This window comes from uncultured Psychroserpens sp. (assembly GCF_947492715.1).
In the GTDB taxonomy this organism is placed as follows: Bacteria; Bacteroidota; Bacteroidia; order Flavobacteriales; family Flavobacteriaceae; genus Psychroserpens.
The window spans coordinates 346,028-397,362 of sequence record NZ_CANLNS010000003.1 but is presented as its reverse complement, the minus strand read 5'-3'; the positions used below and the strand labels follow the sequence as shown (position 1 = coordinate 397,362).

Here is a 51,335-nt window from a genome sequence, read left to right as displayed (position 1 = left end):
TTTCAAGCTTTTTTTAAACTATTTTTTTTCAAACCCCACAACCCCTTATAATGAACGCTTTACAAACCTCTTTTTTTTATAAAAAGAAATCCCAAACTAGTCCAAATCGAACATTAAAATCACGATAAGGATTGTTTGGTGCAGAAAAATAGTCGTAACCTGTAAAGGAAGCATTGAAATGTTCTAACTTAAAAAAGAACCTAGTTTGCCTTATTTTAGCATTAAGAAAGAAATCTAGTCTTGGAAATCCACCGATCTTACTTTGGGTTTGAGTATAAAATTCTGCCAATAGAGGGTCATAACCATCCATGTAGTAATCCGTAAAATAATTAAAGGTTATTCCTGTCTGAAGAAATAATGCATTTTTCTTAAAAAAGTGATTTGAATAATATAAACTATTTCTAACAACAAGTTCTGGCAAGTTAAGCGACTTACTGTCATCTTTCACATTTTGATATAATATAGAGTTGTCTAATGCAAATTTGCCATATCTAAATTCTTTATCAAGTCTAATTTTATATAAATTAATGGATTGGTCTAATTGTTTAGGTTTAATTACATTAGATTCTCCTTCTGTCGAAAAGAAAGATAAATTATCAATTGTCGTAAACTGTGCAGAAACATTGAAAAACTTATCAGAAACAACTTTAACTGAAATATTGTTATTTATTTGATTACTAAAGGTGTTAATATTATTCCAATTATAATTGATATAATCGCTTTGATTAAGTAAAAGATTATAATTTGGAGCATTAGAATTTCTTCCAACCGCTCCTTCAATCTTTATGTCTTTATTCAAATTATATTGTAATTGACCTAAAAAATAACTGCCCTCAAAGTCGCCAATCACATTAAAACCAAAGTCAAAGTTCAATAGGACATTACCGAACTGATTAGAATAGCTTCCGTTTAGATTAACAATTTGATCCTTTATTCTATTGGGAATTTGTTCATTATTCAGAATAGTCACCTTATCGTAGCCATAATTAATATCGTTATAGCCAATACCAAAATCAATATTACCAAGAACAGGTTGAATATAATTTACTGCCAACTCAGTGTGAAAGTTCTCTAATGTTGCTCTATCTTTGATATTACTCTGATTAAAGGAGTCGCCAAAAAAGTTGACACTACTAGTTGTTTGGTCATATTGAAAATATTTATCTTCAAAATTTATTATATTCTTTATCGCTAATGTGCTACCTAAAGAATCTTTAGCTCTTATCAGATTATACTGATGATTCAAATAGAATCTCTTTCCAACTAAAATATTTTCGGCATTTTCAAAATTAGGGTCGAAAACTGCCCTATCGATGAAATCTGGATTACCAGATTCGAAATTAGGTAAATCCTCAGTTCTTAATCCTCCGTTTTCTTCATTCATCAAATCTTGAGTCGTGATGTGAGCCTTTGCAGCATATTTACCATTTTTAGTTTTAAAATTCGTGGTAAATCTTAAATTACCAGTGCTAGTAAGGGTGTGTTGGTAGTTTCCAAGAGATCTAAGACCTTTATATGCAACTGAAAAGTTAAACTCTCTTGATGTATTCACCGTAAAAAAAGCATCAAGGAGTTGCCCCTGTTTAAACGCAGTTTTAAAAAATAATTCGGTTAGAGGTGTCGGTACTTCATAATATCTAATGTCTTCAACTTCCATATAATTAAAGTGCCTTGCCCGAGCCCCAAACTCTGGAAGTAATCTATGCCCTTTAAAATCCCTTGAAAGCTGATTATACGTTTGTCCTAGATTAGCAAATGCTATCAATCCAAAATTGTCTTTTCGTAAGTAATTAAATTTATATTCCTTTTGTATGGTTAATGATGTATCAACTAATTCAATATTACCATCAAGGTCATACATTTTATACTGCTCAATTTTAGCAACACTACTATTTACCTTATTGGTTTTACCTCTGGTTCTTACACTATCATTTAAAGTATTTGGTTGCAAGATTTTTTTGTTAGCTTTTACATTCTTATTAGGCTCCAAAGTTTGGGCATAAAATGTGCTTATAGAAAAGAAGATAAAGACATAAACAATATATGATCTAAGCATATTATTAAAATTCAATTAAGGCGCAAATTAATAATTCTAGAATAAGGAAATCATAAAAAAAATAAAAAAGCGACCAATTTGGTCGCTTTTTATATCTATATGTAATATATGATTAGTTTCCTACTGAGAAAGATCTAACAATATTAGCTCCGAAAGCATCAATTTGATCAAATAGCGCAGTGTTTCCATCACAAGCTATAAGGTTACCATTGATAGACCCGTTACCATATGCACAGCAGATACCATCTTGGAACTGATCGAAAACTACGAAATCATAGTTTCCATCAGGAATACATAATGTTACAGAGAATGTCTCTAAATCATCATAGTTTCCAAATCCAGTATCTCCATCGATAAAGTCACCAGAATCAGCATCAAATAATTGCCAAGCAGTTTCTTCAGGATAGTTATCGAAGATAAAGTCAAATTTAACCTCGTTTAATGTACATGCACTCGAGAATGACAATTGAGTTGTTCCTCTAGTATTAATAACACTTCCATCTGCAGCAACTACATCTAAGGCTAACACTCTAGACGATCCCTCTGGGATAGCCGCAAAGTTAACATCTACAACAGTCGTTCCAACAAACTCACCTGCAGGAATTGTTACAGAGTTTGCAACAGTATATTCTGCCGCCATAGCTGTTGTTAACTCAGAATTTACATTGATAGAAATCGTTCTATCTGAGCTAGACCTAGTCGTAGACTCAACAGTTACAGTACCACTTCCAGCACAGAACTCAACAGTTTGAGAAGCTCTTGCAAAAGACAGTCCTGTTTGACCTCCATCTGCATCATAGATTATAAGGTCTTCCTCACAACTAGTGTACGAAAACGCAACTAATAAAGCAAGGGTTAATTTTAATATATTATTTTTCATAATTATAAGAATTTTTGATTAGTAACCAGGATTTTGTTGCGATCCAATTCCAGCATTAGCGTTAATCTCGATAATTGGAATAGGTAAAGTAAATCTAAAATCAGAAGCAGCTAATGTACAAGCACCACTTTGTGTCGTACAATCAGTCTGATCTCTATCAATTCCTCTGTTAGCAGCAACTCCAATACGCTTTAAATCTTTGTAACGGAATCCTTCAAAACAAAGCTCTACTCTTCTTTCATCTAAGATAGCCGCGTAAGCTTCTTGAGCAGAAGCATAAGATGGTAATGGTTGAGCAGAACCTAATCTTGCATCTCTAATTTGCTTAATCAATGTAGCCGCACCAGTTAAATCGTTACTAATTGCAACTCTAGATTCAGCAAGGATTAATAACATTTCAGAAGATCTAAATACTTTTAAATCATTCATTAATGGTCTACCTTCAGAACCTGGGTACTTTTGAATCACTAAGATATCAGTATTTACTGGATCTGGATCTGTAGCATAATCTGGATTGATTACAGATGTAGGAGCGATATTCACATCAAATCTCACATCGTCAGTATCAATTAAATTAAATAAACCTCTGTCCATTTCAAAATAAGGAGAACCTGCTAAAGTTGCATCAACGAATGCAAAACGAGCACCAGCCCATCCTCCAGCTGTAACAGAACCAGTAGTTCCTTGTCCATCATAAGGACCGTTTACAACTCTTTCTAATTTGAAAATAATCTCAGTATTATCATTATCTAAGAACATTGCTTGGTATTGCGCTTGATTAGCCAATGGGTAAGCAGATAATAATTGACTAGATAATGTTTGAGCAGTACCATAATCTTTTCTAGTTAATGCTGCTCTCGCTCTCATTGCGTTAATAGCATCAGTAGAAATAAATGTTGCATTAGACTGTACATTACTTAAACTTAATGCCGTATTTAAATCAGCATTAACATAATCCCACATCTCACCAGTTGTATTTCTTAATGGCTGGTAATCTAAAGGTGCTACAAAATCAACCACAGGAGCAGCTAAAGTTGTGTCATCTGTAGGGTCTGGACTAAAGTAAGTTAATAACTCTAAGTTAGCATATGCTCTAATTGCATATACTTGAGCTAAAATGTTATTGTACTGATCTTGTTCATCAGCTTCAGGAGTAATATTAGCAGCAGCTTCAATAAGAAGCGTTGCTCTGTTATTTACTCTATAGTTACGTACCCAAAAATTTGAAGCCGCAACACTTCCTGCGTTTAATACAAAGTCATATAATGCAAAACCTTGTCCACCACTATCAAATCCGACAGATAACTCATCAGTAAAGTTAGAAGCGAAAGCGATCTCAGGAGTTAAATCCCACTGGTTATATACAGAAAGTAAACCTTGCTGTAAATCATCAACCGAACGGAATGCATTTTGTGCATCAAGTCTACCTGGTTGTCTGATATCAATTGCGTCGTTACAACCCATAACTATAGTTAAGAGTCCGACAAATAATATTTTACTAAATTTTTTCATGTGTGTTTTTTTTTAAAATCCTAATTCAAATCCTACAGAGATTGTTCTTGGAGTTGGATATGATCTTTGTCCACCGTTAGATTCAGCATCAAAACCTCTCCATTCAGACCATGTGATTAAGTTTTCTCCGTTTACATATACTCTTGCATTAGAGATACCTGTGTTCTCTAAAAATTTAGCAGGAACATTGTATCCAAAACTTGCAAAACGTAATCTTAAGTAGTCAGCGCTTCTTAAGAAACGGTCAGATCCAAAAGAGTTTCTGTTTGTTGCAGTTGGAGAAGGAATATCAGTGATATCACCTGGCTGAGTCCACTCTCTTAAGATATCTCTAGAGAAGTTAAACTGTCCAACGTTATCTGCGTTAATAAATCCAGCGTAATCATTGTCAAAACGATCTACACCAAGAACATAGTTAAACTGAGTTTGTAAGAAGAAGTTTTTGTAATCAAAATTAACTTTGAAACTACCATTCCACTCAGGAGTTAAGTTTTTATCTAACCATACACGGTCAGTATCAGCATCAGGACTTTCAGTAACATCACCATTAGCAGTTAAGTAAAGTAAGTTACCATTTGCTGGGTTAACACCTGCATATCGTAAAGAAAAGATTTCAAATAAGATACCTCCATTACGACCTAAACCGATTATTTCACCTTCAGTATTTGGAATATCTTGTAATTCTGTTTGATTGTAGTTACCTACGATTCCAACAGACATTCCGAAACCACCTTCAGTTTTTGGTTTAAATACATCATAGTCAACAGTAAAGTCAATACCTCTGTTATATAATAAACCTGTATTTGCATTTTGTTGAGTTACACCAGTTGTAGCTGATAAAGGTGTACTTTGGAAAAGATCCGAAGTTTCTTTTTCATATACATCTACAGCACCACGTAATCTACTGTTCCATACACCGAAATCAATACCGATGTTTGTTTGTGTAACAGTTTCCCATTCTAATGAACGGTTACCTAACTGAGCTAAACCAATTGAGTTAGCATTTCCGTATCCAGGACCTGTTCCGAAGAAATCTTCAGTTAAATCTGGACCTCCAAAGTATCCTAATCCAACGATATCTTGGTTACCCGCTGTACCGTAAGATGCTCTTAACTTTAAGTTGTCAATTGCTGAATCATCCATAAATGATTCGTTAGAAATATTCCAACGACCAGAAACAGAATAGAAAGTTGCCCATCTATTAGAACCAGCAAAACGGTAAGATGCATCACGACGAACAGTCGCAGAGAAACCATACTTTGTATCGTAATCATAATCTAAAGAAGCGAAGTAAGAGAATAAACCTGCGTTTAAGATGTTTGCATTAGCAAAATCTCCGAATAAACCATTTGCAGGAGTAATAAATCCACTACCATCTCCAGGGAAGAACGTTTTAGGATCTAAACCATTTTGTCTATATCCGAAAGTTCTGAAGTGAGCCTTAAAGTACTCAGTATATAATCCAACGTCAACCGTATGCTTATCAGCAAAGGTTTTGTTAAAGTTTAAAGATGTTACTTGGTTGTAAGCAAACTGTCTTGTTGATTGTTGATCTTGGAAACCAGAAGTTGGGTTTTCAGCTCCACCGAATAAAATCGCGTTAAACGATTCTGGTCCTTCAGCACGAGTTAAGAACTCACTTTGATAATCACCAGATAATACAACCCCAGCAGTTAACCAGTCTGTAATATCATAACTAAAATTAACACTACCAATAGCCTTAACCTCTTCCTCGAAACGAGTATAAGTTAATAATCTATCATATAAGAATAAAGGTGTGTTTGTAAATGATAATGGTGATAATAAATCTGCACCATTAGAGTAATCTGCAGTAGAGATGTAAGGAACAGATTGGTATGCACCTAGTACATAGTTTCTGTTAATCGCTCCACTACCAATACTATTTGGCTCATTTGACTTAGAGTAGTTAATACTCAAGTTAGCGCCATATCTAAATTTGTCATTACTAGATTTTCCAGTAACGTTTGTTCTTAAGTTGAAACGTTTTAAATCTGAATCCTGTAATACCCCTTCAGTATCTTGAAAACCAAAAGAAGTAAATTGAGATGCATTATCACTACCACTTGTTAATGATAAAGTATGACTCTGTGTTACACCTGTACGGAAAAAGAAATCTGTCCAGTCGAAATTAGGAGCCGCTTCAATTTGAGCATCTGTTAAAGGTGAACCAGCACCAGGGTTAAATACACCTGTACTGTTACCAGCACCAGCACCATTTCCTCTCAATCTTTCATAACGAAGTAAATCTTGAGCATCCATGATATTGTAATCATTATCCTGAAGTGTACTGTAAGCTACATATCCATTGTAGTTTACTTTAAGTCCTTCTCCAAAATTACCTTGACGTGTTTTAATGATGATAACACCATTTGCACCTCTGTTACCATAAATTGCAGTTGCACCAGCATCCTTTAAGATGTCGATAGACGCAATATCCTGTGGGTTAAGAGATCTAAAGTTGTCTTCATCAACAGGAGCACCATCTATAATAAATAATGGTTCAGTGTTACCATTAATAGATGCAACACCACGAAGTTGAACTAATGAATTACCACCTGGCTGACCAGAACTAGTTGTAATATTCAAACCTGGAGCTTGACCAGATAATGTTTGAACAAAACTCGCATTCGGTCTGTTTTCAATAGTTTCAGCTGTTACTCTTACTTGAGAAACACTTGACGTCGCTTTACTTTGGGTTCTATACCCTGTAACTACTACTTCGTCCAAAACAGCTGCATCTTCCTGCATTGAAACATTGATAGAAGATCTACTTCCAACAACTTCTTCAACAGTTTTAGTTCCTACATACGTAAAAACTAAAGTTTCATTTGCACTCGCTTTGATAGAATAATTACCATCAAAATCTGTTTGAACTCCACGTGCAGTTCCTTTTACTATTACACTTACACCAGGCAACGGAAATCCGTCTACAGCCGATGTAACTGTTCCTGTGACCGTTTTCTCTTGCGCGAAAGAGAGTTGCATCACAAACGCCATAAATAGCGTCATTAACCATGTTAACTTTAATTTCATAAAACAATTATTTGAGTTAGTCTAGCGCAAACATCTTAATAATATATTAAATAAACAAGTATTTATACTAAAAAAATGTTAACAAGTAATTAAATAGCTTTAATCCATTTTTAGCTTCTAAAACCTTGTTATTACTAGTAATTAGATACATAAACATGAATTAGGTTGCGTTAAAATTTTAACTTTGTCCAAACTTTAACATTTTGAGACTTAAATCATCTTTTTCCAATTTGAATTTAGAATGTGGCACCGACGAAGCTGGAAGGGGTTGTTTGGCTGGGCCAGTCACTGCTGCTGCAGTAATCTTGCCACCAACCTACAACAACGATATATTGAATGACTCCAAACAACTTTCAGAAAAGAATAGAAATATTCTCAAACCAATTATTGAAAGTGACGCCGTTACACATGCCTATGCTCATATTTTCCCAAATACTATTGACGACATCAATATATTGAATGCCTCCATACTTGCCATGCATAAATCTATTGAGCAACTAAACACAACTCCTGAGTTTATTATTGTAGATGGTAATAGATTTAAACCATATGGCTCTATTAAACATGAGACCATCGTTAAAGGCGATAGTAAGTTCTTATCAATTGCAGCCGCTTCGGTATTAGCTAAAACATATAGAGATGAATATATGGAATGCATACATAAAGAATTCCCAATGTATAATTGGAAACAAAACAAAGGCTATCCAACAAAAGAACATCGCGCTGCAATAAAAAAATATGGTATAACGAAGTACCATAGAAAATCTTTTAGATTATTACCAGAACAACTTAAATTAGACCTGTAACTTTTTATATTTGTAAAAATCTATTACATGAAAAAAGTCTGGTTCATCTTTTTTTGCTGTACCATATTATATAACTGCAAAAATTCTAAGTCAAAATCTACAAGTTTATTATCCCTTGTTCCCGAAAATTCGCAAATCATTATAAAGATTAATTCTTCGGAAGGTTTAGAAAATGGATTAAAAAACAACACCTTAATACAAGCAGTGAAGAGCTATACCAGCATCAAAAATTTTGACGCTCAACTTATACCTATATATAATGTAGATAACACCAATAGCTTAATTGCCTTATCCAAGGACAAAAATGACAGTTTGGAAATTAGCTTTATAGCGCCTTTATCAAAAAACGGCATTACTCTCGATTCTATCCCAAATCTCCAAATCGACTCAACATTTTATGACACAAGCTCAAAGGTTAGACAATTAAATTTTAATGGCAAACGTTTTTATAGCACCATTATAGATAGTGTGCTTTTTGTTTCAAATGTTCTGGAAACAACTAAAAATGCTAAACCTAAGAAGCAGGTCAATGCCGAATTAGAAACAATTTTTAAAACCTCCGATTCCAAAAAAATGGTTTCCATTTTTTTTAATCACCAGACAGACCAGTTGCAACCTACCATATTTAATAACGCTGTAACAAACGATTTACAGTTTTCGAATTATACACTTATAGATAGTGACATTTCTCAAAATGAAATTCTATTGAACGGCATTACAAAAGCGTCAGATTCTACTGAGAGCCTAATAAACATTTTCAGGAATACGATTCCTCAAGAAAATCAAATCGCACGTATTTTACCAGTAAACATTTCTGGATTCTCAAGTATCACTTTTGATAACTATGATGTTTTCAAAGAAAATTTAATAGCACACAAATTTCAAGATTCTATACAAGACTATGCAGACGTATATCAGAACATTGTTGAAATTGGATCTGTACATCATGATAATGAGACCAGTACCATCATTTTAAGATCGATTGATGCAATCTCTACTCTAGACAATTTGAATTCTACAGTCACGACTGAAACCTATAGAGGAATCAATTTATTTCAACTGAACAGTTCTGACATGTTCTTAAATTATGTTTCTCCACTAATAAAAACACCTCAATCAATCACGCACTATATCAATATTGACGACTTCTTTATTTTTTCGGATCAAGTTGATGTTCTAAAATCAATTATCTCGGCCTATCAAAATAATTTAGTTTTATCTGAAAGTTCGTCTTACAAAAACCTAAAACTAAACCTTAGTGACGAAGCATCTTTATTAATTTTTGGAGACTCTTCAGAGCTAAACAACATTTTAAACGCAAATTTTACTGACGATAAAAACTTAGACATATCTCGTTTTAAAACGTCTGCAATACAATATGTTTACGACATAAATTTCGCGCATGTTAATGCCGTTTTTAAAACTCAAAAAAGAAAAGCTAGTTATAACAGCGTAAGTGAAGAATTTAATATTTCCATTGATTCGGACTTAATATCAAAACCGCAGTTATTAAAAAACCACACCAATAATCAAATGGACATTGTGGTTCAAGATGTACAAAACAACCTCTATCTAATTTCTAATACAGGAAAAGTGTTCTGGAAAAAACAACTTGAAGGCCCAATTCTTGGAGACGTTAATCAAATAGACACTTATAAAAATGGGCGATTACAACTGGTATTCAATACTACAAAACGACTCTATGTTTTAGATAGAAACGGCAAAGATGTAGGCGCTTTTCCTTTAAAATTTAACGACAACATAACGGAACCTGTATCTGTATTTGATTACGATAAAAGAAAAAATTACAGACTAATGATTACTCAAGGTAAGTCTGTTTTGATGTATGACAAAAAAGGAAAAATTGTTGAAGGGTTTAAGTATAAGTCTTCAGAAAACACAATCACCTCTCAACCTAAACATTTCAGAATTGGAAGTAAAGACTATATCGTTTTTGCTCACGGCAACAAAATTGAGATCCTTGATCGTGTTGGCAAAAAGAGAATTACAGCCAAAGAAAACATCAGTTTTTCAGATAATGAAATCTACCTTTACAATAATAAATTTACCACTTCAAACACTAATGGAGAACTTATAGAGATCAATCAATCTGGACATGTAAGCCACAAAAATCTCAATGCTAATACAGACCACAAAATCTCGACAACGAGCAAAACCCTTGTTGTTCTTAACGATAATAAACTGACGATAAAATCCAAAACCATTGAATTAGATTTTGGAGATTATACAGCTCCAAAAATTTTCTATATCAACAATAAAATATATGTTACGGTTACAGATCTTCAATCAAAGAGAGGTTACCTTTTCGATAGTCAAGCCAAACCAATTGGAAATTTCCCTGTGTATGCGAACTCTCAATTAGAATTAAATAACATAGATAGAGATAATGCTTTAGAAGTTATTACAAAGGGTGATAATGATGCTATAATTGTTTACGAATTTTAATAAAAAGCCTAAAACATTCCTTAACCAACTATACACAAAAAGTAACTATTTATACATCGTTCTTTGCTAATTGAATATGATTAATTACCTTTAAACTCGCTATTAATCAATTCGTTATAAACCTCATGGAATATAAATCAATATATTCAAAACCCCTTCTTACCTGTTTCTTATTTCTATTTATTCTTCCCCTATCGCATGCGCAAACCAAAAAAATTAAAAGACCAAAAAGTAGTGTTGGAATCTCTAGCGTTGATAATTTTGTTAGGGAGTCTTTCGATATTTATGATAAAGTATACAAATATGATGGTTATGCAGCCGCAGGTACACCATTAGATGATGAAGATATTGATGTTTTAGAGGAGGCATTGGAAGATCTTTCTATTTTAAGTGACAGTGCCCCAGATATTCTATCAGATTTAGATGGTCAAAATGTGCTTAAACAAGGGAAAGCTACATTACAAATTAACAGAGCTAAAAAAGCCTTGAAATATAGCATAAAAACAGCTAAAGAACTCCTGTTAGGAGAGCGAAAACGGAAAGAAGAGAAAGACAACAAAACCGACACTTCTGAAGATTCAGATAACAACTCATCGTCAACTGAAGATTCGGGCAACACCAAAGACACGAACAATAGTGAAGAAGAGGCTAACAGCAATATTTCAGACAATCTAGAAATATTAAGTAAATACGATTTCGTTCCAGGCGACAAACTCTTGTTTTTTGACGACTTTTCTCAAGATTTCATAGGTGATTTCCCATCTAAATGGAATACAAATGGTTCTGGTGAAGTGGTTAAAACGAATAAGGCTGAAGGAAATTGGTTTCAGCTAAAATCTGGTTACGGCATTAAATATCTTCCATTAATTGATGATAAACTACCAGAAGAATATACTATTGAGTTTGATATACTAACTAAAGGCGTTGGCAGCCCAACATCTTCAACCGCACGACTATATATAGTTTTAGACGACAACAATGGGTTTTCCGATGGTCGTACAAACGCTCTTGTAACTATCCCTTTTGGACAATATGGAGCTTTCGGAATTCAAGTGCGAAACACCGATCCCTCAGACAAAAAAATTAATGCAACATTAACGGCAGATATAAGAAAAGCGGTAATCAATAAGCCCCATATTTCTATTGCTGTCAACAAAAAACGATTTAGACTTTGGGTAAACGAGAAAAAGTATGTTGATATTCCCCAATTAATTTATGATCCCGCATCTATTGGTTATCTCAAATTTAATCTTTACGGTTTTAAAGATGGCGAAGAATTTATATTTATTCAAAATTTAAAAATTGCGGAAGGTGGTGTCGACTTAAGGCGCAAATTACTTTCTGAAGGCAAAATCTCTACAAATGGTATATTGTTCGATTCAGGATCATCAAATATTCAAACCCAATCATACGGCATTATTCGTCAAATATCTCAAGTATTAATGCAAGACGAAAGCATAAAATTAAAAATAGTAGGACATACAGATTCTGACGGTGGTGACAACACCAATATGGCGCTTTCAAAAGCGCGTGCAGAGGCTGTTAAACAGGCCCTTGTTAAAGTTTATAAAATTGACAAAAGCAGACTCATATCGGATGGAAAAGGAGAAAGCGAACCTGTAGGAGATAATAGTACAACCGAAGGAAAAGCCCAAAACCGTCGTGTAGAATTTATTAAGCAATAACCGCATTTAAAGCAACCAAATCGATGCCTCAGTCTTTATGAAGGCGCCAAAGAGTTTTCTTTGGCGTTTTTGTATTTATTAACCACAAAATTTAGTAGTATTGTGGCTCAAAATTTTTGTCATGATCAAACGTAATAAAGCATCAATTTCTAAGTGTATTTTACACAAAGTTGGGAATAAATTTAATAGCACCAAAAACGCATTTTCAGAGCAACCTATAGACTTTGAAGAAATAAGTTATGATTTAATATTACCTTATTTATTGCGTCCTTTCACAAGCCTTGCTGAGTCGTATAGATTTAATCATCATGCTAATATAGATCTCAATGAAATTAACAGCTATGCCTCTCAAATTTTGCAAGACGACACCGACTTTGTAGACATTTCAAAGCATATTGTAATGCATTTGTTTGAGCAATCAAATTCTGCTCAAATAAAGACTGGAGACGTTATAGTTTGTCTTTTTCATGATATCCAATACGAAGATTATCAAACAGATGCTGTTGGTATTTTTAAAATTGAAAACAAATCCCATTTCTTTCAAACCTATTTAGAACAGGGGAGTTATGACATTATTACCCAAAAAGGAATCGCCACTAAAAAAGTAGATAAAGGGGTTTTAATTTTAAATGCAGCAGACACCGAAGGCAAAATAGTTTTAAGTGTAGATAATAATAACTACGATGCGCAGTATTGGATTAAGAGCTTTTTAAACATTAAATATCCCGATGATTCAAACCAACATACAAAGAACTATATCGAAATGTGTCGGGAATTCTCAAAAGATGTGATGCAGCCACAGTTTGGCGGTCAAGAACAAAGTAATTTCTTGGCTAAAACAGTCGATTTCTTTAAGGAACATGAAGTTGTGAATATCGAATCTTTTAAGGAAGACGTTTTTGAAAAAGAAGACGCTATTCAGCTTTTCGAAGATTATAAAAAAACATACGAAAGCGACCATAATGTGCTGATTAGAAATCAATTTGACGTTTCTGAAAAAGTTCTAAAAAAACAAAAGCAGAAGATTAAAACGGAAATCAAGCTCGACACCAATATTCAAATAAAACTGGATGTTGATGCTCCAGATGCCTCAGCAGAGTATTTAGAACGGGGTTACGATGAAGACAAAAAAATGCACTATTACAAGGTCTTTTTCAATGAAGAAGGTTAAGTAACTTTTACTACCTTTAAGCTAAAAATGAACTTAAGTACAGTACTAGCCAAACATTTTAGAGCCATTCATTTTGGTGGAAATTGGACGACATCTAACCTTAGAGATCAGTTAGCCAATGTTAGCTATAAAGATGCTACAACTGAAATATCTGACTGCAATACTATACTAGCTCTTACCTTCCATGTAAGTTATTATGTTACAGGTGTATTAGACGTTTTTAATAATAAACCTCTCGAAATTAGAGACAAGTTTAGTTACGACCATCCAAAAATTACATCGGAAAGCGAATGGCAAAACATGCTAGAACGTGTTTGGACAAACGCTGAAGCCTTAGCAAAACACATCGAAATTTTAACCGAAGATCAATTATGGCAAAATTTCACAGATCCTAAATACGGAAGTTACTATAGTAATATTACAGGTATCATAGAACATACCCATTACCATTTAGGACAAATAGCCATACTTAAAAAATTGATTAAAAAAGACATTTAGATAGGGACTAATCTATATATCCCATCTCACGCATCCACTCGTTGTTAAACATTTTACCTACATAACGACTGCCATGATCATGAAATAATACCACAACAACATCGTCTTTAGTAAACTCGTCTTTTAACTGCAATAAACCTTTAATCGCTGCTCCTGCGCTATTTCCCAAGAACATACCTTCTTCTTTAGCTAATAGCTGAGTGTATACAGCGGCATCTTTATCGGTTACTTTTGTAAACCCGTTGATAATCGAAAAATCTACATTTTCGGGTAAAATATCTTCACCGATACCTTCGGTCACATAAGGATAGATTTCTTTCTCATCAAAGACACCTGTCTCATGGTATTTTTTAAACACGCTTCCATAGGTATCAACACCCCAAACTTTCACATCTGGATTTTGTTCTTTTAGATATTTTCCTACGCCAGAAATAGTTCCTCCTGTTCCAACACCTACAACAAAATGTGTCACTTTTCCATCGGTTTGCTTCCAAATCTCTGGACCAGTACTTTCGTAATGTGCTTTGGCGTTGCTTGGATTATCATATTGGTTCACATACCAAGAGTTAGGTGTTTCTTCCCCTAAGCGTTTTGATACCGAATAATAACTTCTTGGATCATCTGGCTCTACATCTGTTGGACATACAACAACCTCTGCTCCTACAGCTCTAAGAATATCCATCTTCTCTTTAGATTGCTTATCGCTAATAACGAAAATACATTTATAACCTTTTACTATGGCTGCCAAGGCTAAACCCATTCCTGTGTTTCCTGAAGTCCCTTCAATAATTGTTCCTCCTGGTTTTAAACGACCATCGGCTTCGGCATCCTCAATCATTTTTAATGCCATACGATCTTTAACCGAGTTCCCTGGGTTAAATGTTTCATATTTTGACAATACCAAACAAGGCAAGTCTGATGTTAATTTATTTAATTTTACTAATGGCGTATTACCAATTGTACCTAATATATTTTCTGCGTAGTCCATTGTCTTTATTTTGCGATGCAAAAATAGACAAAACTCAAGATTTAAATAGGTTTTCTTCGGAAATCTTAGTTCTCATAACATGAGATTAAAAATGAAACGAAAGCCCATATGGTTTTAAGCTAGTCGCGTTAAGGATGGCAGTGGCATCCTTTTTATAGGAATTGAGCGCAGTGAAAATTCAAACAATAAAAAGATATAACGAACAGCCTGACACTTTAGCTCTAAAAAGTGATAAAGTGGAACGCCCAAATAAAAAGAAATAGTTAGCTAGCTATTCAAATCGAATCGCTTTGACAGGCGAAATCTTTGTGATAATTATTGACGGTATCAATAGCATTAAGAAACAGGCAATAAAGGTGCCTATATTTAATAAAATAATATAATCTAATCCTATATGCACTGGGATAATAGATACATAATATTGTTCTGGATCTGGAAATTTAAGCACGCCAAATTTCTGTTGAGCAAAGAGGAGACCAAGACCTATAAGGTTGCCCCAAAACAATCCTAAACATACGAGATAAGTAGCATTGTATAAAAACATCTTCCTTATGCTCCAGTTACTACTACCTAAAGCCTTTAAAATCCCAATCATTTGCGTACGTTCCAAAATAAGCACAAGCAAAGCCGTAATCATATTAATTCCTGCCACTATAATCATAATAGCTATAATGCCGTAGGTATTATTGTCAAAGATTTTAATCCATTCAAAAGTGGTGTCAAACTTTTCTTCTATGGTCTGTGTATCTAAAAATGAAGGCGTTTGGTTTCTAATTTGTTGTTCAATCTCGGAAAGCTCAGTAAAATCGTTAAGGTAGACTTCAAAATTTCCAATCTCATTAGATTCCCACTTATTCATACGTTGAATATGACTTATGTCTCCAATCATAAAATTTTTATCGATGTCTTGAAATCCTGAGTTAAAAATTCCAACTATCTTAAAACGTCGTTGAAAAGGAATGTCTTCGATACTCTCCTTTTTAAAAACAACCTGGAAAGTATCATTTAATTTAAATCCTAAACGGTTTGCCAAATAGCTCGAAATGACTACATCATTACTGAGTTTACCTTCATAAACTGGCAACTCACCCTCTACAAGAAAATCTTGGATATAAGTCCAGTCATAATCTGCACCAACACCCTTTAATACTATGCCTTCAAAATCGGTTTCAGTTCTAACAATACCAAATTTTGTTGCCACAGCCTGTATATGTTTGACACCATCTACGTTATTAAATTTAGGATAAAAATTCTGCGTAACAGAAATAGGAACGATAGACTCATTAGACTCATTACTATTAAACTCATTTATAGTGATATGTCCATTAAAGGCTACAACTTTTTCTCTCACCTTTTTCTGCAGCCCCAAACCAGTTGCAATCGCAATAAGCATTACAACAATGCCAATAGTAATAGCAGCAATACCAATTTTTATTATTGGCGCCGAAACACTACTTTTATACGATTTACTACCAATAATTCGTTTAGCTATAAAAAACTCGTAATTCAAAATTAAAAAATGCGTTTATCGATGTTCAAAAATAGGGTTTTCCCAATAATTACAATGCTAGTTTTAGTCTTGATTTCCTGTGGGAATAAAACTAATACTGATTCTGCTATAAATAATGAGATGAATCACCAAAGTGAAACCTTCACTAAATTGAGCGATAGTATTATTGTTGGGGCAAATCGAATAGGTGTATATGTACCGTTACTTAAAGGAAAACGCGTTGGAATTGTTGCCAATCAAACGTCTATAATGAGCGTTTTAGAACGCCGAGCTATTGATGCCTCAACGATGGGAAGCGCTACTAAAACTTACCATTTGGTTGATTATTTACACAATTACGATGGGATTACCGTCTCTAAAGTTTTTGCTCCCGAACATGGGTTTAGAGGCAAAGCAGATGCGGGAGAACTATTAAAAGATGGTGTTGACACAAAAACGGGAATTCCAATTGTATCGATTTACGCTAAAAACAAAAAACCTTCTCCAGAGCAATTGGCAAATTTAGATATTGTAATCTTCGATATTCAGGATGTAGGCGCACGCTTTTACACCTATATTTCTAGTTTACATTATGTAATGGAGGCTTGTGCAGAAGCAAATATTCCAATGCTCATTTTTGATAGGCCCAACCCTAATGGACGTTATATAGATGGTCCTATTTTAGAGCGAGAGCATGAAAGTTTTGTTGGTATGCATCCTATACCTGTTGTTCATGGTATGACCATAGGTGAATATGCAAAGATGATTAATGGCGAAGGTTGGTTAAAAGATAAGATAACATGCGATATTACAGTGATAGATATGCAAAATTACACGCATGATAAAAATTACAATTTACCTGTTAAACCATCTCCAAACTTACCAAACGACCAAAGTATTAACCTCTACCCTAGCCTTTGTTTCTTTGAAGGCACAAATGTTAATGCTGGCCGAGGAACTTCTAAGCAATTTCAAATTTATGGAAGCCCATATTTAGATAAAACCATTTATACTTTTAAATATATTCCTTCACCAAATGAAGGTTCTAAATACCCAAAAAATGATGGTGTATTGTGTTATGGTGAGGATTTAAGTAAACATCAAAAAATGAACAAATTAGACTTAGGATACCTCATTAGAGCCTATCAAAATTCGATTGACAAAAAGGTCTTTTTTAATGATTACTTTACAACACTTGCTGGAACAAAATCTTTACAATCACAAATAGAAGCTGGTATTTCTGAAAAAGACATACGTGAAACTTGGATTAAAGGTCTTGAAGCATTTAAAAAGACCAGATCAAAGTATTTGATATACGATTGATGCGTAAGGTCTTTACTTATCATTCTTAGAAGCTAAGCGCTCCTCTTCCATTGCTAACAACCACTCGTTATCTCTAAAAACTTTAACGACAAATACAATACGAATAGGTGATTGTACGGCAACAAACACATGCTTCCCTTTACTTAGTCTATTAAGTGGAATCTTGACATCCTTAGCGTTAACAGCCATGTCAATTTCTCGTTTATAATCTGTACTAACAGAATACACTTTACGAATAAGTGAATCACTTTTAAGAATTAAAGTGTCTTTGGTATGATTTAACTTTTGAATTAAACCTTTGGCCCTTATATTGACATTCTTTTCAAGTTTTGCGAAGTCATTTTGAGCTTGAATTGTATAGCTCGTTAAGGTCATTATACTAAAAAAGATTATAACAAATACTGTTCTCATTTATAAACGTTGGTTAACGTCAACAACATCTAAACTAATAGCATTTTTTATAATCCCGAACCTTAAAACTAATTTCTTTTTTGAATAGAGAACAAAAAACTCCATGAACGGTAAATAAAACCGAAGTAAGGTGTTTTATATGATTTAATATTTATAGCAAGTGCTTTAATCGAAATACTCACTCTAAAGTTTCTGTAATAGTTGGTTTTCGATATTTATGAAACGGCTGTTTTAAAAGTTCTCCTATTTTACCGTTAGCTTCTTCATCTGGAAATGTATCTACGCCATAGACAATAGCATCTCTATCAAGGCTCATAAAAGTTCCAAAAATTCGGTCCCAAATAGAAAAGATATTTCCATAGTTTGAATCTGTATAAGGCAACATATAATGATGATGAACTTTATGCATATCTGGTGACACCAAAACGTAACTAAGGATTTTATCTACTTTTTTAGGAAGTTTAATATTGGCATGACTAAACTGTGTTGCAACCAACGACATTGACTGATATAGCATAACAATAGCTATTGGAGCGCCAATAATAAACACACCAAATAAGGTAAACACAAAACGTATAATGCTCTCTAAGGGATGATGTCTATTTGCCGTAGTCGTATCTACTTTATGATCTGTATGATGCACCAGATGCACCATCCAAAGTGGCTTTACCTTGTGCTCTACATAATGCGCCAAATAAGCTCCAATAAAATCTAATAACAAAACACCTAAAAGTATATAGGCCCAAAGCGGTAAGTTAGGCATCCAGTTTATAATACCAAAATCATGTTTTCCAACCCAGTTTGCCGTACCTACTAATAAAAAAGCCAAACCAAAATTAATGATGATTGTTGTTAACGTAAAAAACAAGTTAGGAATAGCGTGTTTCCATTTTTTGTACTTAAAATTATATAAAGGTAATGTTCCTTCTAATAACCAGAATACTGTTAATCCACCAACGAGAATTAAACTTCTATGATGCGAAGGTATGGTTTCAAAATAATTAAAGAGCGCTTCCAATGGTTCTAAAAATTCTTATTGATGATTTGATTTGCTTTTTTCAAATTTACTAAAGAAAGTTTACTTTTTAAGATACTCGCATTTTTTTCATCCTTAAGTAACTTATAAGACGTATAGTATAGAAAATCTATTAATGAGGTATTGGTTTCTATAATTTCAGATGGGTCTATTCGTTTAAGCTGTCTTAGTACGCGTCTCGGTTTATTTAAAATTAGACTTTGCTTTATCTTAAGTAATTCTATATGCTGCAAAAGACCTTCTTTATTATCTATTGCGTCGGTAACAAGTGCTGAAACCTCATTTAAATATATAGAAGACACTTTTATGATTTCTTCCCGTACATCTTTATTGACGTAAATTCCAAAATCTATATATTTTGATGCCAGACGTAAGGTTGTATAAAAATCCTTTTGCCTCGAATAATTAGTCAACTCTCCTTTTAAGATTGATGTATTCAAGGCATATTTCTTGACGAAATTCGTCATGTTCAAATAGAATCCGTCGTAAATAACAATCTTATTTATTATAGTTCCATTTACATCTAATATCTTAATAGAATCATCGTTGAACTTATCAATATATTTCTGAGTACGCTTTCCTTTAATTTCATTATATAGATCGGCATGTTCAGATTCGTTCACAACCACTGGAATAAAATTATCCCAAATTAAATTGCTTATAAATTCGTTTTCAAACATATTTTCAATCACTACACTTTGACCATTATCGTTACTAATTATAACAGGTTCTGGATATACAGTTGTTTCTGCCCATACCATCAAAATGAGTTTGTTTTGAATGAGTGCTAATCGCTTTGCGGCGTCAAGAGACGTATACCATTCTTTTTGCTGAGACATCGCAAACAAGGGACAAATAAGTAATAACATTAGGGCAATTTTTTTCATATCATATCACATTTTAATTCGACGCTTCATGTCTTCTACAATATTGAATGCAGCAGGGCAAATTGCTACATTTTTTAAGGTAAGATTAGATATTTGCTGGAACTTCTTTCGATCTGTATGCGGAAATTCACGGCAAGCCTTTGGTCTTACATCATAAATAGAACAATAGTTATCTGCACCCAAAAATGTACATGGTACAGATTGCAAAACATAATCGTTCTCTTCATCCAATCGTAAGTAAACATCTATAAACTGTTGTTGTTTCATTTTAAAGTGTTTTGCAATGCGATCAATATCCTTTGGCGTAAATAACGGCCCAGTTGTTTTACAACAATTCGCGCATTCTAGACAATCTGTACGCTCAAACTCAGTATCGTGCAATTCTTGCATTAAATAGTCGAGCCATTTTGGAGGGCGTTTTTTTAGCTTCGTAAAGAAGGTTTTATTTTCCTTATGCTTATCTTTGGCGAGCTTTGGAAGATGATTAATAAAGTCTTGCATAATACAAAAATACTACTTTTATGAAAGACCTTTTTGGGAAAGCCTTACAAGATTATTACACCAATAATTATACCGAAGACCTCATCACATCAACTAATATTTCTGGTGAAGATGAACTTCCTCTTCCTTATTTGTTTAGACGTTTTTCTGAAATGCCAAAGCTAGAACAAAAGGCTTTACAATTAGCTAAAGGATCGGTTCTAGATGTTGGATGCGGAGCAGGAAGCCATAGTTTATATATTCAAAATAAAGGCCTTAAAGTAAAAGCCATTGACATTTCAAAAGGTGCTGTTAAGGTCTGTAAGGAACGAGGTGTTGTTCATGTAGAATTAAAAGATGTGCTCTCTGAAACTGAAACGTTTGATACCATTTTACTATTAATGAATGGTACTGGTATTTTTCAGGAACTATCTCAGGTTCCAAAATACCTTAAACACTTAAAATCACTTTTAAATCCGAAAGGTCAAATTTTAATCGATTCCTCCGACATTAAATACATGTATGAGGATGACGATGGCGGGCTCTGGATAGACACTAATGCTAACTACTACGGCGAGTTAGACTATTTTTTAAGCTATAAAGGCGAAAATGAAACTCCTATGAAATGGCTATATTTAGATTTCGAACGTTTGCAATTAGCTTGCAAAACTGTAGGTTTACAATGTGAAAAAATCATGAATGGAGATCATCATGATTTTTTAGTAAAACTATTTTAACCTATAGGTATACTAATAGATTCTCCAGTTCTTACGACCTCACTAAAATGACTTCCAGGCTTCCACTTAGGCATTTCCTGTAATTTTTTAAGAATGGATTCTGCATCATCGCCCTTGTATGGTTTACTTTGCCAAAAACTGGTTAACTTAATATTACTTATCGACCCATCTTTTTCTACAACAAACGATGCTCGAATATATGTATCGTAGTTTGTTGGGTCTCCCTTACCAAAGTTTTTTAAAATAAAGTCGTCAAGACCTTCCTTTCCCTTCTCAAACTTCGGTGGTTGGTGTACAATAAAAAACACCTTGTTTGCATCCATTCTCTCCTTTATTTTTTCATACTTTAGTGTTTGTTTAAAGGCCAAACCTGCTTCCTTTCTAGCAATTTCAAACATATTCTTACCATACTTTTGGTATAACAATTCTTCCATTTTGATAGTGTAACACTCTTCGTCTTTCACTATAACACATCCTTGATGAATAAATAGAACACCATATTTTTTAAATACATAGTCTTTATAATATTCGCCAAAACCGTAATCTTCAATTTTACCTAGAAGTCCAAATGAGTATACTTTATATATACCTTTATCGAAATCCTTAGTGGCCATATCTTCACCACTTTCACACGTAATTTCGCTTTCAATAATTCTCACCTGCTGAGCGTTCACAACTAGCGATAAAAAAATAAATGATAATGCTAATAATTGTTTCATATCTATAATGTTATATATCTAAACGTTTACAAGAAGCGTTCCAAAGCACTTACATTGATTACTGCTTCTCTCCATTAACAAATGTTTGCTCTACTCTAATATTAGGAATTTCATTTTGATTTACAGTCATAATATCCTTATCCAATATAATAAAATCGGCAAGTTTGCCTGCCTCTATACTTCCTTTTTCATGCTCTTCAAAATTAGAATAAGCTGCCCAAATGGTCATTCCTTTTAACGTTTCCTCTCTAGTTAAACCATTTTCTTTTTGAAATCCTCCATCAGGAAATTGCTCCAAATCTTGTCGCGCAACAGCCGCATAAAAGGTTAAAAACGGACTTACCTGCTCTACAGGGAAATCGGTCCCTAATGCTACTTTTCCGTAGGCGTTTAACAGTTGCTTATAAGCATAAGCTCCTTTTACACGCTCACTACCTAAACGGTCCTCTGCCCAATACATATCGCTAGTGGCGTGTGTTGGTTGAATTGAAGGCAATACATTTTTATAGAGATCAAAATCTTCTTGAGATACAACCTGAGCATGTTCTACACGCCAACGTCTATTTGGCTTACCTTGTAATACCTTATTGTACGTTTCTAAAACGGCATGATTTGCTGAATCTCCAATGGCATGTGTATTCATTTGATACTCTGAATTGGCAATTTTTTGAGCCGAAGCATTAAATGTTTCCAAGTCGGTTACCAATAATCCAAAATGATTAGGTTTATCGCTATAAGGAGCCCTTAACATCGCACCACGCGACCCTAAAGCACCATCGGCATAAAACTTAAACGAACGTACATTTAACCTATCGGTTTTAATGATTCCTTTTTTAGTATAGTAATCGACATTATCTTTTGAAAATGACACCATTGCATACACACGCATTTTTAAGTCACCTGTTTGTTGTAAGCTATCTATGATTTCAATTGAAGACTGACTTAATCCAGCATCATCAACCGTCGTTAAACCCAAATCAAAGCAAATATCCTGTGCTGTCATTAAGGCCTTTACAATATCATCTCTCGTTGGTTTAGGCCAGTAATTCATAACTAAGTTTTCGGCATTATCAACCAAAACACCTGTGAGTTCTCCATTTTCTATTACAACTTCTCCTCCATCAACCCTACTCTCTTTTGTAACGTTCCCTAAATTTAAAGCCGCTTGATTACACAGTATCGCGTGGCCATCTACACGGGTTAAAGCAACAGGTGTCTCTGGAAACAACTTATTTAAAAGTGTATTATTAGGAAACGTCTTGTCTTCCCAATCATTTTGGTCCCATCCTCTTCCTGTTATAAACGACACATTATTTTTATTCTGAAAATCCAATACGCGTTTTACAACATCTTCAAAACTTTTAGTTCCAACTAAATTAACCGCTTGCTGATTAAATCCTAAACCTAAAAAGTGACAGTGAGCATCAATCAATCCTGGCACAATTGTTTTTCCTTGAGCATCAATAAGTCGTTCTGAAATGTACTTTTCCTGAATATCTTTGGAGCTGCCTATTTCAAGAAATTTTCCGTCCTTAACAGCAAAGGCTTCGGCTCTAGAAAAATCGTCGTTAACTGTATAAACATTAGCATTAATAACAATTGTATCTACATTTTGAGGTTCATTTGAACAAGAATAAGCCCCTATTAAAAGTATAAGAATGATTAGTTTTTTCATTGTTGGTTTTTTTAGACGTATAAAAATACAAAAAGCATTCAATCTCTAGGTTTAGGTATTGAATGCTTTTTAATATGTTTTATCTTATAAGGTTGCTAAGCAACCCTTAAAAACCCGTCAATGTTTTAAAAATCAAATTGATACGTTGCTCCTGCCAAAAACTGGATGCCTTGCACTGGATAATTAAGCCAACGGTTATAATCTTGATTGGCAATATTATTAGCCTTAGCAAATGCAGACAACTGATCGTTAATTCTATAACCTAAGTGGGCATTAACATCAAAATAGCTATCCAATGTGATCGTTTCTGCTATTGGCAATGTTAATGTGCCAACACCTGTAATAAATTCGTCCTTACGCTCTCCAATAAAGAATAAATTAGCACCTGCAAACCAATGCCTATTAATTTGATAATCTAAAAAGGCAGATGCCTTAATATCTGGTAAATTCCATGGTTCTGCTTCGTTGTCTGTATCGTAAGCGAAATACTCGGCTTTTAAACCTAATTTAAAGTTTCTATTGACATCAATATTAAGTGCTCCAGCCACAGAAAATGTAGTCACATCGTCATAGGTTATTCCAAAAGAATTCCCATACTGATAGGCTTGTCGGTCTAATCCTGCATCTGGATTAGATTTAAACAATGCGCGATTATTATCGGCTAAGTAATGGCCGCTAATATCATAACTCACGCTATTGGACAATTTACCTTTAAGTCCTAAAGACACATTATAAGCCTGATCTGTAGGTACAATAAACAAGGTAGGTGACACAAACGGGTTTTCCTGAGCGAAATCGAAATATGAATTTTGAATTAAGCCACCTTCTATTCCTCCATAAGCAATCAAAAGTTCATCTACCAGACGATAACTTGCTGTAACATTTGGATAAATAAAGAACTTCCCATCACTAGCTTCGGTATCATTAAGATATACGAGATTTACACCAAGACTTACTGTTAAATCATCTTGTTTCATTTGATAACTTGGAGCTAATCCAAAGTTAATATTACTGTAGTTTAACTCGTCTGTATTGAAATAAGCCCTATCAAAAGAACCGCCGAGATAATCAATTGTAACTTCGGTATTGATAAGCTCATCATTGATTGGAACATCAAATTCTGATTTTAAAACAAATCTGTTTTCCCCAGAATCTTGATTATCACCAAAACGTCTATACAGCACACTTCCTTTATTAATTATAGCATCTTCAAAATTGATTTGTCCTCCAAAATTAGCTGCATAAAACGAATGATCTACGTCAAAAGTTGGAATACTTTGATCGGGAACGCCATACCAATTGAACGTTTGTAGCTGGAAACCACCTTCAACTTTCCATGAATAGTCATTAAGTTTCTGACTATAATGTGCATTGAGTCCTGTTTCAGAAAAATTATTATCAAAATTTACGCCATCAATTTCACCTGCCGACGAATGATGACTGAAATATCCTCCTACTCTTTCAGTACTATTAAGAGCATGATTAAGATAAACTTCACCTAAAATCGTAGTATACGTACCAACGCCTAGCGAAGCATAGTTGTCAAATAACTTCACAGGCTTTTCTTTATCAACATTAGCCGCTTTACCTTTAGCAGGCGTAAATGTAGACGCCACTGGAATTGAAAAGATATTGTACTTGATTTCTTTTTTCTTCGCCGTAACAGAATCATTTAGAGATGGTGTTTCTTTAATTTTAAAGGCATCAGAAATTGTTGGTGTATATGGTTTTACCACATTTACCACGTCGGTATCAATAGTATCTTTTTCTCGCTCCTGAGCAATGGTTATTGTAACGTTAAACGTTAAAATGACTAAGACGATATATTTAAGTTTGTTTTGCATAATTCTAATTTTGTTCAGATTCGACAGAGGCATTTGTCTTGGCTTCTTCGGCTTTTATTCGATTCAATTCTTCTTGAGCTTCACTAACAACATCATCAAATTCTGCAAAATTCGTGATGACACTTTCTAAAATGTAAGTAGCCTGAAAAGCATCGCCTAAGGCGTCATAGTTTTTGGCCATAACAACCAAACCTTTAGCACTATAATATTTATAGCTACTATAATCTCTTGCTAATTTCTGAACGGTTGTATTTGATGATTGGAATTTCCTTTCTTTGTGTTTGAAATAGGCATTATAGTATAATGCTTCGGCGGCTAATGCACCTGTAGCTATCTTTTCGACTCTAGCATAAGCCTCTTTGGCCTTGGCTTCATTTCCTGTTTTAATAGCCGAACGTGCAATAATCACTTGAGCATCGCTCTTTACATTATTATCAATTTTCGAATTTTGAAGCACCTTTTCAGCATAATTAACGGCTTCTGAATAATTCTCTTTTTGATAGTATGCATTCATCAAATTAGATTGCGCATAGGTTACATTTTGAGGATAATCGGCATCTGTCTCTAAACGTTTTAGCAAAGGAATTGCTTTATCCCAATCTGATGCATTTAAATAAATCTCAGATAACCTAACCATGGCTTGTTCTGTAAATTCGCCTCTTTGCTTACTCACGACATACTCATAATGAGGACGCGCATTATCTGGTAATTCTTTTTTAGAATACAGTTGAGCCACATAGAAATGTGATTTAAGTGCATGAATGCCATTAGGAAATTCGTTCAAGTATTTATTGAATTGACGAATTGCTCCATCTGTATTATTATCTAAATACTGTTTCTCGGCCGCTAAATATGCCGTATTATCGAGCTCTGCATCGGTAACATCAACATAATCCAAAGTTTTTATCCACGCCGCATATTCATCAACTCGACCTAAATCGATATAAATTAAACGCGCTGTAGAAACCGCTTGGTTCGCTTCTTCTGTAGATGGATAATTATTAGCCACTAATTTGAGCTTTCGCAAGGCGCGTTCGTTATCATTACTATTGTAATAAGACAAGCCTTGTCGCAATAAAACTTTTGATATAAAAACGCTTGTTCTATATTCTGAAATAAGCCTTTCATACGTGGCCATAGCTTTTTCAGTTTCGTTAGATTTCACATAAGAATTTGCCAATTCGTACATGGCATCATCGCGTAGAGACGATCTAGGAAAATCATCAATAAATGATATTAGTCCTTGTATTTTTTTTGCCCCTTGACCTATATACCCATAACTCATGGTCTTTTGAAAAGATGCATAATCGCCTTCAATTTCATTTATTGCAATGGCCTCATCATAAGCTGCGATTGCTTTATTGTAATTAGTAGACACAAAATAGCCATCACCTAGCCTCAAATACGCATCATTCAAGCGTAGTTTATCATCCTTATGACTCGTAATGAATTTTTGGAAATTTGCAGTAGCTTGGTTGTAGTCTTTAAGTTTAAAATAGGTATAGGCAATATTATAATCGATGTTATTGATTTCATTCACATTAGCCGACTCACTCTGTTGCATAAATTGTTTAAACCCAATGAGTGCTTCATCAAAATTATTTAAGTGATAATCGGTTTCAGCTTTCCAGAATGTAGCTCTTGTGGTGAACAGAGCATCTTTTGCTTCATCAATAGACTTATTAAACAACGCTTTAGCTTGGTTATAATCTCCTTCATTATACACTTCAATTCCTCTATAAAAAGCAACTTTCTGATAGGCAACACGGTTTTCAAAACTCTTCTTGTTTTCGAGTAACTTTATGGCTTCTTTATAGTTTCTAGATGTGATATAAGAATCTATTAATAAGGTTTCTATTTCCTCTTTATAACTCGTTTCTGGGTATTTATTAAGATAACTTGTTAAGACTTGTGGAACCGATTGGTAAGGGTTACCAATATCGTAGCTTATCTTAGCATAATTTAACCATGCATCTTCTTGAATTTTTAAATCATAATCCATTTGAGACGCATTTCTAAAAGCATTCAAAGCCTCTTGTTTTTTATCAAGATTAATATAGCTTTCCCCTAAATGGTAGTAAGCATTTTGGGCAACACTGTTATCGCCATCAATAATTTTATTGAATTCTGAAATAGCACTTTCAAAATCGTTTTGTTTATAATACGCATAACCTAGTTGATAATAATCAACATTATTCCATTTACCACGTCTTCCTTTATAGTTTTTCAAGTAAGGAATGGCATCAGCATACTGTTCTAAATTGAAATAACTCTCACCAATAATTTTTGAAAGTTCCGATTTTTCTTGAGGATTGCTATTATCTATTTGTTCTTTAGCCAGTGTTATGGCTTTTTCGAACTTACCTAATTTAAAGTTAAGATCAGCCTGATAATACGATAGCTTTTCTTTGTATTTTTCTTGGTCACTTACCTGATCAAAATACTCATTGGCCTTATCATAGTCATCGCCTTCATAGGCCATAAAACCAATATAATACTTAGCCTGAGATCCATATTTTTTTGAGGTGATTACCCTATTTAAGTATTTGTTAGCTCCTGTTTCATCGCCTGTAGAGTATAACGTATAACCATAGTTAAAATTGAATTTATCACGTTCTGAACGAGAAATGCTATTTTCATCAACTTTATCATACCATTTTCTAGCATAGGCATATTTTCCGTTGGTAAAATAATAGTCGGCTACATCAAGAAACGCAGTATTTCTCTTCGTACTTGTTGGATAATTATCTACAAAATCTTGAATAAGATCATCGGCATTTCTCTGATTTAAACGCACAGCGCAATTGGCAATATAATAGGCACAATCAGATTCTAAGGTCTCATTGGGCGCATCATTTTTTATAGCTTCAAATAAAGACTGAGCAGCTTGATATTGCTTGTTATTATATAATGTGAGTGCTTTTTGGTAGTCTACTAGGTCACTAGTATAGGCAGCAGTTTGTTGGGCTTGTAAATAAGAAGCCAGTAACAAAAAGCTAAGTACAAAACTTATTTTTCTGAAAGTCATTAAGTTCGATTTTTAATTGATGTCAAAGATAATTTATCTCTTTCCTATAACGCAAGAATCGTGCTATAATTATACACGAACTTATTAAACAGACTCTTTACACAAGATTATGTTACAGTTTACGTTTCATCTAAAGCAATCTAGAATTTAGTTTTTGGCTATTGGTAGTTGCTAGTTTTTATAATACATTTACATTTCATTTAAATGCGTATTTAAATTATGTCTGAAACTATTTTACAACTTAAAAATGCTTCTATCTATCAAGGGGATAGCATGGTCTTATCCGATGTGAATTTTGAAATGAACAAAGGCGACTTTGTCTACCTCATCGGTAAAACTGGAAGTGGTAAAAGTAGTTTTATGAAAACACTTTATGGTGATCTAGAATTAACAGAAGGCGAAGGTCATGTTGTGGATTACGATTTAAGAACCATGAAGGAGAAGGATATCCCTTTTTTAAGACGAAAATTGGGTATTGTCTTCCAAGATTTTAAATTACTCCCAGATAGAACCATAAACGGTAATCTTGAATTTGTTTTAAAAGCTACTGGATGGAAAGACAAGACTAAAATTAGCGAACGTATTGAAACCGTTTTAGATAAAGTGGCTATGAAAACTAAAGGTTTCAAATTCCCACATGAGTTATCTGGAGGTGAACAACAGCGTATTGCTATTGCCAGAGCTTTATTGAACGACCCTGAGCTTATTCTAGCCGATGAGCCTACAGGAAATTTAGATCCGCAAACGAGTATCGAAGTCATGGAGGTATTGCTTGATATTAATAAAAATGGCAACACTATTTTAATGGCTACACATGATTATGCGCTTTTACTGAAATATCCTAGTAAGACCTTAAAATGTGATGAAAACAAGGTGTTTGAAGTGGTACAACGTAAGGGTTAAAAACCTAACCATTTAAAAAATCGTTTAAATGCGTTATCCTTTTTTTTGACTGGAACTTCTGTCGTTGCCTCTGTATTAAACTCTATAATAAACACACCAAAATTAGATAATGTTTTACGTGCTTTTGTATTATGAAGCGGCTTAATAAATTCCTTTTGTTGCATAGGAAATGTAATGACAAAATCGTCAGAAAGTGTACCCGACTTTAAAACTGTATCTAAATTTTCAACATCATAAATAGAATAGGTCATTCCTGGTTTCAAACCAAGGCCTGAGAACTTTGTAAGCACAGGATCTCCATTTTCATCGAGTGCCGTTACTTTATAGGTGCGATCTCTAGACTTATATTTAGTAAGCCTTGCAACTGGTTCAAAGTCATAAGTATTAACCTGTTTCCATGTACTGTTTTGATCTAATCCAAAATCAGATCGCCACCGTTCAATACTATAGTCTTTGTCCTTTAAAACTCTAAAACTCGATTGCTTCTTGGTGTAGTAGGTGTTATCTTTAAAATCCCAATTTTTAATATGTTCCAAAACCGAAGATTCTAAATGCAGATAACCACAGTACGCCATATTATTCTCAAATATCAATGATTTTGCGTGTAAAATCCGAAGTGCATTATTTCTACCAATAACAATGTTGTTTCGCGCAATAACATCTTCAATTGGTGCATTTTTATGAAACCCTAAAGTTAATGAAGCGCCATCTCCACTCACTTGTCCGTCGGACACCTTAGTATTATGATATAACACATTATTAAAGATTCTAATATGTTTAGGGTTATTGACACCATTTCTGTCTCCAGATCCAACAATCACATTATCTTTAAAAGTGCCTGCCGGAGATCCATTATTAAAAATTGCATTATTTTTTAATTCAACGTTTTTCACAAAGGACTCCTTTGCCTTTTTATTTGCGGACCATATTTGTACGCCTTTATAGAAATTATTGAAGATGATATTATTTTCAATAATTCTCATTTCATCTGAGGCATTTTGAACATAAATACCAACACCACCACCTTTTCCTTTTTTGGTAATATATCCGTTGTTATATATTATACAATCCAGAATTTCTGATCCACCAGCACGTTTCCATGAGCCTATTCCAGAACCTGGATTATTATGAATTTTAAGATTTACAAACTTACAATCTATACCACTATTATGGGAAATTCCGGATACACTTTTAAAGCCTTCGACTGTCGCATTTCTCCAAAAGTTACCCAAAAACGTAATCTCAAAATCTTTAAACATAATTTGCTGGCCTCTCACCTCTAAAACAGATGTTTTTGACGACGGCACATTTCCGTTTAAAACCACTTTATCGTCTTTAAAAGCTGCAACCGTTATAAATGATTTAGGGGTAAGACTTTGGAGCGTGCTTACAAATCGGCCATTATAGATACCTTCATGCAGCCAAATAGTATCGCCAGAGGTAATCTTTGTTTTTTGCTGTATCGCCGTTTGAAGATCCCAGGGATTATCTATATGCCCTGTACCATTTTGAGTTCCAGGTGTACTTTTGTGATCTATTGGAAACACATGAAATTCTTGTTGGGCACTAGCATAAAGCCCAACAAAGCAACATAAAATATAGAGTAAACGTTGTATCATAAATTTGTAATTCCAATTACTATACCAAAAATAAGTATTCGAAATAGTTAATACCATAAAAAGTGTATTTTTGAATAATAACGTATGTCTATGCTTTCTGTACTCATTCCTGTTTACAATTACGATATAAGACTGCTAGTGAACAGCCTTCATGAGCAGCTGATTTCTGCAAATGTCGTCTTTGAAATTATCTGTATGGACGATGGTTCTCAAGACGATATTGGTACGACCAACTCTAACGTAGCAAGCCTAAGTCATACTACATATCACGTAGCATCAAATAATGTGGGAAGAGTGGCAGTGAGGCAACGTTTAGCAGAACAGGCCTCATTTGATTGGCTTTTATTTTTAGATGCAGATGTCGTCCCAAAATCGGAGACATTCATTAAAGATTATTTGGTGTTTATAAATGCTGAATACGATGCCGTTTATGGCGGTTTTGCTTATAAAAAAGAACGACCTGATGACCATCTTGTGTTGCGTTGGACCTACGGAAAGTCTAAAGAGCAAGTTGATGCGGCAATTCGAAATAAAAAACCATATAAAATTACGATTTCGGCAAATTTCCTAATTAAGAAGATACTGTTTAAACAGATAAATTCTCAAATCACCTATAAAGGCTATGGTTACGATAATTACTTTGGATCGCTTTTAAAAACCAAAAAAGTGCTTATCGTTCATATTAATAATGAAGTTTTTCATTTGGGATTAGAACCTAATGCCTCTTATCTCAAAAAAGTAGAGCAATCTGTAGACACTTTATTAGCATTAGATAAGGAAGGTTTAATTAACTCAACCGAGAACAGCCTAATTGTAGTGTATAGAACACTAAAGCAGTGGAAACTGAATCTTCTTTTTTCTTGGATTTTTAAACGATTCAAAAACCGGTTTCACACTAATTTATTGGGTAAAACACCAAGCATGTTTGGTTTGCAGTTATATAAACTGAGTTACTTGTGTTATCACGATGTAAAAGAAAAAGGCCGTAATTAATTACGACCTTTTAGTATTCTTATCAAAGAAAATTTACTTTTTTATTATTTTTTGAGTGTGTAATACATTTCCATTAGTTGCCGATATTTTTACCACATAAAAGCCTTTTGATAAATGACTCAAATCTAAGTTAGCTTTTCTTTCTTTTATACCATTTAGCTTAAATACCTCCGTTCCTATAAGGTTGTAAACCTTGATAGATGACATCTCAACACCTTCAATACTTTTATTCTCGACATTGACAATATCTTCAATTGCTGTTGGAGAAATTAGTATAGCAATCCCACTGACATCATTATTAGAAATAGGATCTACTCCAATTCTACTAGCTCCGTTATTACATGCTTCTATTCTAGCTTCAAATTCTGAGTTCTCTTCTACCTCAAACCCTGGAATAAGCTCAATAGCCGCTTCAGCAGTATATAAGGCTTCAGAATTGTTTAGTATTAGATTATCTGCAACTATATTTGTTGCTTTATAAAAAGCTGCGTAATCAACACTCCCTAAATCTTCAATTCTATGAAAAATATAAAGATCGTCTTGTTCACATGAATTACTTTCATTAAAACAAGTCATATTATTTAATATATTGTTTCTAATTGTGTTACCACGAGCTACACCAAATCCTCTTCTAAAATCTTTGTCAACATCGAAACAACTTCCTCCTCCGGATAACATGATGTTGTAATAAGGTGTAGAAGAACAAAAAGTATGAACAGCACCTAACAAATGGCCTATTTCATGCGGAAAAATATTTAATCGATGAAAATAATCAGGAAGTGGGTGGTCATCTAACAAGGCATTAGGAGCTAATCCTACTCCCATTCTTGATGTTTTAGGTGCATTACAAAATGCGCCAATAGTAGCAGCCCTGCCTGAAGCGCGGCAGCTGCTTCCCACATACATATAGGCATAATCACCAACATATGAATTGCCCAAGATATCCTGAAATTGCTGAAGATAATGCGTAGTTCCACTTGGAGGGCAATTTCCTCCACTAAAAGTCATACCTGGTCCGTAAAAATCTGTAGATGCATTTACACCAAATAAACAAACTTCTTGACCTGTACCATTTGGAACTGAATCTTCTAGTACAATTTCAGAAATTTTTATGGACACCTCTTCATTAGCAAATATTAATGAATAGAGATTAAAATGACTTAATATGTAGTCTATGGAATGTGTTATCGACCCATTTCCCATAAAAGGGTTATTAATAACACAGTTATTGGCATTCATGGAAATTTCCAATGGATAATCTAATGCACTTTGAGAGACATTACTATTTTCTAATTGAAAAGCGTTACTGTCTTTCTTAGGAAAACCATTTGTATCCGTGGCACATTCAAAATCGTTAACTTCTTCTTTGTATTTATAAAAAGCATAATTATCAGATTTTTCATTGAGTTTATGTAAACTGTAATTTCCATATTGTGAAGACAAAAAGCCATATACTTGATCCTTATAAAATGAGAACGCTATAATGGCTCCACTATATTTATCATCTTCTACATGACCCCAAAAATGGGCTCCTCTTCCCATTAACTTTGTTTCAAATTTACTGTGCGTGGTTTTTCCTTTGGCGCCATCAACAATAAAATTAGATCTTTTCAAATTCAATTCAATTATTCGATCTTGAACTGGTACTTTTAAAACAAATGAATTCAAATCACTATTTATTAATTCTAATAATTTTTGTTGATTTAAGCTCAATATTTCACCGTCAATATCATCAGTAATGTATTTATCTCTTAAGCTAGAATTTTTATCTACCTCAAACAGATCTACCACTGTTTTCTTATTAATTCTATCTTGTGCCCACATTGAAAAACTAAATATCAATGAAATAATTAAGACACCTATAGTTTTTATTTTACGCTTTAATTTCATTTTACTTTTTAGCTTTTAATTCGTCTATCTCCTTTTTAAGCTCAATAGTGTAAAGTGTTAATTCTTCGATTTTTTGAAGTAGAAGTTTGTTCATCTCACCTAACTCAATACCATTATCTTCGACTTCCGCTGCACTAGGTATGTCTTTTAAATGGCCATGTGTCTTTATATGCTTTTCAACCTCTTCTAAAGTCGGCAAATTGTAATCCTCTTCAAACACATAGTCAGCCCAATCAGTATAGACTTTCACCGAATGCGCCCTTACCTTACCATTAACTGTTAGGTTATACAATTCACCATTATCGTTAAAAGAATTAGTTCCTATAGTAACATAAGAGTTCTCTTTTGGCATTTGTACATAAACATTATCACTGTTTTCATATAAGGAATATACAAACTCCTGACTTTTATTGTAAATTTTATAATTAGTTGCACCATTAGCTTGGGCTATAAATCGTAATCTCGCGGCATCATTTCTATCTTCTAAATGAAACCAAATTGTAGCTTTAGCATCAATATTAGATTGAGGGAAATCGAAAAAAGCCATTAAAGGTTGACCATTAGAGTCGGTCCCTGCCCCAAGCAATTGTGTTTGTGCACCTCTGTCTGCAGCATCTATAAAAATTGTCCCATCGGGGAGAGAATTATTAAAAAAAGCAAATTTAGCTTTAACAGTCCCTACAACTTCCAAAGCTTCGGATGGCGTTAATGTGCCTATACCTACATTTCCTGTAGGCACAGGAAAGGTATTTTGAGCGTTTGTTGTTAAAAATCCGGCAAATACTGCCATACATAATAATTTTTTCATGATATAATAGATTTAAAGTTAATATCAATGAAGGTAAAAACTTACAATTAAAATATCATAAATTTAGTGTTAAATTATTGACAATCAATTACTAGTTACGATTTTTCTGTAATTATTTGTAAGATATTTCTGTCTTTGTAAATTATTGAAATATGTTGGCATAATATTTACTATTTTTGGATGATTATGTCGTGAAGATTTTCAACTATGACTCCCTTTTTTTCAGTTATCATTTCGGTTTACAATAAGGAAAAGTATATTGGCGCTACCATAAATTCGGTACTTGACCAGACTTTTGACGATTTTGAAATTATTGTAGTAAATGATGGTTCTACAGATGGGAGTTTACAGGTATTAAACGAATTTGAAGATTCAAGGCTAAACATCATTATTCAGGACAACCTCGGCGCTTCGCATGCACGTAATAAAGGTATTGATATTGCAAAAGGTAAGTTTATTGCGCTTTTAGATGGTGACGATATCTGGGACAAGCAATTTTTAGAACATATTGAACATGCTATAAAAACGCATCCTAATCACGCAGTATTTTCGTGTGCCATAGCTCATCAATATGATAGCAAACACATTCCTGTTTCTTATAGTTTCAGTTTAACCGAAGATCTCTTGATTTTAGATTTTTTTGAAGCTAGCAAAAAGCATGCGATACTCTCTGGTTCTAGTGTTGTTTTTAAAACCTCTATTATTGCTACTACTGGACCTTTTAATACGAACTACACCTCTGGAGAAGACACTGATTTTTGGATTAGAGTAGGCCTACATTATCCTATTGTGTTTAGTCCTAAAATTTTGGTTTATTATGTTTACAATCGTGATAGTTTATCAAATAATATTAAGGGTGTAGCTGGCAAACCCAAATATGATAGTTATCATGAAGAAGAGAAAAAAAACCTACATCTAAAAACGTATTTAGACCGTAACCGTTATACTTTGGCTATATTTAGTAAGTTATATGATGACAAAACATCCTTTAAATTTTATAAAAATGCTATTAATCCCAAGAATCTTACTTGGAAGCAAAATTTATTATTGATGGTTCCAAAATGGGTCATCAATTCGCTTTTAAAAATCAAAAGTTTAAACGGTAAGAAAGTATACTATAAACCTTTATAAGTCTTAAAGTCTTTATAATTCCTGATATAATCAGATTCATCAAAACTATCAGAGGCTAAAACCAGACAAATAGCTCCTGATGAAAAGTTTTCAAGTTCTCTCCAAACTCCTGTAGGAATCAACAAGCCTTTATCGGGTTTATTTAGCATCACTTTTTTCTTAACTGTCCCATCATCTAAGACGACTTCAAAACTTCCACTTAAAGCAATTAAAAGTTCAATTTGATCTTTATGTGCATGCCCTCCTCTGTAGGCATCGCTAGGTACGTCATATAAATAGTAAACTCTCTTTATTGCATAAGGAATATTATCTTTTTCAATGACGGCTAGGTTACCTCTTGGATCAGTGATTTTTGGTATGTTTATGATTTCAATATTCATGGAGTTCATCTATTTTACCTTGAGATTTCAACGTCTTATACATTTTAATGCCTTTAATTCCTACGGAAAATTTATAAATAATCTCTTTAAAAGCAATAAAACGGTGTCTTACAAGAAAAAAGATATACTTGACGAGCCAAAGATAACTCAAATTACCATAAAACCTTTGATGCATTGCTGCTCTGGCATATATGGCATTATCACCACCCATTCTCCTCCCCGAACTTTCATTGGGATGCATCACTATGGTCTCTGCCACATGATGCATTAGCAAGCCCTTATCATAAGCATTTCTTAAAAAAACGTACTCTGTAACACCTTTAAAAACAGATCCAACTCCAAAATAGTGATTAAAGTAAATCTGTTCTTCTTTAAAAACTGATCTTCTAAATGTAATGACCCAAGTGTAAATTCTCTTTAGCGTTTCTTTAGTATGCTCTCCTTCGGGGTAATAGTTTGTATATAATTGTCCATCTTCATCAATAGCTTCAAAAGAAATCATAGAGGCTTCTGGGCAATTCGCATATGCCATCTCTATTGTTTTCAATAAATTGGATTGATACACAATATCATCATCAGACATCAAGCAAATATCCTTTGTAGCATTTTGTATCGCCAAATTTCGACTCGCTGGTGAACCACGTTCCAAAGAATTAATAACTTTAATTTTGGAGTTCTCAGAGGTCAAAAATTTGTCTTCGGTAGTTTGATTAACAATAATAATATCAAAGTCGTTAATATCATTATGTTGAAACATTGGCTCTAAGAAACTTAGATCCTCTTTAAACATTGTAGATATTAAAATTTCGATGTGTAATGACATTAGCTAAACAATTGCTATGTTAAGGGAATTCTTATTTTTGCTTAAAAGTAATATTTTTTATGCGAATATTGTTGGTTGGAGAATATAGTAGGCTTCATAATTCTTTAAAAGAAGGTCTTACTAAATTAGGTCATGATGTGGTTATCGTTGGAAATGGTGATGGGTTTAAAAACTATCCCGTTGATATTTTCGTAGACCATTCGTTTCATAAACCTCTACTCAAAAAATTAAAAGTCGCTTTTTATAAACTTACATCAATTGATTTAGGTTCTATTGAAGTTTATTTAAAAGCACTTTATCATTTCAAAAAGATGAAGGGATTTGATGTGGTTCAGCTAATTAATGAGTCACCATTAGTAATTCAAGCCAAGTATGAGAAACGGTTTATCAAACGTTTACTTAAGCATAATAAGAAGTTGTTTTTGCTATCGTGCGGTATTGACCACCAATGTATGACATTTATGATGGAAGGGAAATTTAGATACAGTATCATGAGTCCTTATTTAGCAGATGAATCTCTTCATAAACTTTATAAATTTCAGCTTCAATATTTAAACCCAGAGTTTACCAATTTACATCATTTCATTTACAAACATGCTAATGGAGTCATTGCTACAGACATGGATTATCATTTGCCTTTATTAGGACATTCTAAATATTTGGGCTTAATCCCTAATGCCATAAACACTGAAAAAATAAAATGTATTCCATTTTCTATTGATGGGAAAATTAAAATTTTCCATGGTGTGAATAAAAGTGCTGTTGTCAAAAAAGGAAACAAATACTTCGAAGAGGCATTAAAAATTATTGAACAAAAATATCCCGACAAAGTAGAGATCAAAACAACATATAGTATACCCTATGAGCAATACATTAAACTTTACGCTGAATGTCATATCTTACTTGATCAAGCCTACGGATACGATCAAGGTTATAATGCTTTAGAAGCCATGGCCAAGGGCAAAGTTGTATTTACTGGTGCAGAAAAAGAATGGCTTGACTATTATGGATTGGAAAAAAACAAAGTAGCCATAAATGCAAAACCTGAGGTAGACAGCTTAGTTAAAAATTTAGAATGGCTCATCACTAACCCAGAGCAAATTATTAGTATTTCTAATAATGCCAGAGCGTTTATAGAAAAAGAACATAACTATATAAATATAGCAGGCAAATATGTTGATATCTGGAACAAAAATTAGTCTAGAGCATTAATGACAGATGCTGGGCAGCCCCCAATGATGACATTAGAAGGGAATGATTTTGTAACAATAGAACCAGCAGCAATTACAGTATTCTCTCCGATTGTAACTCCTTTTAAGATGGTAACATTATTACCAATAAATACATTATTTTCGATAGTGACTCTCTCAGGTTTCGGATCAGTTTCCAAACGTTTTTCTGGATGTAAATCATGAAAATTGCTATCACTAATTTGGCAATTGTAACCAATTAACACGTCATCTTTTATAATAATTGATTTCTCTGCAGTAATACTTATCGAGTTATTGCAGTTAACATTTTTTCCAATTTTTATTATGGCATTTTCATGTCGCGCCTCCAAATAAGCATACGTGTTATAGAAAAATGGAGAATTGGTTACTCCAAATTTAACATTTTCATCAAGGCAAATTTTACCTTTACCTCTAATGACAACAGGCTGCAAAGCAATATAAGTTCCTTCTACATCAGTATTGTTAGAAAAACTAGAATAGATTAGTTTTCTTAGTCTCATATATAAATTAGCAGCTATGCGTTTAATCATGGTTTTCTTTTAGTGTATTGAATTTACCAAAGAGTGACTTTCTAAATATAAACAACAATATAGCAAAATGAATAAGATAAGACACAAAATGTGCTTTAACTACTCCTATCAAACCGTAATAGTCAATACATATTATACTTGTTACTAATATTGTAGCAATAGCCAAAGTTTCAACAATAATATAGTGCCAAACCATTTTTTTAGCAATAAACTGGTAGGATATCACTAAAGAAAGTACTTTTATAAAATCACCTAAAAGCTGCCATAAAAACAAGTCTGTAACTGGCTGAAAGTCTTTATCAAAAACGAGGTTAATAATAAAACTTCTCAAAAAGTATATAATAACGAGACCTACAAAAAACAGAGGCACTATCGTTTTATAAAAAGAAAACACTTCTTTTCTAAACCCCATACTCGTATTAATTTGCGAAAAGCGTGGTAGGATATATAAGGTAATTAGCGACGTCACAAACATTAGATAATAATTAGAAATCCTTTGCATCGCAACCCAGAATCCTGCTTGGCTTTCACCATAATCATCTATAATATAATTTCTAATAAACACACTCACAAGAGGTAAAACAGTAGCTGAAAACAAAGCCATTATTGTAAATGCACCTAAATTTTTAATATGTACTACAGCTATTTTCTTTAATGAAATTAATCTAAAATATTTCCAGAGATCAGACGCACTAACTAAAGTTATCAAGAACAATACGATCTCAACAATTAAGATAGACAACAACGCACCTTTAAGCTGAAACTTCCATATAAGTAGGACATTGAGGAGTAATCCTATAATTTGAGCTACGATTGTTATGTGTAATATTTGCTTGAACCTCGATAAGCCATTTAAAATTGAAAACATGACTGTTTTAAATGCATAGAGAGGTAAAACAACACCCAGAAATCTAATAATGTAGGCATAATCATTATCTGATGTAAAAATAATGTCATTAAGAGTTTGAGCATTAAAATAAACAAACAAAGATATGATTATTAAAGCCCCTAGAATACAGTAAAACACTGTAGACACTATTTTACCTAACTCTATGATGTTATCTCTAAACTCGGCAACATACTTTACAATACCGTTACCAAGTCCTAAGGTTGAAAATGCTTTTCCTGAGTTTATAACATCGTGTAAGTTTCCAATGTAAGCTAATCCATTTGGTCCAATAAAAATAGCCAAAAGTTTAGAAGTTATAAGTCCTGAAAAAATCCTTAACGCAACAGAAACAGAGTTTATCGATGCTATTTTAAGAAGTAAATTATTATTTATAAGATGCTTTAGTCTCTGTTTCATTATAAAGTAACTCTCTATAAAAATACACTATTTATGTATATCATTTATCTTCTTGCGGAATAATTCCAAATAAGGACGATCCAAAAATAAGCAAGACAATACCAAAGTGCATTAAGTAACTTAAGAAATGTGCTATGACCGCACCTTCAACTCCAAAAACATCAATGAGGTAAATACTAGAAATATATAGCATTATCACCAAGAACACTTCAATTATAATAAAGTGCGTAAACATTTTCTTTGCCAAAAATTGATAGGCAATAACAATTGATAATACTTTGACAAAATCTCCTAGGAGTTGCCATAAAAACAAATCTTCTACAGGTTTAAATTCGTCGGAAAAGATAAGCGGTACAATGAGTGGTTTTAAAAAGTAGAGCAGTATAAGACCAGCTCCAAAAATAGGCATCACCGATTTATAAAAGCCAAAAACCTCTTTTCTAAATTCTTTTTTACTATCAATTTCGCTAAACCTTGGAACAATATACAAGGTAATAACAGAGGTAATAAACATCAAATAATAGTTTGATATTCTATTCATGGCCTCCCAATAACCAGCCTCCTTTATACCTACTTCAGCAATAATGTAATTACGTATAAATATTGAAATCACAGGCAAAGCAATTGCGGTAACCAGTGCCATTGCTGCATAAGGTCCAAACGATTTCAGAATATCAAAACTGATATGATCTGTTTTAATATAAGTCATTAAATTTCGTCTATTAATAATACCAACCAAGGTGATTAAAAATATAAGAGAAGGTGCAATTACAGCTGCTATTAATGCTCCATCAATATGGTTTTGATAAATTAAAAGTAACGTAATGAGTAAGCCTAAAATTTGACCAATGATGTTAATAATGAGTAGCATCTTGTAATTTGAAAACCCATTCATTATTGAAAAACTCATCATATTCAATGCATAAAAGGGTAGCGCTAAAGCCATTATTTTTATGATGTAGGCAAAATTATAGTTTGAAGAAAACAAAAAATCGTTTACAAACTGGGCGTTATAATAGCATAGAAACGATACGATTAGAGTAGAAAAAAAACACAGATAATAAGCCGTAGATAAGGTTTGGCTTAATTTTATACTATCGTCTTTAAATTTTGCGATGGTTTTAACAACACCATTGTAGGATCCTAAAATAGACACCGATTGTGACGCACTTAAAAAATTCCTCAGATTTCCAATAAGCGCCATACCCTCAACACCAATAAATATAGCAATAGCCTTTGATGTTAAAATACCAGCTATGATTTTGGTGACAATCGTTGCCGAATTAAGGTGTGCAACTTTAAACAATACATTAGTGTTAATGTATTTTATTAAGTTTTTCAATTAATAAAGGTTTAGGGCATTAATAATTGTTTAGGGCATTAATAATTGTTTCAATCTCATCATTAGTCATTACAGGGCTCATTGGAATACTTACAACGGTCTCATGTATAGCTTCTGTGATTGGCAAATATAAAGATTTATATTGCAATAGCGCTTTTTGCCTATGTGGAGCAATAGGATAATGAATAAGATAACCTATTTGAACTTTTTCTAAATAATTAGTAAATTCTTCTCTATTTTGCACGCGTACTACGAACACATGAAACACGTGGTTAGACGATAAATCATAATACGGCAGCTCTATTTTAGGGTTATTAATTCCTTCTAAATAGCGTTTCGCTATGTCCTGACGCCTTTTATTATCGTCATCTAGGTCATCAAGTTTAACATTTAAGAATAGAGCTTGTAACTCATCTAATCTACTATTAACACCTATAATCTCATTGATATACTTTTTAGAACTTCCATAGTTATGTAATAATGAGATACAGTTGGCAAGTTGTTCGTCATTAGTTGTCACAGCCCCAGCATCACCCAAAGCCCCAAGGTTTTTTGTAGGATAGAAGCTAAACCCAGCTGCATCAGATAGATTTCCTGCTTTTTGTTCTTCGGAAATAGACACAGCCCCATGAGCTTGGGCAGCGTCTTCGATAACTAATAACTTATTAACCTTAGCGATTTTATTTATAGCTGTCATATCTGCCAATTGACCATATAAATGAACGGCAAGGATTGCTTTGGTTTTAGTCGAAATATGCTTTTCAATCTCTGTTGGAGATATATTGTAGGTCTTTTCATCAGGTTCAACAAAAACTGGCTCCAATCCAGAATTTATAACCGCTAATAACGACGCGATGTACGTATTAGCAGGAACAATAACTTGATCTCCCTGAGTTAATTTACCAAGTTCTATATAGGCTTTAAATATTAAAGTAAGTGCATCCAAACCATTGCCAACACCAATACAATATTTGGTATTACAGTACTCGGCAAAGTTCTTTTCAAAAGATTTTACACTAGAGCCTTTTATATAGTATCCAGAATTTAAGAACGTTTTGAACTTTGAAGTAAACGCCTCTTCATATCTCGAATTAATCTTGTTTAAGTCTAAAAATTTAATCATTTATCGTCACTTTCATTATCTCCTGAAAATAGGTATCACAACCAAATTCTTGTTTTTGCTTTAACATACCAGAGCTATAACCTAACTGAGAATCATTACTAACAGTACCCATAGAAAAGTACTGCTTCCCTTCATCTCTATATTTATAAATTAAATATACAAAAAGCATATCCAAAGCATTGAGTCGCTCTCCTTCGGCAGTAGCAATGCCATATTGAGACTTCACAACGTTTCCTTTATTGAAAATGGTTATTCCAGCAAGAACTTCATCATCTCTATAAACATTATATTGCAAAATTTCCTTCTTAAATTGCTCCCGCAAGTATTTTATTTCAGATAAGCTATGTACAGGTTTCGAGTTGTGCTTTTCTTTTAATCGAGGCACCAAAATAGTATTCCAAAATACATCAAACTCTGCTTCACCTTCTCTTATGGTCAAGCCATTACTATTTAGCTTTTTATATCTCTTAATCTTTGTTTTATGAATTTTAAAATCTGAATTATAATCTATTGCCAAAACCATATGACTGGCAATAAGCTCTACATTTTCAAAACCTTCAACTTGATTTAGAACCTCAGACTGATATATTTTGAGCATTGTTTTTATGGTCATAAGTGTTATGCCTTCTTTAGACAAATAATCGACTAGCGCTTTATTTATTTTTTTTACACTATTAATATCCAAATCACTTAAATATACAAGCCCTCCATAGGTTAAACCTTGATGAGAATATAACAGATGATCTTTATGATTAGCTGGAAAAACCGCTACGAGATCATCCGTGTCATATATCATCAAGGAAAAATCATCAAAGCGATCTTGATGGTAATCCATGAAATTTCTTTTAAATAAAAACGTGGCGTTCTCCGACAGGTTTAAGAACTCATCCCAATCAGATTTGTATGTGCTATCATAGCGCTTTATGGTAATATCAGTTATCGTCATAACTCATTTCAAATATAGCAACAGGCTTTATATATTTTAAAATTGTAAACCACATTCAATGTTAAACATGTAAGTTAAGTTCTATATTTTGGCTCAAATTACGATATTTTTAAATCTTAAAATCACTTTTTGGTTCGATTATTTTATATTTGATCAATTGTAAAACTGAATTTTGAGTTATAAGCGGGTACTTGATAAAAACCTATATCTGTGGGTTATTTATTTGATTGTTTTTTTATTTGTTGTCACCAATGACGCCATTTATTCTCCTGATACAAGAAGCTACATCAATGCTTTACCTTATAGACATTTAGGTTACGTTATCTTTTTAAAGGTTTTTAAATTTATCTTTAGTGGCTTTTTTGATCTAAGTGTCCTTATCTTTCAAGCGGCATTTACCTTAACTGCTGTACATCTGTTTTTAAAAAAAATATCTCAGATACTTAAAATTAATAGTATTGCACGAATTGCCCTGCTCATTATTTTGTTGTTTCCATTCTTCAAACCTTTATCGGTTGCCAATAATATATGTCCTGAAGGTATTAGTTATGGGTTATACTTGTTGTTCGTAGTTTATGGGTTAGAGATATTGTTTAATGAAAACCGTAAAAAATGGATTGCCTTTATCATAATATACTTGGCACTTACTCTTACTAGAGGGCAATTTATTTTAATGCCCTTCATCATTGCATTTGTATATATTTTTAATAATAAAAGCAAACGTCCAAGGCGATCAATCATTTTAAAATCTGCACTAATCATTAGTCTTCCTTTTTTTCTATCCTTAATAGATTCTACTTACCACAAGCTGAAAGATGGTATTTTTATGACGACCCCCTTTGGTTTTGTAGCGGCATCTGGCTCAGCATTTTATGTGTCTGAAAGTTCCGATATAGATAGTATAGAAAGCGTAAATGATAAAACAGTTTTCAAATTGTGCTACGCCAAACTATCGCAAGAAAAATTGCTACTTTCCCAGCAAGACAATGCTCAGTCTGACGCTTTAAATTACAATTATTTTCATAACAAGGTTCCAGAAATATGTAACCAAACCGTTCATTATTTAGGCAAAGATTTTTATTACCAAAAGGAAATACTAAATGAAAACAACACAAAATTAGCGCATGCTAAGGCGTATTATAATATTGAAAAAACATGCAGAAATATTACGTTAACTCTCATTAATAGTAATTTTAAAAAATGGATGCGTATTTATTATGCTAATATTTCACATGGTTTTTATTCTAGCGTCTTTTTTTTGTTAGTTCTTGGTGTTTTTCTTTTTAGTCTTATTAAATTTTTGTTTCATCCAGACAACAAACTCATACTCTTGTTATTTGTTTTATCTGCTTTTACTTTATCCAACGCTATGTTGATTGCTTTTGCTAGTCATTCAATTATAAGGTATCTCTTTTACAATTACGTTTTAATATTTATCTCAGTCATAATTTTAATTAAACTTTTAAAGCATGGAATCAAAAATTGAACTATCTATTGTAATGCCATGTTTAAATGAAGAGGAAACATTGGCTATCTGTATTTCTAAGGCCAAGAACTTTTTGCAAACTAATAACGTGGTTGGTGAAATTATAATTGCAGATAATGGCAGTACCGACAATTCTATAGCTATTGCAACGCGTCATAATGTTAGAATCATTAACGTAGAAGAAAAAGGCTATGGAAATGCTCTTAAAGGAGGGATAAAGGCCGCCGATGGTGCTTACATCATAATGGCTGATGCAGATGACAGTTATGATTTTGAAAAGTTAATGCCTTTTGTAGAAAAGCTAAGAGAAGGCTATGATTTGGTTATGGGTAATCGTTTTAAAGGAGGCATAAAAAAGGGAGCAATGCCTTTTTTACATAAATACTTAGGAAACCCAGTTTTATCCTTCATTGGTAGGCTTTTTTTTAAAATAAAAATAGGTGATTTCCATTGCGGATTAAGAGGGTTTTCGAAAACAGCATTTTCGAAAATGAACTTAAAAACAACAGGGATGGAGTTTGCGTCAGAAATGATTGTTAAATCAAAACTAAATAATCTTTCTATTACTGAGGTTCCAACAATTCTGCATAAAGACGGAAGAACTAGAGCCCCACATCTTAATACCTGGAGTGATGGCTGGAGACACTTGCGATTTTTATTGCTTTATAGTCCTAAATGGTTATTTCTTTACCCTAGTTTAATTTTATTCACCTTTGGTTTAATATCTTCTATTGCTCTTATTATAAAACCTATCGCTTATGAAAACATCATGTTTGATGTGCATACTTTGCTCTATACAGCGAGTATGACTCTTATAGGATTTCAATTTTTCGTTTTTTATGCATTGACCAAAATTTTTGCAGTTGAAAATGGTCTCTTACCTAAGAGTAAACGATACAATAATCTGTTTAAATATTTGAACTTAGAAAAAGGGCTTATAACAGGCGTGCTTTTATTCCTTTTTGGTATTATCTTAAGTATTAAAGGCCTCTTTTTTTGGGAATCTGTAAACTTTGGAAGCCTCGACCCTTCATATACTTTTCGAATAATTATACCTGCCGTGTTTACAATCCTATTTGGGATTCAAATTATTTTATTTAGTTTATTTTTTAGTATTCTTAGTTTAAAAAGTAAACCTGAATAATATAACAACGTCACATTAGTTAATCTTTTCAAAAACAAATAAATTATTTAGACCCAACTGAAATTTTTTGTGAGTCAATAATTTAAATTGTCTAGAGTCTAACATGGTGTAAACTTCACTCGTCTTAAAACCATAATGTTCATCTAATGACATGCCATCAATCAACCTCATTTTTTTCAAAACCCATAAAATCTGATCTACAAAAGGTGAAGGAACTGTTATAATAATACGACCTGAAGTGTTCAAAAACCGAAAAAACTCAGCATTAAACAATTGCTGTTGCTCTCTTGGAATATGCTCTAATACGGCTAGCATAATTATACAATCAAAAGTTTCATTCTTTGGAATGTCATTTGGAAAAAAACCAGAAAACAAAAGGTGTTCATCTTTCTTTGTAGTCTCTTGTAATAAAGGATCTACGCCAATACTTGGCTGGATTTTCTTGTCTTTTAAAGCACTGAATAAATAACCATCAAAACACCCAATATCAAGTATTCTATCATTAGTTCTAACAAACTGACTTGCAACTTTTATTCTCCAATTTCGTAAAACTCTATCGACGTATTTCATTACTGATTTTGATGTTTGCTTTTGCTAAGATCTCTTAGGTTAAAATAATACAATTATAAGAGCTCATTATTTATGTTTTTCAAACGAAATATTACCTTCATTATCAATCACTTCATAAACACCAAAAGGTGTTTTCTCTTCTATGATCAAATAACTTTTATCATCCTGCAAATGATCTAAATAGGCTTCATTATCACTTAAATACGAAAATAATACTCTAAATAAATTTACTGAAGTCTTTATCTTATTATCATATTTCGGGATGTCTCCATTTGGCCATTTCACGGCTAAGGCAGAACCAAAAACAGAATATAATAAATCTCGGTCCAGAGTCTTTGCCCTAGATTGCGTTTGATAATCAAAGCCTACATAACCGCCATGATCTGCAACTATAATAACCAAACTATTAGCATCACCTTCATGAATTGAAGATACAACATCTGTTAACCATGTATTGACTTCCTTTAAACGTTCTAAATACAAATATCGTTCTTCCTTTTTTCCTTTTGAGTATGATTTACTACTCGCTACATGCCAAGGCTTAATTTTCTCAATAAAATAGAAATTATTACTTGCGCCATTTGCGTTAATAAGTGTCATTAGGTCAGATTTAATATCCTTATTCATATCAAATCCATTAGAAAAATATGATACGTCTTCATTCATAATATTACTGTAATCAAAGCCTAAATTTGACTTACCTAAAACAAAGTAAGGTTCTTGAATAAGTAAATGAGTTTTGTAATTATTATTCTTTAAAATAGTTAATACAGGGTTACTTTCTATAATTACTTTCCCGAAATCGTAAGTTTCGTTTTCTGCATTAGAACTAACCTTATAATAATGGTGTTTCATGGCTAATAAAGAACTATTCGAATATAGCGTTGATTCGTAATTACTCCTATAATCTCCATACAACTTAAATTCCTGGCTTCTCAAAAAAGAATTAAACGTACTATTATCGAAATTATAATAACCTTTATTAATCTCATTAAAACTTGGATAACCATCGGCCTGAATTACGTAAATATTTGGGGTTTTCTTAAATATTACAGACTCTATTTTATCAGGCTGTTCGACCCATTTATAAGAGGAAGTATTCCTTTCAATACACTTTGACACTAAAATAGAAAAAGAAATGATAGCCAATATATATTGAATAACAACAACTTTTTTTAAACTCTTATACATGAGAATTGCAAGTAACGCTGCAATAACAAAAACTAATAAGAGTAATTTTTTTTTAATCCCAACAGTAATTAGTACAATAAGAATTGCGAATAAACCAAAACTAATTAAAGGCAATACAAATTTATGGTAAGCACTAAATACAGATGTTTTTCTTATGATTTGATTAATGGCATAAAAAACCATTGTAGGAAGAATTAAAAATATTCCAGTAAAAAAAAGCAAGTGTTTAAAAGAACTAACTATATAAAAATGAGTATTGAAATAATGCAATAAGGGAAACAAACATGCTGCAATAAAAGTTAGAATAGGGTATTCCTTTTTATTATCTATAAACTCTAAAATATATTTTCTAGGATTTTTCAATAGTGTTCGCTTTAAAAAAATACATAACTCTTTGTGAATCCTTAATAATCTTTTTTTCTATTAAAGTGAAGTATTTAAGATAACAATCTTCAAAATGCTCAATAGTATAAAAATCAAAATGACCTTTAAATGCTCCTTTCGTAGCTAACAAGCGCTGCACCCAAGAATCTTTACGCTTCGGAAATTCTATAATAAGATGTTTAGAAAAGTTAGCGAAAAACTCTGCCGACATCTTAAAAGGGATATTACCGCTTAAACTCATATGATGAATCACAGCCAAAGCCATGGTCACATCTGGAGATAGGCTTATAATACGTTTTAAAAACGAATCTCTTTCTTTATTATTAAAACCAATATTCGCAGAAGGATTCAAAACATCAAACATAAATGGCAACATTGAGGCGTCATTGTTCTTTTTCGTATATCGAAAATTGGCATCAACAGCATTATTATCGACGTCACAAACCAAAGTGAGTTCTAGATTTTGATTTATCTTTCTAACAAATGTCCCGTCATTGCCTCCAATATCAATCAAAGTCTTGGCGTTAAGTTGTTGTACCCAGTTATCTATAATCTCAGATTTTTGATCAAATGCCTTAGGAGCATAATTGGTTTTATCGTAATAATCTCCCCATTCACTAGATTCATTTAGGGATAGTTTTTTAATGTGGTCATATAGACTTCTAATAATATTTAATTGTGCTTTTTTTGACAGCTGCCCAACCTTATGCTTACCTTTATAGTCTTCATTATGCTTATCCTCATATTTTGCTAATAAGTGAATATTAGTATATAAAAAAGGGTTCAATTTTGTTTTATATGGTAACATTGAAGATAGCATTTTCACAGGTATACCTTCCATAAAGGTATTCATGAATTTTAATGATTCGGCACCACAATATTTAGCCAATACCAATGGCCCAAAAAAGTGAGACACAAACTGTTTATATGCCCTCCAAGGCGTATTTTCTTGATAAAAATCGAATGACAACGTATCTATAAAAACCATCCGTCCTTGGTGAAATGTCACATTAAAAGACGAGGCATCTTTTAAAGAAAACCCATGTTCTAAAGCGAACTTTTGAATTTTCAAAGTGAGTAATGCCGCTTCTTTGTACATATCGAAACTCCATTCAAACGGATATGTAAAAAATGGTATTTGCTCTGGTTCAATAATTATTTCAGTATTGGAGCTAGACAGTTCCTTGTGATTAATTAATAAACCTGCATCTTGTAATTTTTTTAAAAAATGAGAATCTTTAAGTGATCTATACTGATCAAAATAGAGCGGTGAAATAGAGCGTTTTATTACGCCATGGTCATCAAAAATAAAACCAGAAGGATCTCTAAATGATGATGAATGTCTATTGTTTATTGTCACTATGAGGTTTGCTTTCTATATCAGAATCTTTAATATCAATGTCGTCAAATACGTCATTTTCTGGCTTAGCAATTCCCAGAAATGATTTTATTTTAAACATTAAATTTTTAGAAAACAACACAACTCCAGCTATTGCGGCAACAATGGCCTGAATAATCATCGCTCCCAACCCTGGATCAAAATATAACATATGTATCATTTCTAACATGTTGTAAATATAGAAAACTCAAAATAAAAAAGGAATCCAATCTTAGATTCCTTTTTTATAGTCATAATTATTAAATGCTTTTATTACGCTTACGCTCAACTTCTTTTAAGAATATTTTACGCAGTCTTATGTGATTTGGTGTTACCTCAACATACTCATCTTTTTGAATATATTCTAAGGCTTCTTCTAAAGAGAATTTAATTGCCGGAACAATCTTCGCTTTATCATCTGCACCTGCACTACGTACGTTACTTAATTTTTTAGTTTTTGTAACATTAACAGTCATATCATCACCTCGAGAATTTTCTCCAATAACCTGACCTTCATAGATATCTTCACCTGGATCGATAAAAAACTTCCCTCTATCTTGTAACTTATCAATTGAATAAGGAATCGCTTGTCCATTTTCCATTGAGACTAAACTTCCATTTTGACGTTCTGGAATCCCGCCTTTTAAGGGTTGATATTCTTTAAAACGGTGTGCCATAATCGCCTCACCTGCTGTTGCCGTTAATAACTGATTACGTAAACCAATAATCCCACGAGAAGGCACTATAAATTCGCAAATCATACGTTCTCCTTTAGCTTCCATGCTTAGCATTTCACCTTTTCTCATCGTAACCATTTCAATAGCTTTACCAGAAACTGTTTCTGGCAAATCAATGGTCATTTCTTCCACAGGCTCACATTTAACACCATCAACCTCTTTAATAATCACTTGTGGCTGTCCAATTTGTAATTCATAACCTTCACGACGCATTGTTTCTATTAAAACTGATAAGTGTAAAACACCACGACCAAACACCATAAATTTATCTGCACTATCTGTATCTTCAACGCGCAATGCTAAATTCTTTTCAAGCTCTTTGGTTAAACGCTCTTTAATGTGTCTTGAGGTTACATATTTACCATCTTTACCAAAGAAAGGCGAATCATTGATTGTAAATAACATACTCATGGTAGGCTCATCAATTGCGATCGTTTTTAGACCTTCTGGCGTTTCCCAATCAGCAACAGTATCACCAATTTCAAAACCTTCCAAGCCTACAATCGCACAAATATCACCTGCCTGAACTTGATCTACTTTTTTACGTCCTAAACCTTCAAAAGTATGTAACTCTTTTATTCTAGATTTCACAATGCTTCCGTCGCGTTTTACCAACGAAATATTTTGACCAACCTTAAGTTCACCACGAGTTAATCTCCCAATCGCAATACGAC

At 33.1% G+C, this 51,335-nt stretch carries 42 protein-coding genes (1 of these 42 cut by a window edge); 13 read left to right on the top strand and 29 right to left on the bottom strand.

What is annotated here, in order from left to right; genetic code table 11:
• Positions 1-76: 76 nt before the first annotated feature.
• The 4 genes from Q0787_RS11130 to Q0787_RS11115 all read right to left on the bottom strand — a co-directional run bounded on the left by Q0787_RS11130 (position 77) and on the right by Q0787_RS11115 (position 7,502).
• The gene (locus tag Q0787_RS11130; RefSeq protein WP_298902723.1) at positions 77-2,056 is read right to left on the bottom strand and encodes a putative porin; all 1,980 of its coding nucleotides are present in this window, start codon (positions 2,054-2,056) and stop codon (positions 77-79) included.
• A 112-nt stretch (positions 2,057-2,168) separates the two neighbouring features.
• On the bottom strand, positions 2,169-2,936 hold the full coding sequence (locus Q0787_RS11125; RefSeq protein ID WP_298902722.1) for a hypothetical protein: 768 nt from the start codon (positions 2,934-2,936) through the stop codon (positions 2,169-2,171).
• Between the two features lie 18 nt (positions 2,937-2,954).
• A complete protein-coding gene (locus tag Q0787_RS11120; protein WP_298902721.1) occupies positions 2,955-4,448 on the bottom strand; it encodes a RagB/SusD family nutrient uptake outer membrane protein in 1,494 nt (497 codons plus the stop codon).
• A 12-nt stretch (positions 4,449-4,460) separates the two neighbouring features.
• The gene (locus tag Q0787_RS11115) at positions 4,461-7,502 is read right to left on the bottom strand and encodes a SusC/RagA family TonB-linked outer membrane protein (protein ID WP_298902720.1); all 3,042 of its coding nucleotides are present in this window, start codon (positions 7,500-7,502) and stop codon (positions 4,461-4,463) included.
• 203 nt (positions 7,503-7,705) lie between these two features.
• On the opposite strand from Q0787_RS11115, the gene Q0787_RS11110 reads away from it, so the two are divergent.
• The 5 genes from Q0787_RS11110 (at position 7,706) to Q0787_RS11090 (ending at position 14,128) form a co-directional block, all read left to right on the top strand.
• Positions 7,706-8,308, top strand: coding sequence for a ribonuclease HII (locus Q0787_RS11110; protein ID WP_298902719.1), 603 nt, complete (start codon positions 7,706-7,708; stop codon positions 8,306-8,308).
• Between the two features lie 27 nt (positions 8,309-8,335).
• Positions 8,336-10,774: a ribonuclease HII gene (locus tag Q0787_RS11105; protein ID WP_298902717.1), complete on the top strand. Its 2,439-nt coding sequence runs from the start codon at positions 8,336-8,338 to the stop codon at positions 10,772-10,774.
• Positions 10,775-10,899: 125 nt separating this feature from the next.
• A complete protein-coding gene (locus Q0787_RS11100; protein ID WP_298902716.1) occupies positions 10,900-12,459 on the top strand; it encodes an OmpA family protein in 1,560 nt (519 codons plus the stop codon).
• 121 nt (positions 12,460-12,580) lie between these two features.
• On the top strand, positions 12,581-13,630 hold the full coding sequence (locus Q0787_RS11095) for a nucleoid-associated protein (protein ID WP_298902714.1): 1,050 nt from the start codon (positions 12,581-12,583) through the stop codon (positions 13,628-13,630).
• 27 nt (positions 13,631-13,657) lie between these two features.
• Positions 13,658-14,128 carry a DUF1572 domain-containing protein gene (locus Q0787_RS11090; protein WP_298902712.1) on the top strand — a complete coding sequence of 157 codons (471 nt, stop codon included), beginning with the start codon at positions 13,658-13,660 and terminating at the stop codon, positions 14,126-14,128.
• 7 nt (positions 14,129-14,135) lie between these two features.
• On the opposite strand, the gene Q0787_RS11085 is transcribed toward Q0787_RS11090, so the two are convergent.
• Positions 14,136-15,116: a PLP-dependent cysteine synthase family protein gene (locus tag Q0787_RS11085; protein ID WP_298902711.1), complete on the bottom strand. Its 981-nt coding sequence runs from the start codon at positions 15,114-15,116 to the stop codon at positions 14,136-14,138.
• 271 nt (positions 15,117-15,387) lie between these two features.
• Positions 15,388-16,626 (bottom strand): FtsX-like permease family protein, encoded by a 1,239-nt coding sequence (locus tag Q0787_RS11080; protein WP_298902710.1) that lies wholly within the window; start codon positions 16,624-16,626, stop codon positions 15,388-15,390.
• 54 nt (positions 16,627-16,680) lie between these two features.
• Here Q0787_RS11080 and Q0787_RS11075 point away from each other — a divergent pair, with 54 nt between their 5' ends.
• Positions 16,681-17,928, top strand: a complete 1,248-nt coding sequence (locus Q0787_RS11075) for a DUF1343 domain-containing protein (protein WP_298902709.1) — start codon at positions 16,681-16,683, stop codon at positions 17,926-17,928.
• A gap of 12 nt (positions 17,929-17,940) precedes the next feature.
• On the opposite strand, the gene Q0787_RS11070 is transcribed toward Q0787_RS11075, so the two are convergent.
• The 4 genes from Q0787_RS11070 to Q0787_RS11055 all read right to left on the bottom strand — a co-directional run bounded on the left by Q0787_RS11070 (position 17,941) and on the right by Q0787_RS11055 (position 20,763).
• Positions 17,941-18,339, bottom strand: a complete 399-nt coding sequence (locus Q0787_RS11070; protein WP_298902707.1) for a hypothetical protein — start codon at positions 18,337-18,339, stop codon at positions 17,941-17,943.
• 178 nt (positions 18,340-18,517) lie between these two features.
• Entirely contained in the window at positions 18,518-19,357 is an 840-nt protein-coding gene (locus tag Q0787_RS11065; protein ID WP_298902705.1) for a sterol desaturase family protein, read from the bottom strand.
• Between the two features lie 5 nt (positions 19,358-19,362).
• The gene (locus Q0787_RS11060; protein WP_298902703.1) at positions 19,363-20,262 is read right to left on the bottom strand and encodes a hypothetical protein; all 900 of its coding nucleotides are present in this window, start codon (positions 20,260-20,262) and stop codon (positions 19,363-19,365) included.
• 6 nt (positions 20,263-20,268) lie between these two features.
• A complete protein-coding gene (locus Q0787_RS11055) occupies positions 20,269-20,763 on the bottom strand; it encodes a YkgJ family cysteine cluster protein (protein WP_298902702.1) in 495 nt (164 codons plus the stop codon).
• 20 nt (positions 20,764-20,783) lie between these two features.
• Between Q0787_RS11055 and Q0787_RS11050 the strand changes: the two genes are divergently transcribed.
• Entirely contained in the window at positions 20,784-21,479 is a 696-nt protein-coding gene (locus tag Q0787_RS11050; protein ID WP_298902701.1) for a methyltransferase domain-containing protein, read from the top strand.
• Here the strand turns inward: Q0787_RS11050 and Q0787_RS11045 are convergent.
• From Q0787_RS11045 to Q0787_RS11030, 4 genes are all read right to left on the bottom strand, one after another.
• On the bottom strand, positions 21,476-22,198 hold the full coding sequence (locus Q0787_RS11045; protein WP_298902700.1) for a hypothetical protein: 723 nt from the start codon (positions 22,196-22,198) through the stop codon (positions 21,476-21,478). The two genes, Q0787_RS11050 and Q0787_RS11045, sit on opposite strands and share 4 nt — an antisense overlap.
• A 58-nt stretch (positions 22,199-22,256) precedes the next feature.
• Entirely contained in the window at positions 22,257-23,873 is a 1,617-nt protein-coding gene (locus Q0787_RS11040) for an amidohydrolase (protein ID WP_298902699.1), read from the bottom strand.
• Between the two features lie 125 nt (positions 23,874-23,998).
• Positions 23,999-25,717 carry a TonB-dependent receptor gene (locus Q0787_RS11035; protein ID WP_298902697.1) on the bottom strand — a complete coding sequence of 573 codons (1,719 nt, stop codon included), beginning with the start codon at positions 25,715-25,717 and terminating at the stop codon, positions 23,999-24,001.
• 4 nt (positions 25,718-25,721) lie between these two features.
• Entirely contained in the window at positions 25,722-28,745 is a 3,024-nt protein-coding gene (locus tag Q0787_RS11030; RefSeq protein ID WP_298902696.1) for a tetratricopeptide repeat protein, read from the bottom strand.
• 219 nt (positions 28,746-28,964) lie between these two features.
• Here Q0787_RS11030 and Q0787_RS11025 point away from each other — a divergent pair, with 219 nt between their 5' ends.
• Positions 28,965-29,648: a cell division ATP-binding protein FtsE gene (locus Q0787_RS11025; protein WP_298902694.1), complete on the top strand. Its 684-nt coding sequence runs from the start codon at positions 28,965-28,967 to the stop codon at positions 29,646-29,648.
• Here Q0787_RS11025 and Q0787_RS11020 read toward each other — a convergent pair.
• Complete coding sequence (locus Q0787_RS11020; protein ID WP_298902693.1) at positions 29,645-31,324, bottom strand: hypothetical protein; 1,680 nt, start codon at positions 31,322-31,324, stop codon at positions 29,645-29,647. The two genes, Q0787_RS11025 and Q0787_RS11020, sit on opposite strands and share 4 nt — an antisense overlap.
• A gap of 33 nt (positions 31,325-31,357) precedes the next feature.
• On the opposite strand from Q0787_RS11020, the gene Q0787_RS11015 reads away from it, so the two are divergent.
• Positions 31,358-32,260, top strand: a complete 903-nt coding sequence (locus Q0787_RS11015; RefSeq protein ID WP_298902692.1) for a glycosyltransferase family 2 protein — start codon at positions 31,358-31,360, stop codon at positions 32,258-32,260.
• Positions 32,261-32,293: 33 nt separating this feature from the next.
• Here the strand turns inward: Q0787_RS11015 and Q0787_RS11010 are convergent, their stop codons facing one another.
• The gene (locus tag Q0787_RS11010; RefSeq protein WP_298902691.1) at positions 32,294-34,150 is read right to left on the bottom strand and encodes a 3-coathanger stack domain-containing protein; all 1,857 of its coding nucleotides are present in this window, start codon (positions 34,148-34,150) and stop codon (positions 32,294-32,296) included.
• A gap of 1 nt (position 34,151) precedes the next feature.
• Entirely contained in the window at positions 34,152-34,958 is an 807-nt protein-coding gene (locus Q0787_RS11005) for a hypothetical protein (protein ID WP_298902690.1), read from the bottom strand.
• 207 nt (positions 34,959-35,165) lie between these two features.
• On the opposite strand from Q0787_RS11005, the gene Q0787_RS11000 reads away from it, so the two are divergent.
• Positions 35,166-36,089 carry a glycosyltransferase family 2 protein gene (locus tag Q0787_RS11000; RefSeq protein WP_298902687.1) on the top strand — a complete coding sequence of 308 codons (924 nt, stop codon included), beginning with the start codon at positions 35,166-35,168 and terminating at the stop codon, positions 36,087-36,089.
• Here Q0787_RS11000 and Q0787_RS10995 read toward each other — a convergent pair.
• Both Q0787_RS10995 and Q0787_RS10990 read right to left on the bottom strand, forming a co-directional pair.
• Positions 36,074-36,469, bottom strand: coding sequence for an FdtA/QdtA family cupin domain-containing protein (locus Q0787_RS10995; protein ID WP_298902686.1), 396 nt, complete (start codon positions 36,467-36,469; stop codon positions 36,074-36,076). The two genes, Q0787_RS11000 and Q0787_RS10995, sit on opposite strands and share 16 nt — an antisense overlap.
• Complete coding sequence (locus Q0787_RS10990; protein ID WP_298902685.1) at positions 36,459-37,292, bottom strand: glycosyltransferase family A protein; 834 nt, start codon at positions 37,290-37,292, stop codon at positions 36,459-36,461. Before Q0787_RS10990 ends, Q0787_RS10995 begins: the two co-directional genes overlap by 11 nt.
• Before the next feature lie 59 nt (positions 37,293-37,351).
• Here Q0787_RS10990 and Q0787_RS10985 point away from each other — a divergent pair, with 59 nt between their 5' ends.
• Entirely contained in the window at positions 37,352-38,491 is a 1,140-nt protein-coding gene (locus tag Q0787_RS10985) for a glycosyltransferase (protein WP_298902683.1), read from the top strand.
• Here Q0787_RS10985 and Q0787_RS10980 read toward each other — a convergent pair.
• From Q0787_RS10980 to Q0787_RS10960, 5 genes are read right to left on the bottom strand one after another with little or no spacing between them, the layout of a single operon-like run.
• Complete coding sequence (locus tag Q0787_RS10980) at positions 38,488-39,054, bottom strand: acyltransferase (protein WP_298902681.1); 567 nt, start codon at positions 39,052-39,054, stop codon at positions 38,488-38,490. The genes Q0787_RS10985 and Q0787_RS10980 overlap by 4 nt on opposite strands.
• Complete coding sequence (locus Q0787_RS10975) at positions 39,047-40,360, bottom strand: O-antigen translocase (protein ID WP_298902679.1); 1,314 nt, start codon at positions 40,358-40,360, stop codon at positions 39,047-39,049. Before Q0787_RS10975 ends, Q0787_RS10980 begins: the two co-directional genes overlap by 8 nt.
• A 40-nt stretch (positions 40,361-40,400) precedes the next feature.
• The gene (locus tag Q0787_RS10970; protein WP_298902678.1) at positions 40,401-41,702 is read right to left on the bottom strand and encodes an O-antigen translocase; all 1,302 of its coding nucleotides are present in this window, start codon (positions 41,700-41,702) and stop codon (positions 40,401-40,403) included.
• Positions 41,703-41,721: 19 nt separating this feature from the next.
• Positions 41,722-42,825, bottom strand: coding sequence for a DegT/DnrJ/EryC1/StrS aminotransferase family protein (locus Q0787_RS10965; protein WP_298902677.1), 1,104 nt, complete (start codon positions 42,823-42,825; stop codon positions 41,722-41,724).
• Positions 42,818-43,771: a GNAT family N-acetyltransferase gene (locus tag Q0787_RS10960; RefSeq protein WP_298902674.1), complete on the bottom strand. Its 954-nt coding sequence runs from the start codon at positions 43,769-43,771 to the stop codon at positions 42,818-42,820. The genes Q0787_RS10965 and Q0787_RS10960 overlap by 8 nt, the downstream gene beginning before the upstream one ends.
• Positions 43,772-43,943: 172 nt before the next feature.
• On the opposite strand from Q0787_RS10960, the gene Q0787_RS10955 reads away from it, so the two are divergent.
• Together Q0787_RS10955 and Q0787_RS10950 are read left to right on the top strand one after the other, a co-directional pair.
• Positions 43,944-45,257, top strand: coding sequence for a hypothetical protein (locus tag Q0787_RS10955; RefSeq protein WP_298902673.1), 1,314 nt, complete (start codon positions 43,944-43,946; stop codon positions 45,255-45,257).
• Entirely contained in the window at positions 45,241-46,401 is a 1,161-nt protein-coding gene (locus tag Q0787_RS10950) for a glycosyltransferase family 2 protein (protein WP_298902671.1), read from the top strand. The genes Q0787_RS10955 and Q0787_RS10950 overlap by 17 nt, the downstream gene beginning before the upstream one ends.
• A gap of 15 nt (positions 46,402-46,416) precedes the next feature.
• Here the strand turns inward: Q0787_RS10950 and Q0787_RS10945 are convergent, their stop codons facing one another.
• From Q0787_RS10945 to typA, 5 genes are all read right to left on the bottom strand, one after another.
• Positions 46,417-46,971: a methyltransferase domain-containing protein gene (locus tag Q0787_RS10945; protein WP_298902670.1), complete on the bottom strand. Its 555-nt coding sequence runs from the start codon at positions 46,969-46,971 to the stop codon at positions 46,417-46,419.
• Between the two features lie 66 nt (positions 46,972-47,037).
• Positions 47,038-48,525: a hypothetical protein gene (locus tag Q0787_RS10940; RefSeq protein WP_298902668.1), complete on the bottom strand. Its 1,488-nt coding sequence runs from the start codon at positions 48,523-48,525 to the stop codon at positions 47,038-47,040.
• Positions 48,512-49,906 (bottom strand): class I SAM-dependent methyltransferase, encoded by a 1,395-nt coding sequence (locus tag Q0787_RS10935; protein ID WP_298902667.1) that lies wholly within the window; start codon positions 49,904-49,906, stop codon positions 48,512-48,514. Before Q0787_RS10935 ends, Q0787_RS10940 begins: the two co-directional genes overlap by 14 nt.
• Entirely contained in the window at positions 49,890-50,105 is a 216-nt protein-coding gene (locus Q0787_RS10930; RefSeq protein ID WP_298902666.1) for a hypothetical protein, read from the bottom strand. The genes Q0787_RS10935 and Q0787_RS10930 overlap by 17 nt, the downstream gene beginning before the upstream one ends.
• Positions 50,106-50,184: 79 nt before the next feature.
• Positions 50,185-51,335, bottom strand: partial view of a translational GTPase TypA gene (typA, locus tag Q0787_RS10925; RefSeq protein ID WP_298902664.1) — the 3' portion only. 649 nt of this gene lie beyond the right edge of the window; 1,151 of the gene's 1,800 nt are visible here — the last part of the coding sequence; the start codon falls outside the window, past its right edge; it ends in the stop codon at positions 50,185-50,187.

Coding starts and splice junctions, on each gene's coding strand:
- Q0787_RS11130 (WP_298902723.1), bottom strand. CDS start 2,056: ATGCTTAGATCATATATTGTTTATGTCTTTATCTTCTTTTCTATAAGC.
- Q0787_RS11125 (WP_298902722.1), bottom strand. CDS start 2,936: ATGAAAAATAATATATTAAAATTAACCCTTGCTTTATTAGTTGCGTTT.
- Q0787_RS11120 (WP_298902721.1), bottom strand. CDS start 4,448: ATGAAAAAATTTAGTAAAATATTATTTGTCGGACTCTTAACTATAGTT.
- Q0787_RS11115 (WP_298902720.1), bottom strand. CDS start 7,502: ATGAAATTAAAGTTAACATGGTTAATGACGCTATTTATGGCGTTTGTG.
- Q0787_RS11105 (WP_298902717.1), top strand. CDS start 8,336: ATGAAAAAAGTCTGGTTCATCTTTTTTTGCTGTACCATATTATATAAC.
- Q0787_RS11100 (WP_298902716.1), top strand. CDS start 10,900: ATGGAATATAAATCAATATATTCAAAACCCCTTCTTACCTGTTTCTTA.
- Q0787_RS11095 (WP_298902714.1), top strand. CDS start 12,581: ATGATCAAACGTAATAAAGCATCAATTTCTAAGTGTATTTTACACAAA.
- Q0787_RS11090 (WP_298902712.1), top strand. CDS start 13,658: ATGAACTTAAGTACAGTACTAGCCAAACATTTTAGAGCCATTCATTTT.
- Q0787_RS11085 (WP_298902711.1), bottom strand. CDS start 15,116: ATGGACTACGCAGAAAATATATTAGGTACAATTGGTAATACGCCATTA.
- Q0787_RS11075 (WP_298902709.1), top strand. CDS start 16,681: ATGCTAGTTTTAGTCTTGATTTCCTGTGGGAATAAAACTAATACTGAT.
- Q0787_RS11070 (WP_298902707.1), bottom strand. CDS start 18,339: ATGAGAACAGTATTTGTTATAATCTTTTTTAGTATAATGACCTTAACG.
- Q0787_RS11060 (WP_298902703.1), bottom strand. CDS start 20,262: ATGAAAAAAATTGCCCTAATGTTATTACTTATTTGTCCCTTGTTTGCG.
- Q0787_RS11055 (WP_298902702.1), bottom strand. CDS start 20,763: ATGCAAGACTTTATTAATCATCTTCCAAAGCTCGCCAAAGATAAGCAT.
- Q0787_RS11050 (WP_298902701.1), top strand. CDS start 20,784: ATGAAAGACCTTTTTGGGAAAGCCTTACAAGATTATTACACCAATAAT.
- Q0787_RS11045 (WP_298902700.1), bottom strand. CDS start 22,198: ATGAAACAATTATTAGCATTATCATTTATTTTTTTATCGCTAGTTGTG.
- Q0787_RS11040 (WP_298902699.1), bottom strand. CDS start 23,873: ATGAAAAAACTAATCATTCTTATACTTTTAATAGGGGCTTATTCTTGT.
- Q0787_RS11035 (WP_298902697.1), bottom strand. CDS start 25,717: ATGCAAAACAAACTTAAATATATCGTCTTAGTCATTTTAACGTTTAAC.
- Q0787_RS11030 (WP_298902696.1), bottom strand. CDS start 28,745: ATGACTTTCAGAAAAATAAGTTTTGTACTTAGCTTTTTGTTACTGGCT.
- Q0787_RS11025 (WP_298902694.1), top strand. CDS start 28,965: ATGTCTGAAACTATTTTACAACTTAAAAATGCTTCTATCTATCAAGGG.
- Q0787_RS11020 (WP_298902693.1), bottom strand. CDS start 31,324: ATGGTATTAACTATTTCGAATACTTATTTTTGGTATAGTAATTGGAAT.
- Q0787_RS11015 (WP_298902692.1), top strand. CDS start 31,358: ATGCTTTCTGTACTCATTCCTGTTTACAATTACGATATAAGACTGCTA.
- Q0787_RS11010 (WP_298902691.1), bottom strand. CDS start 34,150: ATGAAATTAAAGCGTAAAATAAAAACTATAGGTGTCTTAATTATTTCA.
- Q0787_RS11005 (WP_298902690.1), bottom strand. CDS start 34,958: ATGAAAAAATTATTATGTATGGCAGTATTTGCCGGATTTTTAACAACA.
- Q0787_RS11000 (WP_298902687.1), top strand. CDS start 35,166: ATGACTCCCTTTTTTTCAGTTATCATTTCGGTTTACAATAAGGAAAAG.
- Q0787_RS10995 (WP_298902686.1), bottom strand. CDS start 36,469: ATGAATATTGAAATCATAAACATACCAAAAATCACTGATCCAAGAGGT.
- Q0787_RS10990 (WP_298902685.1), bottom strand. CDS start 37,292: ATGTCATTACACATCGAAATTTTAATATCTACAATGTTTAAAGAGGAT.
- Q0787_RS10985 (WP_298902683.1), top strand. CDS start 37,352: ATGCGAATATTGTTGGTTGGAGAATATAGTAGGCTTCATAATTCTTTA.
- Q0787_RS10980 (WP_298902681.1), bottom strand. CDS start 39,054: ATGATTAAACGCATAGCTGCTAATTTATATATGAGACTAAGAAAACTA.
- Q0787_RS10975 (WP_298902679.1), bottom strand. CDS start 40,360: ATGAAACAGAGACTAAAGCATCTTATAAATAATAATTTACTTCTTAAA.
- Q0787_RS10965 (WP_298902677.1), bottom strand. CDS start 42,825: ATGATTAAATTTTTAGACTTAAACAAGATTAATTCGAGATATGAAGAG.
- Q0787_RS10960 (WP_298902674.1), bottom strand. CDS start 43,771: ATGACGATAACTGATATTACCATAAAGCGCTATGATAGCACATACAAA.
- Q0787_RS10950 (WP_298902671.1), top strand. CDS start 45,241: ATGGAATCAAAAATTGAACTATCTATTGTAATGCCATGTTTAAATGAA.
- Q0787_RS10945 (WP_298902670.1), bottom strand. CDS start 46,971: ATGAAATACGTCGATAGAGTTTTACGAAATTGGAGAATAAAAGTTGCA.
- Q0787_RS10930 (WP_298902666.1), bottom strand. CDS start 50,105: ATGATACATATGTTATATTTTGATCCAGGGTTGGGAGCGATGATTATT.